Origin of the sequence: Clostridium thailandense, assembly GCF_019207025.1 — a bacterium.
Taxonomy (GTDB): domain Bacteria; phylum Bacillota; class Clostridia; order Clostridiales; family Clostridiaceae; genus Clostridium_AM; species Clostridium_AM thailandense.
Genome location: NZ_JAEEGC010000019.1, coordinates 1 through 57,671, shown reverse-complemented (window position 1 = coordinate 57,671; position 57,671 = coordinate 1). Strand labels below are relative to the sequence as shown.

Below are 57,671 nucleotides of genomic sequence, written 5' to 3'. Positions count from 1 at the left end.
AAAGTTGGTGTAATTCTTCATGATTTAGACCAAACACAAAGGCAAGAAGCATATAGATGTGATATAACCTATGGAACCAATAGTGAATTTGGTTTCGATTATTTAAGAGATAACATGGTTGTATACAAGGAAGAAAGAGTTCAAAGAAAATTAAATTTTGCAATAGTGGATGAAGTTGACTCCATATTGATAGACGAAGCTAGAACTCCTCTTATAATTTCGGGTGAAGGTGAGAAGTCCACTGAGTTTTACAAAGTTGCAGATTACTTTGCTAAGACTTTAGTTAAAGAAAAAGATTTTACAGTAGATGAAAAAGCAAGTGCAGTAATTCTTACTGAAGATGGAATTAAAAAAGCAGAAGAGTTTTTTAAGTTAGCAAACTATGCAGATCCTGAAAATATGGAAATTCAACATCATGTAGTTCAGGCGTTAAAAGCTAACTACATAATGAAAAGAGATAAAGATTACATGGTTAGAGATGGCGAAGTTATGATAGTAGACGAATTCACAGGAAGAATGATGGAAGGAAGAAGATATAGTGATGGTCTACATCAAGCTATAGAAGCAAAAGAAGGGGTTAAAGTAGAGAGAGAATCAAAAACCCTTGCAACTATTACTTATCAAAATTACTTCAGAATATTTAATAAATTATCGGGTATGACAGGTACAGCACTAACAGAAGAAAATGAATTTAGAGAAATTTATGGATTAGATGTAATTGTGGTTCCTACACATAAACCAATAGCAAGGCAAGATATGCCTGATTTAGTTTATAAAACGGCTAAAGGCAAGTTTAAAGCTATAGTGGAAGAAATAGTTGAGACTTATAAAAAGGGTCAGCCAGTTTTGGTTGGTACAGTAAGTATAGAAAAATCTGAACTTCTTTCAGATATGTTAAAGAAAAAAGGTGTATCTCATCAAGTACTTAATGCTAAATACCATGAACAAGAAGCAGAAATAATAGCTCATGCTGGAGAAAAATCCATGGTTACAATAGCTACAAATATGGCAGGACGTGGTACGGATATTAAGCTTGGAGAAGATATTGTAGAACTTGGCGGTTTAAAAATTATAGGTACTGAAAGACATGAATCAAGAAGAATTGATAACCAGTTAAGAGGACGTTCAGGTCGTCAAGGAGATCCTGGTATGTCAAGATTTTATGTATCATTAGAAGATGACTTAATGAGAATATTTGGTTCAGATAAGTTAAAAGATATAGTTGAAAAACTTGGTCTTGGTGATGACGAAGCTATAGAGAGTAAAATGGTAAGTGGTGCTATAGAAAATGCTCAAAAGAAAGTTGAAGGGAACAACTTTGACATAAGAAAAACGTTGCTTCAATATGATGATGTTATAAATAAGCAAAGAGAAATCATATATAGACAAAGGTCAGAAGTTCTTGAAGGAGAAGACTTAAAAGAACAAATATATCAAATGCTTGATGATGTAATTACTTCTGCAGTTAACTCACACATTTCAGGAATAGAGGAAGACTTTGAAAATGATTTAGCAAATCTTATAGATTATATGGAAGAGCTATATGTGCCAAAGGATTCGGTCAAAGTTGAAGATCTATCGCAGCTATCAAACGAAGAAATTAAAGAAAAGTTTGTTGAAATAGGAAAAGGGATTTATTCACAAAAAGAAGATGAATTTACTCCAGAGCAGATGAGAGAAATTGAAAGAGTTGTTCTTCTAAGAGTTGTTGATACAAAGTGGATGGATCATATAGATGATATGGAACACCTTAAGAGAGGTATAGGACTTAGAGCATATAGACAGCAAGATCCTGCTCAAGCTTATTCCTTTGAAGGTAGTGAGATGTTTGAAGAAATGATATATAACATTAAGTTAGATACCATAAAATATCTATTCCACGTTCAAATTCAAAAAACACCTGAAAGAGAGAGAGTTGTAAAAGAAACTCACACAAATCAAAGTGGAGATGATTCTGTAAAGAAGCAGCCAGTGAAGAAGGAAAAAACCACTGGAAGAAACGATTTATGTCCATGTGGAAGTGGTAAAAAGTACAAAAATTGTTGTGGAAGATTTGAATAATATTCTGGATGTCGTTTTGCTTGAGCAAAACGACATTTGTTTAGTAGAATTTAATATTATTTAAATTTGCATTGTTTTATATTAAGAGGAGAGTGATTAGATGCTACTTCAATTAGAAGAAACTTTAAATGAAATAGGTAGCTTGAAAGAAGCCGTTAAAGAAATTAGGGATTCACTTTGACATTGATAATTCTAGAATTAAGATAGACGAATTACAGAAAAAAATGCAAGAACCAGATTTTTGGAGTGACATAAATAGAGCACAGGAAGTAACAGAACAAGAAAAGTTTATTAAAAGCAGATTAGATAGATATGAGCAACTAAATACAAGGATAGAAGATGTTGAGGTTCTAACTACATTATCGATAGAAGAAGTTGATTTAACTTCCGCAAAAGAAATATTAAAAGAAGTAAAAGAACTTCAGGACGATGTAGAGAGGTTTAGAATAGAAATACTGCTATCAGGAGAATATGATAAAAATAATGCAATAATATCTTTGCATGTAGGAGTCGGAGGAACAGACGCACAAGACTGGACAGAAATGCTTTTAAGGATGTATACAAGGTGGGCTGAAAGAAAAGGCTTCAAGATAGAAACCATAGATATACTCCCTGCAGATGATGCTGGAATTAAAAGCGCTGATTTAAGGATAATTGGTGAATTCGCTTATGGATATTTAAAAGCGGAAAAAGGAATACACAGATTAGTAAGAATATCGCCGTTTAATGCTAATGGTAAAAGACAAACTTCCTTCGCGTCTATTGAAGTTTTACCAGAACTTACAGCAAGTCAAGACATAGAAATAAGGCCAGAAGACATAAGGGTGGACTCTTTTAGATCAGGAGGAGCAGGAGGACAGCATGTAAATAAAACAGAGTCTGCAATTAGGATAACGCATATACAAACTGGAATAGTTGTTCAGTGTCAAAATCAAAGGAGCCAACATCATAATAAGGATGAAGCAATGAAGATGCTAAAATCTAAATTGGTGGAGTTAAAAGAGCGATCACATAAAGAAAAAATAGAAGATTTAACTGGAGAATTAAAAGATATGGGATGGGGAAGTCAAATAAGATCTTATGTTTTTCAACCATATACTTTAGTTAAAGATCATAGAACTGGTGTTGAAAATGGGAATATAAATGCTGTTATAAATGGAGAAATAGACGAATTTATAAATGAATATTTGAAACAAAATACAAACTAGAAGGTATATAGATAAACACAGACGAAAGTAGACTTATGCTCTGGGATATGTTTCCAGGCTTCAACGCTATAAGTCTACTTTCTGGTTTGGTTATCTATATATCTTTTTTATTTTTGTTTTGATATAAAAGGATTAAAGCTAAAAGTGTACAAAATAAAGAAGTAAAGAGAAGTTCTGTATTATAGAGTATGAAAAGGTTCTTGCCAAAGCCGTATTTAATTATTTCTGGTGATATCACTTTGAAACATCTGTCTATAGAAGATGTATCTATAAACGTTGGTTTATCATCGGGGGTATGAATTCTTGATGAATCTGCATCGCAGAGGGTTACTGCGTCAATATTTTGTTTTCTAAAATATTCGTGGTCGCTTGCGTCTTCAAATAAATAGTTAAAATTAATTTTACTTTTTGCACAAACAGCCGAAATTTCTTTTATAAGAGGGCTATCTTTTGTATCTTGTCTTCCGCCCATTATATAGAGAGGAACAGATTTACTTCCGCCCACCATATCAAAATTAAATATTCTGGAACCATTGAGGTTATTCTTATATTTATCTGCAAAAGCTTTTGAGCCCAGACAACCAAGTTCTTCGGCATTAAAACCAACGAATAATATATTTCTATCAGGTTTACCTATAGAATTTATATATTTGCTCATTTCAATAATAAAGGAAACTCCTGAGGCGTTATCTAAAGCACCATTGTAGACTTTTGCAGAAAGGTCAGATCCAATATGGTCGAAATGTGCAGAAAGTACAATCGGAGGAGCCTTAGGGTCTTTACCTTCTATATATGCAGTAACATTGTTTAATGATGCTTGCTTTGATTCAAAAGGTATAAAGCAGTTTATGTTATAGTCTTTGCCTATATAAGAATTCAGTTCGTTAAATGTGCTTTTGGTGATCATAATATACATACTATAGGGTGAAGTGCTTATAAATGAACTTCTAAAGTTAAGTTCAGAGTTTTCAGGTGTATAAAATAAGAAGAAATCATTATCTTTTTTAACTTGAATGTGTCCATTTAAGAGATTTATTTTATCATTTCTATTAAAGCTTAAAGTGTTTTTTCTAAAGTTCAATAGGTCTTCTTTAAAATCGATACCATATTTGAATTCTCTAATTAAGAATCCATTTTTATCAGTAACATTTAAATATGGAGTTCCAGAAACTTTGTGTGGATAGATAGTTTGAAAGCTTTGAAAATAGCTGTCATTGTAAGGCTTTAGATTATTATTTTTAAAGCTATCTTTAATATACATAGCAATTTCAGCATTCTCTAAACTGCCAGCTAGTCTGCCTTTAAAGGCGTCGGAAGATAAATAATCAATATTCTTTTTTACAGAATCATGATTGAATGAATGTATTTTTAGGTAAAGATTAAAGCTAAAGCCGAGTAAAATAAATGATGTTATTAACAAAAGATAAGATATGTATTTTTTCATTATAATAACTCCTCAAAAAATATATCTTTAAAATATATTAATTTGCAAAATATTATATAACTGTTATAATATTTTTTAGCCGATAACTTAAAAATTTTTATAGTTTAATGAGCACGGAGGTAAATATGAATAATATAGTTGAGAGACTAGTACAAGAATTAAATTTAAATAAGACCTATGTAGAAACTGTAATCGATCTTCTAGATGGTGGAAATACAGTTCCATTTATAGCAAGGTATAGAAAAGAAATGACAGGTGGGATGAGCGATGTAACTCTTAGAAATCTTTCAGAAAGACTTACATACTTAAGAAATCTTGAGGGAAGAAAAGAAGATGTTATAAGACTCATAGATGAGCAAGGCAAGTTGACAGATGAATTGAAGGCTGTCATAGTGAAATGTGATACGTTAACGGAAGTTGAGGACATATACAGACCTTACAAGCCTAAAAAGAGAACACGAGCAATCATTGCAGAAGAAAAGGGATTAAAGCCTTTAGCAGAAGCTATCTGGAGTGGAGAATTTAAAGGTAATATAGAACAATATGCAAATGAATTCATAAACGAAGAAAAGGAGGTAAAAACAGTAGAAGAGTCTTTAGCTGGAGCAATGGATATCATAAGTGAGATGATATCTGACGAAGCAGATCACAGGAAGTATATTAGAGGATTTGTTCAAAATCAAGGTTTAGTAGAGATAACTGGAGAAAGTCAAGAATCTACTCCATATGAAATGTATTACAATTATAAGGAATCAGTAAAAAGCATACCGCCACATAGGATACTTGCGATTAATAGGGGAGAAAAAGAAAAAATACTTTCTGTAAAAATAACCTCAGATATGGATAGGATTATTAACTACTTAAGGGAAAAGTGCTTAAAAGGTAATACAAGCACTGATTCATATATAGAAAATAGTGTTAAGGAGTCTTTAAAGAGACTTATATATCCATCAATAGAAAGGGAAATAAGATCAGACCTTACAGATAAAGCTGAAGAAGGTGCTATAAAAATATTTAAGGCAAACCTTCAGGCTTTGTTAATGCAGGCACCTATAAAAGGAAAATTTGTACTAGGGTTTGATCCAGGCTTTAGAACTGGTTGTAAAATAGCCGTACTTGACGATACTGGAAAATTATTAGATACGGCAACTGTTTATGCGACTACCTCTCAAAAGAATATAGAGGATGCAATAAAAACATTAAAGGACTTAGTTTATAAGCATGATGTAGATGTTATATCTCTAGGAAATGGTACTGCCAGTAGAGAATCAGAGGAAGTAATTGTGAGGCTTATAAAAGAAGTTAAGTCAGAAAGAAATAGAGAACTCTATTATGTTGTAGTATCAGAGGCAGGAGCTTCAGTATATTCAGCATCTGAATTAGCTGCAAAAGAATATCCTGATATAAATGTTTCGTTAAGAGGTGCTATATCTATTGGAAGAAGACTTCAAGACCCTCTAGCAGAACTTGTAAAGATAGATCCCAAATCCATAGGAGTTGGTCAATATCAACATGATGTAGCTCCCAAAAAGCTAGATGAATCGTTAAGGGGAGTTGTAGAGGATTGTGTAAATAGTGTAGGAGTAGATTTAAACATAGCGACTCCATCATTGTTATCTTACATATCTGGTATAAATTCAACTATAGCACAAAATATTGTAGCTTACAGAGAAGAAAATGGCAAATTCAAAACTAGAAAAGAGCTATTAAAGGTCAAAAGATTAGGAGCAAAAGCCTTTGAACAATGTGCAGGATTTTTAAGAGTAATGGAAAGCGAAGAACCTTTAGATAATACCTCAGTCCATCCAGAGTCTTATAACGCTGCTAAAGAGTTATTGAATACATTAGGATATGTTAAAGAGGATTTGAAAAATAATAAACTTACAGATATTGATGAAAGAGTAAAAGAAGTGGGGGTAGGGAATTTATCAGAGAAACTATCAATAGGAATTCCTACTCTTAACGATATAATAAAGGAAATAAAAAAGCCAGGAAGAGATCCAAGAGAAGAACTTCCAAAACCAATACTGAAGACTGGAATAATAGATATAACTCATTTAAAACCAGGAATGGCACTCATGGGAACGGTAAGGAATGTTGCAGATTTTGGTGCTTTTGTTGATATTGGAGTTCATCAAGATGGATTAGTTCATATAAGTCAGTTATCAGATAGTTTTGTAAGGCATCCGCTTGATGTGGTAAAGGTTGGAGATATTGTTGAGGTTAAAGTTCTTGAAGTTGATGAGAAGAGAAAAAGAATAGCATTGACAATGAAAAAATAGTTTATATATAGTATGTTTTAATATTGAATTTAAAAAGAACTTGTATTATAATTAAGTCGTAAAGTTAATAGAATAATAATCTTCAGGGCGGGGCGAAATTCCCCACCGGCGGTATAGCCCGCGAGCCTTAGTGGCATGATTCGGTTAGATTCCGAAGCCGACAGTAAAGTCTGGATGAAAGAAGGTAAAGTATAATGTGAATTCGGCCCTGGTTTTTTACCAGGGTTTTTTGTTATACTAGCACCTTACACCTAAGTATGAATATTTTAAGAAGATTATTAAATAGTTATATTAGGAGGGTGAACAAATGAAAGATCAAAAATTGAACAAGTTGGTAAAGGTATCTTTGCTTAGTGTAATTGCATTTATGCTTATGTTTATTGAAGTTGCTACTCCGTTTTTTCCATCATTTTTAAAGATTGACATAAGTGATTTACCAGCACTAATTGGAGCTTTTGCACTTGGACCAATGGCAGGAGTTACAATAGAGCTGTTAAAAAATATACTTCACGGTATATTTGTTGGGGGAACTGCTTTTGTTGGAGAATTAGCGAATTTTCTTGTTGGTGCAGTTTTGGTGTATGTATCAGGGTATATATATAATAGAAATAAAACTAGAGGAACAGCAATAACTTCGTTAATTGCAGGAACTTTAGTTATGACAGTGGCAGCAAGTATTCTTAACTATTTCATATTCTTGCCTTTATATGAGATTGTGTTGCATTTTCCAATAAGTGCTATAGTTGCAATGGGAAACAAAGTGAATAGCCACATAAAAGATTTGAATTCATTTGTAATATTGGCGATTGCACCTTTTAACATAATTAAAGGTATAGTATTATCAATTTTAACTACAGTTATATATAAAAGTGTATCTCCTATACTTCATAAAGAAGGAGAAGGGGAAAGAAAGCTTCTTAAAAACAATTAATAAAAAAATGATCCAGTTTTCTGGATTATTTTTTTTATTATATTTTACTTAGTTTATAAAGTTAGACTTATATGCGATAATGTATATATAAACTGAATTATAAGGAGTGAGTTTATTGGCTGGTATATGGAATATAAATAGTGTTTACAATGCTAATACCAAAATGGTTTCAAGAAAGTTATCTTTTGAAGTTGGTCAGAATTTTGCAGCAAGAGTAGTGAATTTAGATAAGTTGACAGGCGAAATACTCTTGAAACTTCTTGATGGATGGCAATTCTCTGCTAAACTTGAGAATCCTATAGAAAATCTACCAGATGGCCTCGTAAGATTTGTAGTTGATGGTTTTGAAGACGGAAAGCTTCAACTTAAAATAGTAAACACAAATTCTAAGCAGCAATCTATTGAAAAAGATTCAGTTAATGCTTTTTTAAAAGAAAACAATATGATGTTAAATGACTCAGATTATGAGATTTTGAATAAAATGGTAAAACATAATATACCTCTTACTAAAGAAAATATTTCAGAAGTAAAAACTATGACAGACTTTATGAGCAAAATAAAGCTAGATACAGGAGAAGAGGACGCTTTTATAGAAAAATACATACAAAGCAAAAATATTGATACTCAGAGTAAAGAAGGAGTACAAGTAAAAAATACTTTAAAATCCTTTTTTAATGAGTTGAAGAATTTGACAGAAGATGACTTATTCATTCTTTTTGAGAATAATATAGATTTGACAGAGGAAAATATTAAAAGCTTTAACAATGTTTTTAAGGGAGATTCAGCTATACTTAGAGATGTTAAATACATTGGAGATGAATTTAAAAATATTGAATATGAAGATGGTAAGTTAGATAATATTGCAACAGAAAATGGGGATTTTAATAACGTTATTACTGCAAATGACAAGAAAGTTCTAGAAAAAGAACAGCTTGGCAACAAGAATACAACAGAAAATAATAAAACTTTAGAAAAAGCAAAAATTAATAATAAAAAGATAGCAGATAATCAGGATGGCAACTTGAATATTGATAAAGAAGTTCTAACAAAACAAGATGATAAAACAGATACATCGAAACCAAAAATAATAAATGAAAAGGGAGTAGTTGAGAAAGAAAATTTAGATAATAATATAAAGAATTCTCAAGAATCAAGTAAGATTTCCAATGAGAAAAATTCTAATCTTGTCGAAGAATTAAAAACTAATAGTGGTTTAAAAGATAAAAATGTACTTGTAGACAAACAAAATGAAATAGAGGATATAGCAAACAATATTAAAGAACAAATAAATATAAAAACTGAGGAGTTAAAGGATACTGTCAAAACTTTTTTAGAGCAAAAAAGTGATTTAGACCCTAAAATTTATAATAATGTATTACAGGCTTTAGATAAGAATATTAATGATTTTAAGGTATTTAATTCTATCTCAAATCAATACTACTATTTAGATTTGCCAATAAATTTACAAAAACAAGAATATCAATGTAAATTAATGATAAAAGACGACAGAAAAAAGGGTAAAAAAATAGATTCGACGGATGTGAAAATAGCAGCATCTGTAAATACTGTTAATATGGGAGTCGTAGACGCGTATATAAAAGTTAACAACTATAATATGAATTTAGACATAAAATGTAACGAGCAATGGATTAAGGTTTTAGATAAAGGAAAAGAAATAATATTGAGCAAACTAAGTGATATGGGATATAACGTTTATGCTAATGTAAGTGAAAGGAAAAAAGAAATGAACATAACAAATTGCTCAGATTTTTTTGATGATAACAATTTAAATGCTATAGATAAAAAGGTATAGTCTAGTTTTAGGTAATTTACAATATAATAATAACAATTTATAATTAATTAGTAGATTCCACATTTATACTAAGGGGTGTTGAAATGAATAAAAGAAAAAAAGCAGCTGCATTAAGATATGATTATGCCTACACGGCCCCAGTAGTAACTGCGGCTGGTATGGGACATATAGCTGATAAAATAATAGAAAATGCAGAAAAAAGCAATGTGCCAGTAGTTTATGATGAAGAACTTACTAACCTATTAACTAACGTGGATGTGGGAGATGCTATACCATTTGAATTATATGAGGCAGTTGCTAAGGTTATAGCCTATGTGATGGATATAGATAAAGATTTAAATAAGTAAAGTAGAAGGTGATAAAGTGGCGTTATATGCAATATCAGATTTGCATTTGGATTTAAACGGTGATAAGCCAATGGACATATTTGGCGAAAATTGGTTCAGACATGATAAAAAAATAAAAGAAAATTGGATTAAAAAGGTTAAGGATGAAGATACAGTTCTTATATCTGGGGATATATCTTGGTCCATGAAAATAGAGGATGGCATGAATGATTTACATTGGATTCATGATTTGCCAGGAAAGAAAGTAATGGTAAAAGGTAATCATGATTATTGGTGGGTTAGCATCACAAAATTAAATAATCTGTATGAGGATATGGAATTTATTCAGAATAGTTTTTCTGTTTATGAAGAATATGCTATATGTGGTACTAGAGGATGGATTTGTCCAGGTGGAGAGAATTTTAAAGCTCACGACGAGAAGATATACAATAGGGAGCTAATGAGGCTGAGATTATCTCTAGATGCCGCTATAAAGAAGGATTTTAAAAAAATAATTGTAATGATTCATTACCCACCTATGAATGAAAAGCTTGTAGAATCAGGTTTTGTGGAGATATTTAAAGAATACAATGTTGAGAAGGTTATCTATGGACATTTGCATGGACCTTCATTATCTAAGGCCTTAAACGGAAAAAAGGATGGAATAGAGTATGTGCTTACTTCTGGAGACTATTTAAATTTTGATCCCATAAAAATTCTATAAATCTTCATGGGGTAATTTATTGACAATAAAATCATTACATCTTAATATATAAATATAATGATAAATAAAAATTAGAAAATAGTTAAAAATATTTATTATAATCATTTTAGGATAGAGGTATTATATGGATAATAATTTTGAACAATTTAATGAAAGTGCTGAATTTCTTAAGGTATTAGCGCATCCGGTCAGACTTTGTATAGTAAAAGGACTATTGAAGAAGAAAAAATGCAACGTAAGTCATATGCAAAATTGCCTTGATATGCCACAGTCTACTATATCGCAGCATTTACAGAAATTGAGAACTGCTGGGATTATTGAAGGAGAAAGAAATGGGTTAGAAGTGAATTATAGAGTTTGTGACCCAAGAGTAGAAAAATTAATTAACATGCTATTTGACGAAGAAATATAAATAGATTTAGTAATTATAAAAGAACCGTTCTTAGTTTTATTGATTGTAGTGAAAGCCATTGTAATAATTGTCTGGCAAACTAAGAAATTTATGTACAACATGTTGCTTTACAAATTTTAAATTAACAAAATATTATTGTAATATTTATTCTTAATGAGACAGACAATTATAGATTACTTGAAAAATTTGGAGAAGAATCCTTTTTTTTCTTTAAGAGCTTTATTACTAGAAGATAAATTTTCTTCTACATATGTATCTTTTGAATTTTTTATTCTAATGCTTTCTTCTACTAAATCTCTTTGGTCTCGAGTCTTGTCTTTAAGTTTTTGAGGAGCTGAGGGAGAAGTTATAACCCTACTAAACCAGGTTAAAGCTACATCATGTTTCTCTACTCTTCTATTAAGTTCGCCAATTAAGTACATAATAGTAAATTTGTTCATTTCATATATAGGAAAATCTTCATCATAGAAAGCGTTGCTGAATCCATCTAATGCTAAATTTAAAAAGGCAAGTTCATTTTCTCTATCTTCTTTAATTCGATACATCCATGCAAGCTTCAAACAATTCATTGCTTTTTTACTGGCCTTTGCATCCATAGCAGTGTAGTTTAAAAGTGAAAGTTTATATCTTTCTATAGCTATATCTATATCGTACACATCCGGATACGTTCTACCGCGCCATTTTGTGGTGATTTTCTGTTTTATTACTTCTATATGATAGCTTCTGATTTTATTAAAATCACTTTTCATAGAAGAATACCCACAACTAGGACACACCCACACATCGTAGAAATAAGGATTTATTAGATTAAAATGAATAAAGGAATCTGAATCCTTTTTTAGAATTCTGTATGCTGAACTTTTAACAGTTCTGGCTTTGAATGATGATTCACATACTGGACAAGTAACTTGAGAATCGTATAGTAAAGATTTTTGCTTTTCTTCATCACTTTTTGGAGATTGAAGCTCGTCAGTTTTTTTTTCGGTCTCTTCTTTTTTATATAAATTGACATTTTCGATATCTTCAAATCCTAGATCCTCTAAACCAGAAAATATATCATTTGGCATGAAAAAACATCACCTTCAATACTAATAGTTTTTAGAATAATACTATTATATCAAAAAATATAACGAAATTATATTATTTATTTATAAAATAATATACTATAATAAAAGTATAGTATAATAAATATTAGACAGTGCATATTAATACGTAGGGGTGAATGGTTATGGCAATAGGAGAATGGAAAACATTTCTGATACCTTATGAACAAGCAGTTGAGGAATTAAAAATAAAATTTAGAAGTATAAGAAAAGAATATAGAAGAAAAAATGAATATTCACCTATTGAGTTTGTTACAGGTAGGGTTAAAGAAATATCAAGTATACTAGAGAAGGCTAATAAATTTAACATACCATTAGATAGAATTGGTTATGAGATAGAAGATATAGCAGGACTTAGAATCATGTGTCAGTTTGTTGATGATATAGAGAAGGTTGTAGATATAATTAGAGGCAGAAGAGATATGAAAATACTATATGAAAAGGATTATGTTACCAATGTTAAAGGAAGTGGATATAGGAGTTATCATATGGTTATTAAGTATCCAGTGAATATGGCTGATGGCGAAAGAGAAATACTTGCAGAATTTCAGATAAGAACTTTAGCAATGAACTTCTGGGCAACTATAGAACATTCTTTAAATTATAAATATAAGCATGAAATTCCTGAAAACATAAAATTAAAATTAAAAACTGCGGCAGATGCAGCTTTTCAATTGGACCAGCAAATGTTAGAAATAAAAGATGAAATTAAAGATGCACAAATGCTTTTTGAAGTGAAATCCAGTTTTGTGTCTGACATAATGAATAATATATTAACATTACTTTCTATGGGAAAGCATGCAGAATCATCAAGATTTCAATCACAACTTAATAGACTTATTGAAGAAGGGGAAGTACATGAATTAGCAAGTCTTTTAAAATCTACGGAGAAGATGTTGGAAATGTATAGATAATATGGGGGCATAAACCCCCATATTTTATTTCACAACAATATTTACAAGTCTACCTTTAACAACTATAACTTTTTTAACTTCTTTTTCACCTATAGAAGCTTTTATATCTTCATTATCAAGTGCAGCTTCTTTAATTTGATCTTCAGTTAAACCACTAGCTATATTTATTTTTGTTCTTATTTTGCCGTTGACTTGAATCGCTATTTCAACTTCGTCTTTTATTAGGGCACTAGCATCAAAAGTAGGCCATTTTTCATTAAATACTGAGTAAGACATTCCTGAAAGTTCCCATTGTTCCTCTGCAAAATGAGGTGCAAATGGAGCAATAAGTTTTATAAAATCAAGTATAGTTTCCCTCAAAAATGAGGAGTTTTTTACATCTTCCACTACATACTTTGAAAGAGCATTTATAAATTCCATTAATCTTGCTATAGAAGTATTAAATTGAAATTTAGCAGTATCATCGCTTACCGATTTTATGGCATGATGTCTCATGTAATTAAGCTCTTTTTCTGCTTTATCTAAAGTAACTTTATTATTTTTAGAATTATTTATTTCCTCTCTGCAGGAATCTAATATTCTTTCAATCCTATCTACAAATCTTCCAATAGATTTGATACCATCATCACTCCATGCGCCACCTTCAGTATAATCAAATCCGAACATTAGATACATTCTAAACACATCAGATCCAAAATCTTTTATGTAATCATCAGGAGATATAGTATTTCCTTTAGATTTACTCATTTTTAAACCATCAGGACCGAGAATTAAGCCTTGATGCCTTAAGGATAAGAAAGGTTCATCAAAGTTTAAATATCCCATATCTCTTAAAGCTTTAGTAAAGAATCTTGCATATAAAAGATGCATACATGCATGTTCGGGTCCGCCCACATACATATCAACTGGAAGCATTTTGTTTATTGCTTCAGTATCAAAAGCTTTTTCACTGTTTTTATTATCAGGGTATCTTAAGTAATACCAAGAAGAACAAACAAAGGTATCTAAAGTATCCATATCCCTTTTAGCGGGCGCGCCGCATACCGGACAAGTTGTGTTTATAAATTCTTCAGACTTTGATAATGGAGACCTTCCATCAGGTGAAAACTCTACATCATATGGAAGTACTACAGGGAGATCCTTTTCTGGAACAGGAACAGTTCCGCACTTATCACAATGAATTATTGGAATAGGTGCTCCCCAGTATCTTTGTCTTGAAACTAACCAGTCTCTTAGTCTGTAATTTACTTTGCCTTTTCCAAGTTCCATAGATTCAAGTTTTTTAACAACAGCTGCCTTTGCTTCATCACCATAAAGACCGTTGAAATTATCGCTGTTTATCATTTTGCCATATTCAACATAAGGAAGAGAATCTCCACCTTCAATTACTCTCTCTATAGGAAGTTTGTATTTTGTTGCAAAGGCAAAGTCTCTCTCATCATGAGCTGGAACGGCCATAACGCAACCAGTACCATAAGTGTTTAATACATAATCGCCTATCCATATAGGAACCTTTCTTCCGTTGATAGGATTTATAGCGTATGCTCCACTAAATACACCAGTTTTTTCTCGAGTTATTGACTGTCTTTCTATATCAGATTGTTTCTTTGCTTGTTCTTTATATTCATTAACTGAGTCTCTATATTCAGCTGTAGTAATTTTATCTACAAGATCATTTTCAGGAGCTATAACTACATAGGTAACACCAAATAAAGTATCTACTCTTGTAGTAAATACATTAAATTGTAAATCTGAATCCGCTACTTTAAAGGTTATTTCAGAACCAATAGATTTGCCAATCCAATGTCTTTGCATAGCCTTTGTCTTTTCAGGCCAATCCAAGCCGTCTAACTTTTGAAGCAACTCTTCAGCGTAGTCTGTTATTTTAAAGAACCATTGAGTTAAGTCCTTTTTAGTGACTTCGGTACTGCATCTTTCGCAAACACCATCTATAACCTGCTCATTAGCAAGAACAGTATTACAACTAGGACACCAGTTAACAGGTGCATTTTTTCTGTAAGCTAAACCTTTTTCGAATAATTTAGTAAATATCCATTGAGTCCATTTATAGTAATCAGGCCTACAAGTTACGACCTCATTTTCCCAGTTAAACATTGTACCCATAGCTTTAAGTTGATCTTCCATAGTTGCAATGTTTTTCTCTGTTGAATCTTTAGGATGAATTCCTGTCTTAATTGCAAAATTTTCTGCAGGAAGACCAAAAGCATCAAAACCCATTGGTTGGAATACATTATAACCCTGCATTCTTTTCATTCTTGCCCAGGAATCAACTGGTCCGTAATTAAACCAATGACCTGCATGAAGCTTACTTCCTGATGGGTAAGGAAACATTTCAAGAACATATAATTTGTTATCTAAGTTATTTTCATCAAATTTGTAAAGATTAGAACTCTCCCATTTTTTTTGCCATTTTTCATCGACTTTAGTATTGTAAAAGCTCATGTTATCGCTCCTTTACTGTGTTTTGTTATATAATAATTATTATTACAAAATTTGTAAAAAGTAAACAGATTTAATCATTTATAATATACTGGTTCCAATTAATAAAAAAGCCTTTCATCTCTCTTCAAAAGAGACGAAAAGCTTATATTCCGCGGTACCACTCTTATTAAACCAAACTTAAATCTTGATTTCACTTAAAAATATAACGGTTTTAACCGTACCTGTTTTGCGCAGGTAAGCTCCAAGGCGAGTTCGTAGTTTATCAGCACTGTTTCACACCAAACAACAGCTCTCTTAGGCAGACAAAAATACTACTATTCCTTTTCAAAGCATTTTATCAACTTATTGTAAATTTTATAATATCAATAATTTTTTGTCAAGGGTTGTAGAACAGTTTGTTAAAAAAATATAAAAAACTCTACAAAATTATGTAGAGTTCTTATTTTCATGGCTGCCCATAAAGGATTCGAACCTCTGAATACCTGAGTCAGAGTCAGGCGCCTTACCGCTTGGCGAATGGGCAATATTTGAAGTATGGATGTTACAAAATCCACAACAACTATTATATCATAATTATGATATAAGTCAATATAGATAAAGCAATTTTATAAATTTAATCGTTTTATAAAATAATTATTTGCATGATTTATGATTAAAGTTAATGCATAATCGTATATTAAAAATGCTATTTCTGATGCAATTATAAGTAAATGGATAGGCATATTTATACTTATAAATCCAAGGAAAAATGTTTTATAAATATAAAATGATATAAAAATAACTATATTAAAAAAGCAAAGTTTTAGTATAATTTCTACATATAGCTTACGTATTTTTTCAATATAATATTTTGCTATTCCATACAATCCGAAAAATATTATATAAGATATTGCAGTGACTTTTGAAGCAGAAATAAATAGAGAAAGAATGGAAGTAGCAAAATAAACAGTTAATGCATTTTGTATATTAGTGGTAATAACAGATAGAGGAATAATAGTTGAAGCGATACCTAGCAGATAAAGCTTATTTATAGGTACTACACTGCTCAAATATACTAAGATTACTCCAAGTGCTATAAAAAGACCACCTTTAGCTATATATGAGGTTTTTTTATTCCGTCTATCCATGACATCTATCCTCCATTTCTAACAACAACTAATAAGATCTCCGCCGCTGCATTCACAACAACAATCTAGACAGTATAGGGTTGCACAAATATCACACATACTAGTGTCTCTTCTTCTATTGTTGTAATAAGGTTCTCTGTAAGACTGATTCATATTATTTAATCTGTTAAAGGCATCTCTATATTTTCCATTGCGAGGTTCAATATTACATGCTGTGCTCAAATTATTATAGGCTTCATTGTACCAGCCTTTTCTCATATTAAGTATTCCCATAAGATAATTCCACTCGGCATCCCTAGTAGTAATTCTATTTAGATTTTCTTCTGCAAATCCAAGATTACCATTTTGTATAGCCATCTCAATAGAACGATATATATCAGAAGTATTTCCATTATTATATGTATTATTCCCATAGCTAGAAGTAGAATAGCTGTCAGAAGAAGAATTTTTCATTAGATAGTCATAAGCTTCGTTAAGTTCTTTCATTTTTTCTTCAGCTAAATCTCTTAATGGGTTATTACCATATTGATCAGGATGATATTTTTTAGCTAATTCTCTATAAGCTTTTTTTATTTCATCTTTTGAAGCATTTTTACTTACTTCAAGTACTTCATATGGATTTCTCATGATCACAACAACTCCTTTTAAACACTTTATCCATTTTTTCTAAGAGCCCAAACTGCAGAATATTATACAATAATTCTTCATTCTTTTTTAAGGTCAGTTTACTTAAAAGAGAAGAGCACTGTGAAGCGCAAATACCTAATATAAAATCTACTTTACTTTCAATTATACTTGAAAATTCCTTATACGAAAGATTGTCTCTATTAAAACAAGAATTTATTACATTAAATTTATTATTTGACATATCTTTTTCTAGATCATCCCAAGCATCAATAACATAAATCCATTTTCCAAGATTGTATCCAAGCCAATATAGTGTATCTTTATTTTCATTATTTTTATACGAAGATACAATAAAACCAGTAAGTTCAGCAAAGGGATGTGCAATATGATCAATGGATTTGCCATCAGGACTTTTTTCTATACTATATAGTGTATTTAAATTATTCTCTATATATATAAGGTGCTCCTTTAAGCTATCAGGGACCTTTTTCAAATATCCTTTAAAAAATAAAGAGAAAAGTCTACTTTTAATAGAATTATCATCATTTATATTATCTAAAAGTTTATAATAAGTTAAAATTATATTGCAAAATGCAGCATAACTTAAACAATTGTTATCTACAACAAGAATTTTTTTCTTAAGTGGATGTACAGAGCATCTATACTTTGAATAAATTGGATATTTATCATCTAATGAATCTAGCAATATAGCTAGAAAGGTCATATCATAATTTAAAGAAACTCTAGGTATATTTCCAATATTATTCTTTATAGATTTACATAAACCGCAGTAGTAAGCTCTAAATTTTTCATAATCTTTGATTTTAAGCTCCATCTTACATGGAGTAACATAGCCGAACATATAAATTCTCCATTTCTAGAAAAGAAAGATTAATTAAAGGCCAGCATCACAATTGGATGTATAATTGCCTTCTTTCAATATCTCAAAGATAGTTTTAGATGTAGTATCTTCTAGTTTATATCCTAATAATTCAACTACTTCTTTAAGTTCAGTATCGTCATTAGTTTCAATTTCTATGTAAGGAAATGGACAAAAAGATTTCTCATTTATGTCAATTTCGATTAATGTATTTTTGTACTTATAACTTTCTCTATATTTTTTTATTGATTGAATAAGATTTAAGCCTAGAGATTTAAATATACTTTCACCTGCTTTTGAATCTAGTATTTCTGTTTCATTTTCTTCCATTACTTTATATTTATCTTGACTTAAAAGTTTCTTTGTAGTCATATAATAGTGATTATTGTTATTCAGCAGGTCTTCTACTATTCTTATTCTAGCATAACCTTTTTTATTTAATAGCCTCCTATCATCAAAATCATATATATTGTTAATTTGATTTTCTTGTTTAACTTTAACTGCATTTATTTGCATAAGCTTAGTCTTAATTTTATTTTCATCAATATTAATTATCCTTGTTTCAAACTCTTTCAAAGTATAACACCTCTTCTATCTACATTATAATTGAGAAATTTTATAAAATATATTTATATTTGTAAAGTTCATAAAAAGTTTTATTTATAAGGTTGTAGTTTTACCTGTAAATTAAAGTATTATGAAGATATTTTATTTTTTTCTGTATATAATACTTTATCATTAATTTTATATGAAATTGCTATAAAAATCTACATGATTCATTGAATTTAGAAGATATAAACAAGGTTGTTTGATAAACGTAATACAGGTTATAATTATAGCTGACATTAACTCTAAATGAAGGAGAGGAGAGAACTTGGAATATATAAAGGAAATAATCATAAATGAGGCTGTAGTTCACATATTAGATACTAATGCTGAAGAACCTGTATTAAACGAATACCCACTGCAGCTGAATGAAGAGATATATGGATTTTTATTAAAACACATAGAAAGATGTCTAAAAGATGAAGAGTTAAGGTATGCTATTTTTAACGGAGAAAAAAATGTGATAAAGGAAGCATCCCAAGAGTATCTTAATGAAATTAAAGGTATTATTGAAACTTCAAAAGAATTAGCGAACAAGATGTTCAGGTTAATGAAAGCTGAAGGAAATATATATTCCTGTGATTTAGTTATAGTATCAATATCAACAGAATATGGGCCTATGTTAGCAATATTAAAAATGGATTACATAAAAAACTATACTCATTCCATAGAATTTCTAGACAATAAGATAGGCATAAACATAGTTCCAGAATTAACTGGACTTCCTACAAGCTCTGGGAAAATACAAAAGAGTGCTTTTATTAAAGTTGTAAAGGAAGATCAAGGATTTAATTTAATGATTATAGATAAACAAAGTAAAAGCAAAGACAATATGGAATATGGATCAGATTATTTTACAAACAAGTATCTTGGATGCAGGACAATAGATAACGAAAGAGACATGACTAAAACCTTTGTTAAAGCAGCTGAAGAATGGACCAGAACAAGCTTTGAAGAAAATGCAGATACAGCAGAAATAGTTAGAAGCTCTATAAAGAAAAAGTTAAAGGAAGAAGAAAAAATAGATGTACATTCACTGGCAGAAGATATGTTTGGAGACAATGTAGAAATTCAGCAAAGTTTCAAGGAGTACATATCATCCCAAGGGGTAGGGGATAATGTAGATATAGATAAACAGTGGGTAGAAAAAAAGCTAAAAAGAGTTAGGCTTAAAATAGACAAAGAGATAGATCTCTATATAAATCAAGATGCCTATTACGACAATAGCAAGTTTGAAATACAAAGAGTTGGTGATGGCAGTATCAACATTGTCATAAAACATGTGCGAAACTATACTGAAAAATAAATGATTTAAAGGATAAATTTTTAAAAATGGAGAATGAAACCAGAAAGCGGACTTATATGGAGAGGTATAGTGCCGAAGCTTGGCGACATACCTCAGAATATGAGTCCGCTTTCGGCGGTACTTCTTGAAAATAAAAAATGTGGCTCTAAAGCCACATTTTTTCTATTCCATAGAGTTAGCTGAACCAAGAACGTTGTCTATTTTGCCTTCAACAACTTTCTGAATAGCATCTCTTCCAGCTCCACAATATTTTCTAGGGTCGAATTCCTTTGGATTATCTCCAAAAACTTTTCTTACAGCAGCAGTCATAGCTAATCTTATGTCAGTATCCATGTTTATTTTACATACTGCCATTGAAGAAGCTTTTCTTAGCATATCTACTGGAATACCTTTAGCACCAGCAATGTTTCCACCGTATTTGTTACAAGTTGCAATAGCTTCTGGGTCAACAGCTGAAGCTCCATGAAGAACTATTGGGAATCCAGGTAATTTTGCTTGAATTGCTTCTAATATATCAAATCTTAATTGAGGTTTGAAATCTAATGGGAATTTAAATGCACCATGTGAAGTTCCTATAGCTATAGCTAATGAATCAACACCTGTTCTGTTAACAAAATCAACAGCTTGATCTGGATTAGTATATATATGCTCAGCAGCAACAACATCATCTTCAATACCAGCTAAAACGCCAAGTTCAGCTTCAACAACAACTCCACGAGCATGTGCATATTCAACAATTTCCTTTGTTTTTGCTACATTTTCTTCATATTCAAAATGAGAACCATCAAACATAACTGATGTAAAACCAGCGTCAATAACTTCTTTAACAGCTTCAAAACTTGGACCGTGGTCTAAGTGAAGAGCAACATCTACTCCAGTTTCTTCGATAGCAGCATCAACCATAGCTTTTAAATATTTTGCACCAGCATATTTTATTGCTCCTGTTGAACATTGAAGAATAACTGCTGAGTTTTTAGCTTTTGCACCTTTGATAACACCTTGAATTATTTCCATATTATTAATGTTAAAAGCACCTATTGCGTATTTCCCTTCGTATGCTTTTTTGAACATTTCCTTAGTTGTAACTAATGCCATTATGTATTCCACCTTCCAAATTAATTATTTTAAGTTATGGTTGATAATATTAACCACAACCTAACAGTAGTTTCGATTCACAGGGGGACATTTTTGGCCCCACTGGGACGAAAATGCTTACATATATATTATAATTCATTAGTTTTACATTTTCCATATTTAATTATAAATTATTTCGAGAGTTTTTTAAAATATATTTTGTGAATTAACCTTTTCCATTTCAACTATATGATTTAAAAGGAGCTTTATTACATGAGCCGAAGCTAGAGATTCATCTTTAGTTTGACACTTTGTGTACTGAGTAAGCTTCCAAAGTTCTATGTTTATATTGTCTATTTCAGCATGATGTGTAAAAATAGAAACTGTTTTAGAATAATCATGCCATTCATTTAAAAATTTTATTGAGTTGTTATATGCCTTATTCCATTCATCATTTTTAATATTATTTTCAATTTGGACATCTAATCCCTCTAATTTAATGCATACAGTTTCTAAATAATTTATAGAAAACACTACTATTAGCATTACTATAACAAAAAGGGCAAAGGAAGCTATAATATTCTTCATTCCATCACACTCCATCTACTTATTATCTTTATTCTCATAACATTGATAATAGAACTTACCTTTAGAATCCATAAGTGCTAAAAATACATTTTTTATAGAAGAAATCTTATTTTGTTTTAATTGAGTATTAATCCAAGTTTCATCTTTATTTATTATTTTTAAATTTTCTTTATTTATTCTTCCATTTAAAATTAATGTTACAGGAAGCGAATCTTGCTTAGCCTTAATATTTAAATCAGATTTTGTAACATTTGAAAGCTTAGTTTTTGGTATAACAGAGAGTTGTCCGCTGGTCTCTAATAGTGCATATTCGATGTCTTCGATATCATAGTAGCCCTGCAACCTTAATTCTTCCATCAAATCATTTATATTAAATTTCTCGTTTTTCAATTCATTAATATCTATTTTACCAGACTTAATTAAGATGCTTGGTTTGCCACTCAAGATAGATCTCATTTTTTCACTTTTTAGTTGTATTAATGCCAATATGGTTTGCAATACTAAAAGAGTTACGATAGGAATAATGCCATGAATCAAAGGAATCCTTGTATCTTGCATAGGGAGTGATGCAAGTTCTGAGATCATTATCGCTATTGCTAATTCAAAAGGTTCTAATTGTCCTATTTGTTTTTTCCCCATTAAGCGCATTGAAACAATTACTATTAAGTATAAAATGATCGTTCTAATTAATACAGTAAACATATGGCTACACCTCACAAAATAATTAATAATACAATCTTCTTTAATATATTTTTACATTAATAAAAAAAAATATAAGTAAAAATCTGAACATTTTGATAAAAATGACGTATAATAATAGTACACAAAAATCGAGGGGGAGTGTTCGCAGTGGGGATACTAAAACTTAAAATAAATAACAAAGAAATATATGTAGAAAAAGGAACCATTTTATATCAAATAATTAAAGATAATAACCTTGAAGAAAATATCCCGATAGTTCTTGCAAACGTTAACGGGACCTATCATGAACTTGCAAGTGAATTACAGGAGGAAGGAGTTTTTACTGCCGTTGATATAACAAATAACTTAGGAAGTAGAACTTATGTAAGAACTTTGCAATTTGTACTTATAAAAGCGGTTTTTGATATTTTTCCAGAGGCTAAGGTAACTATAGAACATTCTTTGGGAAAAGGTTTGTTTGGAGAAATTCATAAAAACATTCCACTGGATGAAAAAGATATAGAGAGAATTAAAACTAGAATGAAAGAACTAATAGATAAAGATATTCCTATAAAAAAAGTATGTATGAATAGAGAAGAGGCAATAAAGATTTTTGCAAAATATAATATGGATGATAAAGTAAGATTGTTAAGGCATGTAACCAGTAATATTGTTAGATTATATGAGTTAGACGGCAGATATGATTATTTTTATGGGTCTATGGCTTATTCAACAGGAGCATTAAAAATCTTTGATCTTTTCTATAGGGATCCAGGTTTTGTGCTTAAGTATCCTTTAGAATCTGATCCGTTTAATATACCTGAATTTGTAGAACATAAAAAACTTGGAAAAATATTTTTTGAAACAGAGCAGTGGGGCAATATTCTAGGTGTAGGTGATGTTGGATCGCTAAATGATAAAGTAGAAAATGGCGAAATTATAGATATAATAAGAGTTGCAGAAGCATTGCATGAAAAGAAAATAGCATATATAGCAGATATGATTAGTGAAAGAAAAGACACAAAGATAGTGTTAATAGCGGGACCATCATCTTCAGGAAAAACTACTTTTGCAAGAAGGCTTGGAATTCAGTTAAGAGTAAATGGGCTAGTGCCAATACCTATTTCTTTAGATGATTACTTTGTAGATAGAGACCATACTCCAAAAGATGAAAATGGAGAATATGACTTTGAATCTATATATGCTTTAGATTTAGAGCTATTTAATAAAAATCTGGAATCTATGCTAAAAGGGGAAGCGGTTGAAACTCCAACTTTTAATTTTAAAACTGGCAGCAGAGAGTGGAATGGACAAAAAATTAATATACCTGCAAATGGAATACTAATAGTTGAGGGAATTCATGGACTGAATGAAATGCTTACGGCGTCCATTCCGATGGAAAATAAATTTAAAATATATATAAGTGCACTCACACAATTGAATGTAGATAACCATAATAGAATAGCTACAACTGATGTTAGAATAATAAGAAGGATAGTTAGGGATTATCTTTCAAGAGGATATGGTGGTGAAGATACTTTGAAAATGTGGCCTTCTATAAAGCGAGGAGAAGAGAAAAACATATTTACTTTTCAAGAAAATGCAGATATAATGTTTAACTCTACTTTAGTGTATGAACTATGTGTATTAAAAAAATATGCACTTAAAGAATTAGAGAAAATAAGCGAAAAGAGTCCGGTGTATTATGAAGCATTAAGGCTTAAGAGTTTCTTACATTTTTTTAAAGATGTAGATATGAGTCTTGTACCAGATAATTCAATATTAAGAGAATTTATAGGAGGAAGTTGTTTCTATAAATACTAATAAAGCTAGAAAGAGTAAATTCAAAAAAGCGGATAACGATGTAGCTTAATATATAATACAAAAAAGATTTCTATTTGTGTACAAATGGAAATCTTTTTTGCTGTGTACTAATAATAAATGTCCGTGTTAATATTACAATATTACTTATATGTAAGTGAAAAACCCTGTATTTATAATAATATAAAAATACAAAAATAAGCATAATTTAATTCAATATAAAATATTTTGCAGGATTACAAGAAATTATATGGACTAGTAGTTCTAAATTTCAACAAAAAACCTTCAAAAAAAAGTGCAATTTACTTAATTATATTGTATAATTAAATCGATATCATAAGTTTTTAATAGAATAAATGAAAAGTTGTGTCAACATAGAAAATGAAAGGTTGGTGGAGCAATAATGAGAGAATATAGCGCATTTGACATTCTTGGACCTATAATGATAGGGCCATCAAGTTCACATACAGCAGGAGCAGCAAGATTAGGCAAAATTGCAAGAACTATAGCAGGAGATGGAATTAAAAAAGTGCAATTTTTCCTTCACGGATCTTTTGCTACAACTTACAAAGGGCATGGTACTGATAAGGCTTTAGTGGCAGGAATATTGGGAATGAATCCATGGGATGAAAACTTAAAAAATTCAATGGATCTAGCAAAAAATAAAAATATTGAAGTAGAGTTTATTCCAACTGACCTAGGAGATGTACATCCGAATACTGTTAAAACAGTTATGACTAAAGAGGATGGAAAGACCGTTGAAGTAGTGGGTTCTTCAATAGGTGGAGGAAACATAATTGTTACAGAAGTAGATGGTAATCAAGTAGAATTTACTGGAGCATATCCTACTATATTGATAAACCATATTGATGTACCAGGAATGGTTGCAAAAGTAAGTGCTGTACTGTATGAATATAATGTGAATATAGCATTTATGAGAGTTTATAGAACAAGTGGTAAAGGGGGAGCGGCAGCTATGGTGTTTGAAGTTGATGATTTTATTTCTCAAGATATAATAGATGCAATAAGCAAAATACCTAACCTACACAAAGCTAGAGCTATAAACCCAGTAAGAGAGGAGGCATAATAAATGGTTAATCATGGATACGAACTTTTAGAAGTGTGCAAAGAAAGAAATATAGCTATATGGGAATATACATTAGAAGAAGAAGCCAAAGCAACAGGACTTACTAAAGAACAAGTTTTTGAAAAAATGAGAAAAAATTTACAGGTAATGCAGGCAGCAGCAGAACGTGGACTAAACAATAAAATATCATCAGTAAGTGGATTAATAGGTGGAGATGCATATAGATTGAATGAATATGCAAAAACAGGAAAAACATTAACAGGAACTTTCATGGTTATGGCCATGGCAAGAGCCCTTTCCTCATCAGAAGTAAATGCTGCTATGGGTAAAATAGTAGCAGCTCCTACAGCAGGTTCATGTGGAATAATGCCTGCAGTAATAATAAGTGCTGGAGAAAGATTGAATTCAACAGAAGATGATATGGTTAAAGGATTATTTACAGCTACTGGCGTCGGAATAATAATAGCTAAAAATGCGACTATGGCTGGTGCTGAAGGTGGTTGTCAGGCTGAATGTGGTTCAGCAGCAGCTATGGCGTCCGCTGGTGTAGTAGAAATGATGGGAGGAGCACCAGACCAAGCTTTAAATGCGGCCGCTATAGTATTTAAAAATATATTAGGATTAGTGTGTGACCCTATAGCAGGTCTTGTTGAAGTTCCTTGTGCAAAAAGAAATGCAGCTGGTGCAGTTAGTGCATTAACTACAGCAGATATGGTTATGGCTGGTGTTGTAAGTAAGATACCTTTTGATGATACTGTTGATGCAATGTATAAAATAGGAAAGCAACTTCCATCTGAGCTTAGAGAAACAGCTCTTGGTGGATTAGCAGTTACTGAAACAGGACTAAAGCTACAAAAACAAGTATTTGGGAAATAGTTTAACAGGGTTGGTTGTATAGAATGCAGCCAGCCCTGTTTTTTTAGAGGACAATTGTCATCTGTTCTATAAAATAATGCTTTTCATTTTTATTAATAGATATCTATGTAACAAATTATTCTTTATGTGAATAAACTAATTGAAGGATAATAAATTTCGGAGGTTTATTAATGGAATTAAAAGAAAGTAAAACTATAAAAAATCTTCTTAGAACCTTTGCAGGGGAATCAAGAGCCAGAAATAAATATGACTTTTATGCAGAAAAGGCTAGGAGGGAGGGATATGAATATATAGCAAGTGTATTTGAAGAAACTGGAGGCAATGAAAAAGCTCATGCGAGAGAAGTTTTTAATAGATATTTAGGAATGGTAAAGAGTACTGAGGAAAATTTAAAGGATGCAGCAAGTGGTGAAGCTTTAGAGAGTACAAAACTTTATAAGCAATTTGAGAGTATTGCAAGAGAGGAAGGATTTACACAGATTGCGGATTTTTACAAAGAGCTTTCAGAGGTTGAAGAAGAACATATGAAAAGGTTTATGTCTATACTTAAAAATTTAGAAGAGGGAAAGATTTTTGAAAGAGATGAAAAAGTAAAATGGCAGTGTATGAATTGTGGATATATTCACATAGGAGAAGAGGCGCCTAATGTATGTCCTTTATGTAAATACCCAAAAGCTTACTTTAAAATTAAATGTGAAGATTATAAATAGGAGGGAGCAAATATATGTTTGTAGTATACTCAAATCGTCAAATGCTCCCTATAATCAAAGAAGTGGAGTATAGTAGTAGAGGAACTGAATCAGAAATTGGCATAAGGCTGACTAAAGTGAAAAACGATTATTATGATAAAATCCTAGAGGAAATAGATGAAGAATATATAAAAGAGTATACGTCAGGCTAATAATAGTTACACTAGCTTATTACTATGTGGCATGAATTTATAAGAATAATAATATAAATAAATATGTATCAAGATTAATAAGGTGATAAACATGCGGCATAGAAAGATAGTGGAAGAATATTATTCTGATATAAATAACTTGGCGGACTTATTAAGTAAGCTTGTAAACTCTTATAGGCTTCTTATAGGTGGAGTAGGGGAACTGAATGGAATAGCATTGGCTCATAAAAAAAGTGTGAAGGATGCCTTAGAAAGGGCAAATGACCTAGGGCATGTAATAGATGATATAATAGATGTTTTAGACAAATCCAAGTATATATATTTAGATTATTGTAAGTTAAGATCACAAGTTATAGAGTGTAAGATTCAAGCGCAATATATACAAACAGAAATAGATGAGGAGTTAAAGCTAGATAATAATGAAAAAGATCATGACTAACATAAAAAAAATAGGTGTGAGGCACACCTATTTTTTAAAATTTCTTAAATCTGTGTTTACAAACCATAAGGTAAGCTAAAGCGAGCATAATTATTGCAGTAACACCTTGAGGTACAAGATAATTCATAGTAACAAAACAATATAATGCCATAAACATACCTGCAAAAGTTATAGGAATACCATAAAATTCTCCATCAAATTCAGTAACATTAAATCTAGCTAATCTATAAGCCCCTGAGATAGGGAATAGTATAGCCAATAAATATCCTGCAATACCTAAACTTGCAAATGAATAAATATTAAATGCAAGTATAGCTGGTGCTACCCCAAAGGAAACCAAATCTGCAAGAGAATCAAGTTCTTTTCCTAATTCACTAGATACGTTTAACATTCTAGCTACCCTTCCATCGTATCTGTCAGCTAGACATGCAAGTAAAATAAAAATAGCCGCCCACTTATAGTTTTCTTGAAAAGTCATCATTAAAGACATCACGCCGCATCCTAAGTTAGCAAATGTAAAAACATTAGGTACAGCACTTCTAGCTATTTTAGCCATTGTAATCACTCCTAGTAATAATTATTGTAACATAGCATTAAAAATAGAAAAGTATATAATAGTATAAGCATATTATAACTCATTTTAATAAAATGTTTAAGTGGTTATTATTCTTTTTTTATGGAAAAATTATAAATTTTTTGTTAAAATATACTTGATTATCTTCGATGAAAATTTATAGAAAGTTGAGAGACACATGAAAAAAGATAAAACAAAACTATTAAAAATTCTAGTTGCAGTGATCGTTGGAGCAATGTTTTTGTATTTTATGGTTAAGCATGGAAAAAGGTTCGCTCATCTGAGGCCAAGACAGGTTAAAAGATTTATTTTGAGTTATGGTAATTTTTCTTCAATAATGTATGTAATTCTTTATTCGCTAAAGCCTGTAGTATTAGTTATACCAGTTTCACTTCTATCTATTGTCGCAGGAAATGTTTTTGGACCTTATAAGGCATTAGGATTAAGCATGATCGGGTGTTTTACATCAGCGACTTTAGGGTTTTTTCTAGCTAGATTCTTAGGTAGGTCTTTTGTTGATAAATTATTAAAGGGTAAAGCTATGACGTTAGACGAAAGTATTGAGAAACATGGTTTTAAGATTATGTCTATAATGAGGCTATCTTTTATTTTCCCCTATGATCCTTTAAGTTATGCCGCTGGTCTCACTAAAATGAGATATAAGGACTTTATTTTAGGAAGTTTACTTGGAGTGTTCCCAGAGATGATTTCATATTCGTTTATGGGAAAAAATTTGGAACATCCATTTTCAATTGAATTTGCTATGCCTATTATATTAATAATAGTTGTAGCAGGAGGTGCTCTTTGTACATATAAATTATCCAAAAATGTAAAAAAATAAAAGGAAAGAACTTTCTTACTTAAGGGAATAATACTCCTGAACTCAAAATAAAAGGAGGATTATTCAATTATGAAAGTAAGCGAGATAATGACAAGATCAATAGTTAGTGTGAATTCCGACGATTCTGTAGAAAGAGCTGCTGAAGTTATGAAAGAGCATAATATAGGAGCAGTTCCAGTATGTGATGGAAATAAAATTATAGGTATAATTACAGATAGAGATATAGCATTGAGATCTGTAGCTGCTGGAGAAAATTCTAAAAATCAAATTGTAAGAGATGTAATGTCATCAAATCCTGTTACAGGAAGGCCAGAGATGAATGTTCTAGATGCATCTAGAATTATGAGTGAAAGACAAATAAGAAGACTTCCTGTAGTGGATAACGATAACCTAGTAGGCATTGTATCCCTAGGAGATATAGCTGTTAGACCTGCTCTGGAAGAAGAAGCAGAGAGTGCGTTAAGTAGTATATCAGAACCAAGTACACCTGAGGTTTAAAATTAAATAAACTGTAAATAAATCCACAAGAATGTCTATAAATCTTGTGGATTTATTATATAAGGTGTTATAATATAATAGTCAAATTTACATATGGAGGTAAATTTTATTTTAATTAGGAGAGAGTTGTATTATGGATAAGGTAAGATTTATTTATAATCCGTATTCTGGAGAAAATACTATAATAACGGATATTGATAAAATTATTATGGTACATCAGAAATATGGATACGAAGTGGTACCTTATAGAGTCAGTTTTGAATTTGATATGAGTAAGGCTTTTGAAGGTTTAGATGAAACCTACAAGTATATATTAGTTGCAGGTGGTGATGGCACTGTAGATACTGCTGTAAACTATATGAAGACATTGGAAATAGATTTACCTATAGCAATACTCCCGACAGGCACAGCTAATGATTTTGCTAAATTTATAGGTATTCCAGAAGATATAGAGTCTGCCTGTGAGCAAATATTGAATAGTAAACCTAAAAAGTTAGACATAGGCAAAATAAATGATAAATATTTTATAAATGTAGCTAGTACAGGACTTTTTACAGATGTATCCCAAAAAACAGATGTGAATTTAAAGAATACAATGGGGAAGCTTGCTTATTATGTAAAAGGAATTGAACAACTTCCCAATTTTAGAAAACTAAAAATAAAGGTAAAGTCTGAAAATTCTTATTTTGATGGGAATATGTACCTAATGATGGTATTCAATGGTCAAACTGCTGGAAATCTTAATTTTGCATATAAGGCAGAAGCTGACGATGGACTTTTAGATATAATAATAATTAAGGCTGGTCCAATAAAAGATATGATAGCATTATTTATAAAGATGCTAAGAGGAGATCACCTAGAAGATGCGGCAGGACTTATATATTTTAAAACTGACAGATTAGAAGTAGAGTGCCATGAAGATATAGTTACTGATATTGATGGCGAAAGGGGCCCGGATTTTCCACTGGTTATAGAATGTATTAAAGAAGGAATAGAGGTTCTAGGAGCGAATATCAAAAAATAAGATGCCGAAAAGTGCATCTTTTTTTGTTTGTAAAGTAGTAATATTAGGTGGATTTTTATAATAAATATAAGTAGTATCAATACAAGGTGAGGGGAATATGTTAAACTTCTATGGACACATTCTTATAATATTTATTGTGCTTATTCTTATGTTTGAAGCGTTATACATAAACAAGTTTTCACCTACTAAGATAAGAGTTGCTGTTTCTATTGTTGTATTAATGATTATAATGAGATATGTTTCACTATTAATTTTATCTTTGACTTATAATATAAAATATCTTTATTTGCTTAAGCCGTTCTTCTTCTTAAATTTTATAGCTGTTCCGCTATTGGCGCTAATTGTACTTTATATATTTATAAGAAAAGACAATATAAACTTTTCTTATATATTCGGTGTAATAGCTGTATTAATAGTTTTATATGTAGGCATGATACACAAGTATGTAATATTAGTACAAGTAAATGATGTATATGGATATACCATGTATTTTGCAAAGAATATGTATTTATACTGGGTATTTATAATTTTAAATACAGTTATATTATTTTTAGACATGGCATTTATAAAAGATAAAAATGTAAATAAGTTAGGAATGATTCTTGTAGTAACAGCATCTTTGGTAACTATATCAGAGTATGTACTATGGGTTATTGGAATGAAAATTCTTCCGGAAAATATTGCAGGGGACATGCTTTGGGCAGTGAGTATGGTATATGCGCTAAATAGAATGAAAAAGAAAAAATTGAAGAGTGATTAGGTGGCAAAGCCTAGTCACTCTTTAAGCATATGAAATAAAACAGCAAATTAAAGAGTTCTTATATTACTATTTATGTTTTTTTAAAATTTGTTTGTTTTTCAATTTAGGTTTTAAGTCTTTACCTTGAGTAGAACCTCTTTTATATACTGTAGGAGAAATTAAACACTTTTCCCCTTTACCAATTAAGTCTTCCCGATTAGCTTTAGTTAACGCCTCTTTCACAAGTTTGTGATTTTCGGGATTCATAAATTGAAGTAAGGCTCTCTGCATATTCTTTTCTTTTTGTTCTTTAGGAACATAAATTTTTTCATTAGTCAATGGATTTATGCCTGTATAGTACATAGTTGTCGATAAACTCCCAGGTGTAGGATAAAAATCTTGGACTTGTTCAGGAGCATATCCCATAGATTTAATATATTGAGCAAGTTCTATTGCAGCATCTAAATCACTACCAGGATGACTAGACATAAGATAAGGAACGAGAAATTGATTCTTTTTAATTTTTTTGTTTATTTCAAAATACTTTTTTGTAAATTTATCATAAACCTCTTTTTTAGGTTTTCCCATTTGTTTAAGAACCTTATCACTTATATGCTCAGGAGCAACCTTAAGTTGACCACTTATGTGATGCTTACAAAGCTCTTCAAAAAAATCCGTATTTTTGTCATAGGTAAGGTAATCATATCTTATTCCGGAACGGATAAATACCTTTTTAATTCCTGGTAGTTCTCTTATTTGTTTAAGTAAGCTTAGGTATTCTTTATGATCTACTATAAGATTTTTACAAGGTTTTGGTGACAGACATTGTCTAGTTTTGCAAACACCGGCAGTTTCCTGAAGCTTACAGGATTTATGTCTGAAATTTGCAGTAGGACCTCCTACATCGTGTATATATCCTTTGAAATCATCTAGTGTCGTTAGAAGCTTAGCCTCATCTATTATAGAATTTTGACTTCTATTTTGAATTGTCCTTCCTTGATGAAAATTAAGTGCACAGAAAGAGCAGCCTCCAAAACACCCTCTATGACTTGTAATAGAAAATTTAACTTCCTTAATAGCAGGAATACCACCTTTAGCTTCGTATATAGGATGATATGTTCTTGTATAAGGCAGATTATAGACAATGTCCATTTCATCTGTGGTTAACGAAAACTGAGGTGGATTTTGTACTATATATTTGTCACCATGTTTTTGAACTATAGTTTTACCGTTTATAGCATCTTGCTCAAAATATTCAAGCTTATAACTTTCAGCATAGGCTATTTTATTATTAGATACTTCTTCGAAGGATGGTACTTCAACGAAATCTCTTAACTTATATAACTCTTTGGAAGAATATACTGTTCCGCGGACATCAGTGATCTTATGAATGTTCATACCATATTTTAAGAGATTGGCTATTTGAACTACTGTTTTTTCTCCCATGCCATATATTAAAAGATCCGCTTTAGAGTCTACAAGTATGCTTCTTCTTACTTTGTTATCCCAGTAATCGTAGTGGGAAAATCTTCTTAAACTAGCCTCAATGCCACCTATTATAATTGGTATATCTTTATAAGCTTCTCTGGCTTTATTAGAGTATACAATAACGGCTCTATCAGGTCTGTGGCCAGATTTACCACCAGGTGAATATAAATCATCATGCCTTCTTTTTTTTGCTGCAGTATAATGGTTAACCATAGAATCAATATTTCCAGAGTTTATTAAAAATCCTAGTTTAGGCCTTCCAAGTTTTTGGAAATCGTCTAAGTTGTTCCAATCAGGCTGAGGTATTATACCGACAGAGAATCCTTCATTTTCAAGTACTCTAGATATTATAGCTGTACCAAAGGATGGATGATCTATATAAGCATCCCCTGTAATTATAATAAAGTCTAGGGCATCTAATTTTCTAGATTTTAGATCATTTTTGTTTATAGGTAAAAATTTATTGTTAACTATCATTTATATTCTCCGTTCTTTAAAAATTTTGTATCCAAAATTTTTAGAGGACAATTGACAGAGGACAGAGGACAATGAAGGTGAGCTTTCTTCCTTACGTCAGAAAACTAATTTGTTTTTTTAGGATTGTTTTGCTAATTCGAAACATCGCTCAAATTTAATATAAATTTGAAAATTTTTCGTAGTGCAGCGGAGAAAAATCCTCCTTCACTGTCCTCTGTCAATTATCAATTGGTCTCTGATAAAATCATTAATATATTAACACAAGGATAGGAAAATATGAATAAATAATTTTTATACTTTACTTAGAATATGGAAATCGGTTTAGATATAATTGTAAAAAATTAGAATAAAATGTTTGCATAAAAAATAAGAGAAAGGCTAAGAATTTGCAATAGTAGCAGTAAAATTGAAAAATATAAAATTAAAATAGGATAACAAGGAAATATAAATAAATTTTATATTTATAGGTTGCATTTTAAGGAATTTGTACTATAATAAATAATGAAAGAAAGTTAATATAAAAAATAAATTTACTTATGTTAGGTGAGGCTCCTATATAGATATACGCTACTGCCCGGAAACATCGAGAGATGCCAATGGGTCAACAGGTACTACCGAATCAAGGTTTTACTTAATGTAGCTGAACAATATTGTTCAAAGCTATATAGTGCTAAAACTCGGACTATAAAGTTTTAGTTTGCAATGGAGCCTATTTTTAAGGCTCTTATTTTATTTTTATTAGGTGGTGTTTTTAAATGGAGGCTGGCCCTCATAGTGGTCGATTTAGGTTAAAACAAAAATTTAATATGGATATACAAAGGAACATTTACATTAACCGATAAAGAAAATTACTTCTAAGGACCCAAGGCATTTCTATAATTCCTTATCAGTTTTGTAAATATTCCTCTGTATGTAGAAGGAGGAATATTTATGAAAAGACTATCTAGTTTCTTCTTAAGTAAGGTTCTTTACAAAAAGATTTATGATGAATTTAATGAACCTGTAGGCAAACTTTGTGATATTTATGTAACCACAGAAGGTGGATTCCCAAGAGCTATAGGTTATAAGCTGAAAAAAGATGGTGAAATTCTTAATTGCGAATTTAAGCATATATCTTTTTATGAGAATGATGACAAAATACGCATTAAAGGAGAAGGCGTAAGAGAAATCATTTTGCAAAAATATTCGTATCTTTTATCAAAACATTTATTAGACAGACAAATTGTCGATATAAATGGGAAAAAATTGGTAAGAGTTAATGATTTAAGAATTGCGGAAATAGCAGGAGAGTTTAGAGTAGTTGCAGTAGATTCAGGTGTTCTTGCACTTGGCAGAAGACTTGGAGTTGAAAGTTTGGTTAAAAGTTGCTATAGGATTTTTGATAAAAAACCATCTGATAGTTTAATAGTATGGGATAATGTAGAATCACTAGAAATGGTAAATGATAATTTAAAATTAGCAGTGACATATAAAAAACTTTCTAAGCTACATCCAGCCGATTTGGCAGATATCTTAGAGGATATGGATATAAATTATAGAAATAGAGTATTTGAAAGTCTTGAAAAAGATCTTGCTGCAGATACTTTAGAAGAAATTGAACCAGATATTCAGGCTGATATATTGGAAAGCTTAAGTCAAGATAGAAGAGATGAGTTACTTGATAACATTCCAAATGATGAGATTGCGGACATCTTAGATGAAGTTGATGAAGAGACCGCAGAGCATATTCTTTTAAGCATGGAAAAAGAAGATGCGGATGAAGTAAGAACTTTGATGGAGTATAGTGAAGAAACAGTTGGAAGCATGATGAATAAAGATTTTATATCTTTTAATATAAATATAACTGTTGAAGAGACTATAGAACTACTTAGAGAACTTAATCCAGATGACGAAGTTTCTCATTATATATATATTGTTGATGAACAAGAAAGACTTCAAGGAGTAGTCTCACTTAAAAGTTTAATATTATCAAAGCCAGAAAAGACATTAAAAGAAATAATGCTTGATGATATAGTAAAAATAGAGGATTATGAGAATATAGATGAGGCTATAGAACTTTGTGTTAAATACGACCTTCTTTCCCTACCTGTAATAGATACCTATCAAAAACTATGCGGGGTAGTAATCATGAGTGACATAGTTGAAGATATACTAATTCCAACCTGGAGAAAAAGATTTAAAAAGGTAGGATAGAGAAAGGTAGGCAAATATGAAGAATAAAAATAGATTTTTAATTATACTAAGTATAGTTGGACCAGGACTTATTACAGCTAATGCCGGAAATGATGCAGGTGGAGTTGCTACCTACTCTGTTATTGGTGCTCATTATGGATACTCAATGCTATGGGGAATGTTTGCTATAGCCATAGGACTTGCGGTAGTTCAGGAAATGAATGCAAGAATGGCTGTAGTTACAGGAAAAGGTCTTTCAGATCTAATAAGAGAAAGATTTGGAGTGAGATGGGCTTTTTTTGCTATGTTTGTACTTCTTATAGCGAATCTTGGTGTGTGCATAGGTGATTTTGCTGGAATAGCAGCAAGTTTAGAGTTATTTAGTATTAGTAAATATATTTCTGTACCATTACTTACAGCCCTTATTTGGTTTGTATTAACAAGAGGAAATTATTCAAAGGCTGAAAAAATATTTTTATTTTTAACAATAACTTTTTTTGGATATTTTGTAACAGCATTTCTAGTAAAACCAAATTGGGGACACGTTTTTGGAAGTATAATAAAGCCTCATGCTAAACTTGATAAAGGTTACTTTTTAGTATTGATAGGAATGGTAGGTACAACGATAACTCCTTATATGCAATTTTATCTACAATCTTCTGTTGTAGATAAGGGAATATCTATTAAAGAATATAAATATGAAAAACTTGATGTATATCTTGGGACAGCTTGGGCTATACTAACAGCTTTAGTTATTACAGTGTGTACCGCGGAAACATTGTATAAAGCTGGTATAAGTATAGATACAGCACAGGATGCAGCTTCAGCGCTAAGACCATTGGCAGGTAATTATTCATTTTTGTTATTTGCAATAGGTTTGTTTGGAGCGTCATTTTTGGCATGCTGTGTTATACCCTTAAGTACAGCGTATGCAGTGTGTGAAGCTTTTGGTTTCGAAAGTGGATTGGATAACAAAATAAAGGAAGCACCTGTATTTTTCGGACTATTTTTATTTATGATTTTAGTAAGTGCTGTGATTATACTTGTGCCAGGGATATCATTGATTAATATAATTCTCGTCACGCAGCAGCTGGCAGGAATACTGTGTCCGGTAGTATTAATATTTATGATAATACTTGTGAATGATGTTGAGGTAATGGGTAACTATGTAAATAGTTCATTGCAGAATTTTATAGCAAAAGCTACAGTTGCATTAATAGTTGTATTGACGGTTTTAGCTATAGGAGGAAATTTTATATAAAGGATTTAAGACCTTAGCTTTTGAGCTAGGGTTTTTTTATGGTTAATTTTAACAATAACTCTTTTGTCTATATAATGTATTTTTTACGACTTTGTGCAGAAACTAAATTATATTATAAGAACTGAAAATGCTCATAGTGCTAGTTTTATTGAATACTTTAAATTTATAGCAAGGAGTGATCGGATGTATGTCTAAAAAAATTATGAGATTTAAAAGAGAAATTGTTTGCATACTTATGGTTATGTTTACATACATTAGCACGTCTGTTTGTATGACTCCTTATACTTCTGCAGTTAAGACTATATCATATTATTACGGGTCAAGAGGAGATGTGGTTTCGCAGATACAAGGAAGGCTTAGAGACTGGGGATATTATAATGGAAGTATAGATGGTATATATGGATATAAAACTTTTACCGCAGTAAAAACGTTTCAAGCCAAAAACGGATTATCCGTAGATGGTGTTGCAGGTAATGCTACATTAAATGCTATTGGCATTAACGTAGCTGCTTTGGAAGGAGCTGCTTCAGGTAATAATAAGAATGTTACCAGTAACCAAGATGTGCTTTTACTCGCTAGGCTTATTAATGGAGAAGCAAGAGGAGAACCTTATGAGGGTCAGGTAGCAGTTGGTGCAGTGGTGCTAAATAGAACAAGAGATCCTAAGTTTCCATCTTCTGTAGCAGGGGTCATATATCAACCAGGAGCATTCACAGCCATAGTAGATGGTCAGATACATGCAAATTTACTTCAAAGTTCTGTAAATGCTGCACAAGATGCATTGAATGGATGGGATCCATCGGGAGGAGCTATATATTACTTTAATCCATCAACAGCTACAAGCTCGTGGATATGGTCAAGACCGCTAATTAAAATAATTGGGAAACATAGATTTTGTAGATAATGAAAATAATACGAAGCATTATTTTTTAGAGGACAGTTGACAGTGAAGGTGAGTTTTCTTCCTTTACTGTCCTCTGTCCTCTAATAAAAATTTTGTGTCACAAAATTTTTATGTTTTGAATTGTAGAAAAATTTTTAAAACAGGGTTGACAAACAGAAAAATAATAATATAATAGTAAATATAGAATTCATATCAAAATACTCAGAAATACATTGAAGAAGGAAAGTAACCTAAAAAGAATTTTACAGAGAGGAAGCTGTTCGCTGGAAGGTTTCTAAATGAAGTTTAGGAGAAGTGCCCTTTGGAGTTATACACCGAATTAAGTAGGCTGTGTCGGATCCACCCGTTATAGTGGTAGAGCATAAAGTGTGCTTGAATTAAGCTGAGATCTTTAGATTAGGATCTAATTAGAGTGGAACCGCGGATTTGACCCCGTCTCTATAATATATAGAGACGGGGTTTTTTGACGTATAAAGCTTAATGTATTATGAGGAATAACTTATAATGTTAAAAATTTTTAAACTTAAAATGTAATTTTAAAACAAAAAAGGGAGGAATTTAAAAATGATATTTAATAATGCTATTGAAATGATAGGTGGAACACCTTTGTTTAAGCTAAATAATATAGTAGAAGAAGGAATGGCTGATGTCTATGTAAAGCTAGAGAAATTTAATCCAGGTGGAAGTATTAAAGATAGAGCAGCTTTAGGAATGATTGAAAAGGCAGAAAGAGAAGGACTTATAAAGGCAGGAGATACTATTGTCGAGCCAACAAGTGGAAATACAGGAATAGCTCTTGCAATGATAGGAAAATTAAAGGGATATAAAGTAATGATTGTAATGCCAGATACAATGAGTATGGAAAGAAGAAATTTAATGAAAGCTTATGGAGCTGAGCTTGTTTTAACTGAGGGTGTAAAAGGAATGAAGGGTGCTATAGAAAAAGCAGTGGAAATAGTAGAAGGTAAAGAAGGATATTATATACCTCAACAATTTACAAATCAAGCAAATCCAGACAAGCACTATGAAACTACAGCTGATGAAATAATCAAAGATTTGAAGGAGTTAGATGCATTTGTAGCAGGTGTTGGAACAGGCGGAACTTTAATAGGTGCAGGTAAAAAATTAAAAAAATATAATGCTAATATAAATGTTGTAGCAGTAGAACCTGCAAAGTCTCCTGTAATATCTGGAGGCCAACCTGGAGCTCATAAAATACAGGGAATAGGAGCTGGTTTTGTACCAGAAATATATGCAAAAGAGATAGTAGATGAAGTTATGACTATATCAGATGAAGAGGCCTATGAATATGCAAGACTTATGGGAAGAGAAGAAGGTTTATTGGTAGGAATATCATCAGGGGCTAATGTAGCAGCTGCAATAAAATTAGCAAAAAAATTAGGTAAGGGAAAAACTGTTGTAACTGTAGCACCAGATGGTGGAGAAAAATATTTATCCATGGGATTATATGATTAATATTAGTTAGAGAGGTAGATAGCTATGAGAAACCCATTTAAATCATTAGTTTACGATATAGAAAGCGCAATGAAGAATGATCCAGCAGCAAGAAATCCAATAGAGGTATTTCTTTTATATCCTTGTATCCATGCGCAAATTCACCATAGGATTACTCACTTTTTATATAAGAAAAAGTTTTTCTTTTCAGCTAGATTAATATCGCAACTATCAAGATTTTTTACTGGTATAGAAATACACCCAGGAGCTCAAATAGGTAAAGGACTTTTTATTGATCATGGTATGGGGGTAGTAATTGGAGAAACTGCAGAAATAGGTGATAATGTGACACTTTATCATGGAGTAACTCTAGGTGGTACTGGAAAAGATAAAGGAAAAAGACATCCTACTGTAGGAAATAATGTTATAATAGGATGTGGAGCAAAGGTTCTAGGACCGATAACTATTGGGGATAATGTAAAAATAGGAGCTAATTCAGTTGTTTTAGAAGATATTAGTTCAGACTCTACAGTTGTGGGAATTCCGGCAAAGGTTGTTCGTAGAAAAGAGACACCCATAATAGAAATAAAAGATTTTGAAGGAAAAAGAAAGCATATATACAATCAAATGGTTATATAACGGTTAACAAGAGAAGGTGATTGGGTGAATTTTAAAAGAGATATATTAGAGTATTGTAGTAAATTAGGTTTAGATGTAGTAGGTTTTTCAAAGTGTAGAATTTTTCACGAATTAAGGCCATATCTTGAGAATAGAAAAAGTAGTGGGTTAGAAAATGAATTTGAAGAAAAAGATATAGAGAAAAGGATAAATCCTTTTCTCTATATGGAAGATGGGAAAACAATAATTTCAATTGCTTTCCCTTATTTATTTAATAAAGATTTTCAAAGTAGAATTGGTTTTTCAAAATACACTCAAGGAAGAGACTATCATATTGTTGTATCGAACTACTTGAAAAAAATATGTGAGTATATAGAAACATTAGGAGGAAAAGCTTTATATTTTGTGGATAGCAATTCGCTTCTAGAAAGATATATTGCAGTACAATCAGGTATTGGGTTCATAGGAAAAAACAATACTTTGATCACAAAAAAGTATGGTTCATATGTGTTTTTAGGAGAAGTAATAACAGATATATATGTAGAAGCAGATAGGATTTTGGAAAATAAGTGTGGAGATTGTTTCGTATGTCAAAAGATGTGTCCTACAGGTGCTATAAGTGGAGAAAACAATCCGAATATGTGTCTTTCTTATATAACTCAAAAAAAAGATATTGATGATGAATGGTTTGATAAGTTGAATGGGAGAATATTTGGCTGTGATACATGTCAAAGCATGTGTCCTCATAACAAAAATATAGAAGTTTCAAAGATAGAAGAATTTAAGCCTTACGATTTCATGGAAAAAAGCAGTTTAGAAGAATTAATAGCTTTAAATAAAAAAGATTTTAGAGATAAGTACAGCCAAACCTCCTGTGGGTGGAGAGGTAAAAATATAATTCAAAGGAATGCACTAATTAATAAAATACATCAGGAGAAAAATATTAAATTAATAAAATTTACTTCTCCATATGTAGAAGATTACTATAATAGACTTTTGAATTATTTTAAACTGTGACTTGATTATATGATATAATACTTAATGTAAAACTTATATATTTGAAAACCATGAAAATGAAAGGTGGACTATGATATGATCTCTCCTGGAGTGGCTAGAATAGTAGGCTGTCTTCCCAAAAGTTTAATTCGATTTTTTTCTAGGAAACTAATTGACAAATATTTAAAAACCTATGCATATATCGAAGTTACGGGAATGGAGAACCTTGAAAATGTAGAGAAACCTATACTTTTTATCTGTAATCACTTAAGCAATTCTGATGGATTGATAATAGATAAGGTGTTAAAGAATCAAGATATAACCTTTGTAGCTGGAGCAAAGTTATCTAAAAATCCGTTGACAAGCTTAGGGGTATATGTTACTAAAACTATAACTATTAACCCTAATACTGCGGATAAAGAGGCGATATCAGAGATTGTGAAGACACTAAGAGCTGGGAAAAATGTGCTCATATTCCCAGAAGGAACAAGAAGTAGAACGGGAAGTTTGATTAAAGCCAAAAAAGGAATTGTATTAATACAGAGACTGACTAGGGCTTCTGTTATACCACTTGGAATTTGTGGAAGTGAGAAATTACTTCCTGTTCACGATAAGGATATGGGACAAGAAAAATTCTATCATGCTAAAGTTAAGCTTTCAATAGGAAAAGAACTTCAATTGCCAGCTAAAGGTGTTAAAGAAGAAAAGCATGAATATGAAGAAAGAACTACAAATTTCTTAATGAAGAAAATTGCAGAGCTTTTACCTTTAGAATACAGAGGAGTATATAAATAATGCCCATTAATTTAAATGGGTATTTTTTTCTATAGAAAATATAATATTAATATATGTTTAAGCTATTTGAAAGAAGGTGAAAAAATGGATAAAGAAAATATAAAAAAAATAATAAAAGTACTAAGTGAAACTTATCCTAACGCAAAATGCGCCTTGGAATTTCAATCTCCTTACGAATTACTAGTGTCAACAATATTATCTGCACAATGTACTGATGTGAGAGTTAACCAAGTTACGGAAGAGTTATATAAGAATTATAATACTCCAGAAAAAATGATTAGTTTAACAGAAGAAGAGTTAGGTGAAAAAATCAAAAGTTGTGGATTTTATAAAAATAAGAGCAAGAATATTCTAGGTGCTACAAGAAACATAATACAAAAATATGGAGGCAAAGTTCCAAAAACTATGGAGGAGTTAATAGAACTTCCTGGGGTAGGAAGAAAAACTGCTAACGTGGTTTTATCAAATGCCTTTGGCGTTCCAGCTATTGCTGTAGATACCCACGTATTTAGGGTATCCAATAGACTTGGAATTGCTAAGGGAGACACACCAGAAAAAGTAGAAAAAGACCTTATGGAAAACATACCTAGAGAAATGTGGAGTGACACCCATCACTACCTAATATGGCACGGCAGACAAATATGCAAAGCCCGAAAACCCCAATGTGAAGTATGTCCAGTAGCTCCTTATTGTGAGTATTTTAATGATGAGGTTAAAGAGTAGTCTTTATACCTTTTATAGATGCCCACAGCCGACACTTAATTTACACTCCGGGATATATTAACATTCTTTCGGCACGATAGATACTTTTGACAAGTCTAAAGTTCATATTTTTGAAAAAGCTAAGAACTTTTGATAACTCGCTCTGCTCAAACAATCAAAAGTTCTAAGCTTTTTCAAAAACATGAACTAAGACTTGTGGCAAAAGTATCTAAATGTGCTTTCAATAATGTTAATATATCCCTGCGTATAAGTTAAGTGTCTGGTTTAGTTCTCTATATAGGTCGTTAACTTTATACAGTAACTTACTTGAATACAAATTTATCATTTTTATATTTTATATGTATTAAAAATATAACTATTTGTAATAGATACAGCAAATCAGATAAGTTTGTCCACGGAATATAGAATGTAACCAGAAAGTAGACTTGTACGTAGGGAGGTATTACCAAAGCTGAAAGCACATATAAAAACTTTTTTATCAATCTTAGCTCAGTATTTTAGAAAATCTTAGAATCTTTGATATGTCTGAGGTACGAGTTTATCAAAGATTCTTGGATTTTCAAAATACTGAGCTTTAGATTGATTAAAAGGTTTTATCGTGCCGAAGCTTGGTAACACCTCACGGAGGATGAGTCTACTTTCGGTCGTACTTCATACTCTCTACTGGTTACTTTTCAATAATTCTCTTCTAACCCAATCAAGGGCTGTAATTGTAGTTCTTCTTCTTATCATTTCGCGGCTACCTGAAAGTTGTAACTTTATAGTTTTGGTTATACCGTTAATGCTAAGGCCAACATAAACTAGTCCAACAGGCTTTTCTTGTGTTCCGCCATCAGGCCCAGCTATACCAGTAGTTGATAGGCCTATATTTGTATTAGCAGTTTTAGCAATTCCCTCTGCCATTTCTCTTGCAGTTTCTTCACTTACAGCCCCGAAGGTCTCTAGTGTTTCGGATTTTACGCCTAAACGCCTCATTTTTGCATCGTTACTATAAGTAACAGCACCCTCCATGAAAACAGAAGAGATGCCTGGATAATTTACAAGCTTAGAAGCAATGAGTCCTCCAGTGCAAGATTCAGCAGTAGATATAGTAAAGTTACTCTTTATTAATAATTCACCTAGAACTGCTTCAAGAGATGTTTCGCCTTCACCGTATATATTTAAGCCTAGTCTCTGACGAATTTCATCTTCTACAGGAATAATAAGATTGTTAGCAGCTTCTTTTGTTGAGGCTTTGGCTGTTATCCTTAATGTGACTTCCCAATCTTTTGCATAAGGAGCGACAGTAGGATTAGTGTTTTCAGTCATAATATCTGAAATTTGTTCTGCCATTAGCCCTTCGCCTATACCACATATTCTTAAGACTTTGGATTGAATAACTATATTACTGTAATTTTCCAAGAAAGGAACTACATAATCTTCAAACATAGGCTTCATTTCTCTTGGAGGACCAGGTAGTACTATAAGAATTTTGCCGTTCTCATCTATAACACATCCAGGAGCTGTTCCGTGAGAATTGGGAAGGATTAATGAATCCTCAGGAAAATAAGCCTGCTTTATATTATTACCCTGAAGTTTATCTCTCTCTGTTTTTATAAAATATGACTTTAATTTATCTAAAGTTTCCTCATGTAAAATCATTTTTTTATTAAAATATTCAGCACCTGTTTCTTTGGTCAAATCGTCCGGCGTAGGTCCAAGCCCTCCGGTCGTTATTATAATGTCGGCTCTATCAAAAGCGGCTTTAAACTCCTCCTTTAATCGTTCACTATTGTCGCCGACTACAGATTGGTGATATACAAAAATACCTAAGTCTGCTAATCGTTTAGATAAGTATTGAGCATTAGTATTTACAATATCACCTAATAATAGTTCTGTGCCTACGCATAATATCTCAGCTTTCATACTATTTACCTCCATGGTATACAAAAATTTGTATACTTAATTTTATATCTTACTTTTCTTTTATTCAACAAATTATTTCATATAATTAACAAAATAATTTAAATAAGATATCTTTTATAGTATAATAAATAAGTGGAATAAAGAGGTGATGCCTATGATAAGAAAAAAAAGAAACATGAAAAAAATAACCAAATTAGGCGTGTTAATAGGTGTTGTAGTTTTAGTTGGTGGTATTATAGGATTTGCAATACATCAAAATAGTACGGTAAAAGCTTGGTCTGATTTAATATATCCGGGAGTAAAGGTATCTGGAGAAGATTTATCTGGAAAAAGTAAGGAGCAGGCTAAACAAATTCTAGAGAAGAAATATGTTGATGGAATAGCAAAAAAGAAAATTAACATAGTGGCTTCTGATAGGACTTATACATTAGATTATTCAAAACTAAATCCTAAATATAACATAGATGAAGCTGTGAACCAAGCCTTTTCTTATGGGAAAAATTCTAACGCATTAGAAAAATATAAGCTTATAAAATGGCCAAAAGAGAAGGAAGTTTCATTAGGATTTACATATGATCAAAAAGTGGTAAATGAACTTATATCAAGTGTTGAGCAGGGAGTTAACAAAGCCCCTGTAGATGCGACAATAAAGGTGAGTGAAGGAAACATAACAGTAGTACCAGATCAGGGTGGAAAAAAACTTGAAAAAGACAAATTGCAAAAAGAAGTCTTGTCTAAGATTGATGGAGGTGTAAAAGCCGACACTGATATTAAAGCACCTGTAGAGACAGTTGCTGCTAAAATCACTTCAAACAAGATATCTTCTATTAACGCTAAGATTGGAAGCTTTAGTACAGAATATGGAGCTATATCTTCTTCGGAAAGAGCTAATAATATACAATTAGCTACAAATAGTATAAATGGGAAAATACTTATGCCTGGAGATAGTTTTAGTTTTAATGATGTAGTTGGAGAGAGAACTGCAAAAAAGGGATACCAAGCGGCACCAGTTATTATAGGAAACCAGGTGGACTCGGGACTTGGAGGAGGAATATGCCAGGTATCGACAACACTATATAACGCAGTGCTTAGATCTAATATAAAATCAGTGGAAAGAGAGCATCATACACTTCCGTCACATTATGTAAAAGTTGGATTAGACGCTACAGTTGATTACGGTAACTTAGATTACAAGTTTAAAAATACACTAGATTATCCTATATATATTGAAGGGGATACTTCGGGTGGAGTTGTTGCATTTAACATATATTCTAATTCGTCTCTATCAGATGTAATAACAGATATAAAATCAGAAATTTACCAAGTTATGGAGGCTAATACAAGGTATATAGATGATCCTACTTTACCAGTTGGACAAACAGAACAAGTTCAAGCTCCTTCAACAGGTTATAAGGTGAGAGTTAGAAAGATAACCAGAAAAGGCAGTACTGTTATAAGTAATGAAATTATAACAAATGATTCTTATGAAGCAATTGAAGGAATAATAAAAAGAGGAACGAAAAAAGAAGAGACAACTCCCCCTACACCTAACAATACAAATGCAAGTACGAATGCAAATACCAATGCAAGTACACCTGCAACTACTAACACAAGTACAAGCCCAAACAAAAACACAAATACAAACAAGAATAATAAAGGTCAATAAATTTCAGAGGGTATATTGAAGTTTTCTAAATATATACCCTTTTCTTTTTTTCAAAAACTCTCATAGTACATCCTGTAAAAGAAATTTATGAAAAATATTACATAAAAGCATTTATTATCAATTTATAATATGATATAATAATAACATATTTGCGGGTATGGCGGAATTGGCAGACGCGCTAGATTCAGGTTCTAGTGAGGGAAACTTTGTGCAGGTTCAAGTCCTGTTATCCGCACCATAAACCTTGTGAAATTAATATTTCACGGGTTTTTTTACTTTGGTTCAGCATGTTTGCTGAACCAATATGCTAAAGAAGGAGCATGGAACCTTCAGTATATTCCAATCATAATAGTTCCTGTTCTAAATTCAATAATAACTTCTCCTTTGCAAATGCATTAATTCAAACTAAGCTATCAATATCAAGATATAGAAAAAGGTTAATTTAAAGAGAATAATATAAATAATAAACTAAATGGAATATCAATCGTAAAAATTAATTGTCAGAAAAATATAAATATTTTTAATAATTAGGAAATTATAGAAGGGGATTTAAAATTAGCCTCGAATATAATACATTATATTATATAGAGGAGGCGTTTTTATATGTTATTAAAATGGGATGATAGTTTCTTAGTAGGCGTAGAAAAAATAGATAATCAACATAAAGAATTATTTGAAATAATAAATAAATTTTTAACAGCAATGATAGAAGGAAAAGGAAAATCCGAAATAACTACGACTTTAAATTTTTTAGAATCCTATGTAATAAAGCATTTCAATGAAGAAGAGAGACTATTAATAGATAGAAATAAAGAAGCATACGATATTCAATTTCAACAACATGAGGCTTTTAAAAATGAAATTATAAAATTAAAAGATAGGTTTAGTAAAAGTGGGATTACATCTACTTTAGTTATTGAAACACAGAAAAGTGTAACCTCATGGTGTAGGAATCACATAATTAAAATAGATAAAGAGTTAGCAAGTTTTATGAAAGATTGAGTAATTAGAAATCTTGGAGGTGTTTTATTATTATGTTAAATTGGGATGATAGTTTATTAATAGGTATAGAAAAGATTGACAATGAACATAAACAGATATTTAGTTATATTAATAATTTATTGATGGAAATAGAGCAGAAAAAAAGTAAAGAAGAAATTTCTAAAACTATGGATTTTATAGAGAGTTATATTTCTAATCATTTCAAAAATGAGGAGAACATGATAATAAATAAAGATAAAGAAGCTTATAAAATCCAGTTTCAACAACATGAATTATACAAAAAAGACATTATAAAATTAAGACATGATTTTGAAAAGAATGGGGCTATGTATGCTTTAGCTGATGAAACTCAGCGCATTATAAATATGTGGTGCAGTAATCATATAGATAAATTTGATAAAAAATTAATAAGTTTCATAAAAGATTAAGTATCTAAATTTTATACAAACAAAATCTTATATGGTCTCCGAAAAATAAATAATATCAAGCTTGAAGTATGATTTTCTTTGTTGAGAAAAAATTAAGAAAGGCAGTAATAACAATGAATTGTAATAATTACAATTCTCCACTAATATAATTAAATAATAATACTGAAAAGTTTTATTTTATAATTTGATTATTGCTGAGGAGTGGTTTTGTGATTGGTAAATTACATAAAGTAAATGGAAAGAGAAGAATTGTCTACCTTATTATAAGTATTATGATAGCAGAAGGAGTAGGAATACTTAGTGGCTTTCTAGGAATGAATAATTCAATGAAGTATATGCAGTTTAATAAACCTCTATTTTCGCCGCCAAGTTGGATATTCCCAATAGTGTGGACTCTTTTATATTTACTTATGGGAATAGCTGCATATAGAATATGGATAAAAGGAAAAGAAGGAGAAAAAGTTACAAGAGCATTGGCATTATATACTATACAGCTAACTTTAAATTTCCTTTGGTCAATTATTTTCTTTAGGTTTAACCTCTATGGAGCAGCTTTTTTCGAATTGCTAGTATTGCTAGTAGTTGTTATTATGATGACCTTTGAATTTTATAAAATTGATAAAATATCGGCTTATTTAATGATACCATATATATTATGGTTATCATTTGCAGGTGTGTTAAACTATGTGATATGGATGTTAAATAAATAGAAATTTAAACTTAAACAAAAAGGGCTATCTATGAATATGAAAAATTCAATCTTTGCATATTCATAGATAGTTTTTTATTAAGAAATATTTATTTTTTAAGATAGTTTACAATTTCTCAATAACCAGGATAAGTAAATTTGGCATAATCCTACTTGCTGTAAATTCTTCTTGTTTTTTAATTTATGTATAGTTTTCATATATATTCCAATAATATTACTTTATGTTGAAAAAATTCCATTATATGTATATAATATTATTATAATTTGTATAGAGGGTTGTGAGACTATGAGAATTGGAAACAGGAAAAGATTTTTATTTTCTTGCATTTTTTTTACTTTAGTTATGTTGATGTTTGGTAAGTGGATGAACATATTTTATGAAAAAGCATTGGGAATGCCATCGCCAGCAGTAGTTAAAGCTGAGAAAGGCAATATTAAAGTAGGTAGTAATAAAAAAAATATGAAACAGTACATTATAGTATTAGATGCAGGGCATGGAGGGATCGATGCAGGGACAAGCTATAAAAATATGCAAGAAAAAGATTTAACTTTTAAAATTGCAAAATATGCGGAAGCATATTTAAAAGATAAAGGATATAAAGTGGTTTTGACCAGAAATGAGGACAAGCTAATACCACTAAAAGAAATAGGTAATATAGCTAATGCTTCAAATGCGGATGCCTTTATATCCATTCATATAAATTCTATAAATGATGTTAACTTTAATGGAATAACTACATATTATTACGATGCAAATGGGTACCAAAAGGAACAGAGGATGAGTTTAGCAGAAACTGTAGAAAAAAAGGCTATAAAAAATGACGGATGGGAGGATAAAGGAATAAGGAGACAAAACCTTGCTGTACTTAGATATAGCAAAATGCCATCTGTATTAGTTGAATGTGGATTTATAACCAATGAGGAGGATAGAAAAAGATTGCTAAAGGATGATGTATTAAAAAGATTAGCAGAAAATATATCAGATGGAACCATAGAATATTTAGACAAGAATAATCCAAAGGAATTAAACAAATAGTATATATATTCATAGAAAGAATAGGTTGGTGAGAATATAAAATATGTTTATTCCTAAAAGAGTAATATTTGAAAAGGATTCGTTAGATTATGAAATGGGCAAGAGTATATATGAAAAGTTTAAAGATAGTGCGGAAACTGAGATTATAAATTTAAATTCAAATAAGGTGAAACAACATATACCAGGAGAAGATTTAGCCTCTAGATATAGAGAGGGAAAGAAAACATTGGTTGTAGGTGTTAAGAAAAGCTTAAAGTTCCAAACCTGTAAACCATCTGCTAATTATCAACTACCGATTGTGTCAGGATGTATAGGCCAATGTGAATATTGCTATTTAAATACAAATTTAGGTGATAAACCTTTTACGAGAGTTCATGTGAATTTAGATGAGATACTTAGGCAAGCACAAGACTATATAGATGAAAGGTTACCAGAAAATACGATATTTGAAGGTTCTGCAACGTCTGACCCTGTACCGGTTGAGCCATATACTAATTCTTTAAGAAAGACAATAGAGTTTTTTGGGAGAAGTAAAAACGGTAAGTTTAGATTTGTTACAAAATATAATGATATAGATGGACTGCTTAATATAGAGCACAATGGAAATACAGAAATAAGATTTACATTAAATACCGATAAAGTAATAAGTGAATATGAAAATCGTACTGCATCTAGAGACAGTAGAATAGAGGCTAGTGTAAAAATAGCTGAGGCTGGATATCCAATAGGCTTTATAATAGCACCAGTATTTTTGTATGATAATTGGAAAGAAGAGTATAGAAATTTATTACTTAAATTAAATAAACAGATGCCAAATGGGTTAGCACAACCTATTATATTTGAAGTTATATCTCATAGATATACTACTAGAGCTAAAAATATAATACTTGAGGTGTTTCCGAACACCAAGCTTCCAATGGTAGATGAGGAGAGAAAATTTAAGTATGGTCAATTTGGATACGGAAAATATATATATACTAAGGAGCAGTTAGATGATATGAAAGAATTCTTTAATAATGAAATAGAGGCTATATTTACAAATAAGATTATTAAGTATATTATTTAGTATAATATGAGGCAATAATAGAGAAGTGAGTTGGAACTTACTTCTTTTAATTTTTTTATTGTTATAATATAATATAGTAATGTATTCTTTATAAGAACATATTGATTGGGGGAAACTAAATTGAATTTAAATATAGTATTATTTCAACCAGAAATACCACAAAATACAGGAAATATAGCGAGAACCTGCGTATTAACAGGTTGTAAATTGCATTTGATAAAACCACTAGGGTTTAGCTTAGATGAGAAGCACCTCAGAAGAGCCGGTCTAGATTATTGGAAGGATTTAGACTTAACAGTGTATGATTCCTATAGTGAACTTAGAGAAAAGTATAAAGAATCCACTTTTTATTTTTCAACTACACATGCTAAAAGCTCTTATTATCATGAAGTAAATTTTAAGTCAGGAGATTTTATCGTATTTGGGAGAGAGTCTTGTGGACTTCCTGATGAAATAAGAGAAAGTGACCCAGAGAGATGTATAAGAGTGCCTATGATACAGACAACTACTCGTTCACTAAATTTATCTAATACAGTGGCAATCATTTCATATGAGGCTTTAAGGCAGATGAATTTCCCCAATATGAAATAGGAAGGTAACAAGGATGATGGAAAAAATAAAAATAGTAACAGATAGTACATCGGATTTACCAGAGGAAATAATAAAAAAATATGATATAGAAGTACTTCCATTATTAATTAATTTTGGATCAGAAACATACAAAGATATAATTGATATAAAACTTCATGAACTTTTAATAAAAATGGAAGAAAGTGATGAGTTTCCTGGAACGGCTCAGGTTAGTCCACAAAGATTTTTAGAATGTTATAAAAGATACATACAAGAGGGTTATCACATAGTCTCTATACATATTTCGTCCAAGATGAGTGGTACGTACCAATCAGCATGTGTTGCCAAAGAAATGCTTGAAACAGATGATATTATTGTAATTGACAGTCTAAATGTTACATCAGGCCTTGGGCTTTTAGTGCTTAAGGCGGCTAAGCTACAGGAAGCAGGGTCTGGAGCTCGAGAAATAGAAAATGAAATAAAAGAAATGATTCCACATATTAAAAGTGTACTTGCTTTTGAAAGTTTAGATAATCTAGTTAAGGGTGGGAGATTATCTAAAACAGCCGGAATTATAGGAAATATATTAGGAATTAAGCCTATTTTATCAGTAGAAAATGGTGAAATAGGAGTTATTGATAAAGTAAGAGGGAGTAAAAAGTCCATAAGATTTATTCTAGATTATATAGATAAAAATGGAATAAAGTCTGGCGAAACATCTATACTCTTGCATGTTGAGAACAAAGATATTTTAGATACACTCAGAGAAGCCTTAAAATTAATGGAGAAAGATTTTATTGAGTGTCAAGTAGGATGTGTTGTAGGGATACATTCAGGTCCTAGAGCTTGTGGAGTATTTTTCATTGAAGATTATTAAAATGTATAAATTTTGTTAAAAGGTTACTATTTTTTGAATAAAAATTATGCTATATTAAATAAAATTGAAAAAATGCATTTGGAATTCAAATAGAAACTATAAAAAAAAGGAATGTACATCTTTTGAAAATCTGTGGAATTATAAATGGCTATAATCTATAATAATAAGTGTAAGGAACAATATTACAAAAATTAATAAAGTTTGGATGAAATTTTCGGGAGATTAAGTGTCATAAAATAGAATTCTATGGAAGATTTGCTTAGCCATATATTATAAGGATATGATTTTTAATATATGGTATCCTTAAATGGGTAGCCGAAGGAAATAAGTATTATTCTCTTTAAATAATATGAATCTCTCAGGCAAAAGGACCGAAAATGGACAAATCTCTGGAAAGCTTTATGCACCGATGGAGTAAAACTCTCAGGTTAATAGACAGAGGTAAAAGGAAAGGCCTTTTACCTCTGTTTTTTGTCATGCTTTTATGTTGAAATATTTAAAAAATACAGAAAATTTATAATATTAAGTGAAATTAAAGTATAAATTTGGTGGAGTTAAATTTTACTATATAAAAGGGGAATAATAAATGATAGAACCAGTAATTGTTGTAACTAATAACCCAATGAGCAAGGAAAAGTTAACTAAGAGCTGTGAGGTTGATTACATTGAAGGAACTACAATTGATGTATTTAAAAAGGTTAGAGATTATATACATAAGGGTCATAAATTGTTGACACATCCTTTGATGAGCAGCATAAAGCCTAATGAAACTCCTTATAGAACAGTGGTTATATCAAAAAATAGTGTAGAAGTACTAGATGTGCAATCCTTAAATTATATAGAAGAAGGAATATACTCCACTGAAAAATTTATAAAAAGGTTTGGTATTCCAAACTGGAGTGAGCAGATATTAGAAGACTTTCAACTTATAGACTACGATTTAATCTATCATGCTTTTAACTAATTAAAATTAGGAGGGAATATTAATGCCGCAGATTTATGACACAATAATAATTGGTGGTGGTCCAGCAGGATTATCAGCTGGCCTTTATGCTTCAAGATCAAGAATAAAAACTCTAATTATTGAGAGAGCAAAATATGGTGGGCAGGCAACAACTACAGATGAACTTGAAAACTATCCTGGATCAATTGAGGATTGCACAGGTACTAAGTTAAGTGAAAGAATGAGAAAGCAAGCAGAAGAGTTTGGAACTGAATTTGTTAAGGATGAAATAGTAGATGTAGATTTAAATGGTGATATAAAAACGGTTAAAAGTAAAAAGGAGATCTATCAAGCTAAAACAATAATAATAGCCACTGGTGCAACTCCAAAACTTTCAGGATTTAAAAATGAATTAGAGTTAAGAGGAAAAGGCATTTCATACTGTGCCACCTGTGATGCAGATTTTTTTACTGATTTAGATGTAGCTGTTATAGGAGGAGGAGATTCAGCTATAACCGAAGCTATGTATCTTACAAAGTTTGCTGAACATGTAATCGTTATACACAGGAGAGATGCATTAAGAGCAGCAAAATCATTACAAGAAAAAGCATTTGGGAATCCTAAGATAAGTTTTATATGGAACTCAACCGTTCAAGAAGCATTAGGAGATGAAATATTAGAAGGACTTATTCTTAAGAATAAAATAACGGGAGAAACCAGTGAATTGAAGGTTGATGGATGTTTTGTTTTTGTTGGATACGATCCTATATCTCAATTATTTGAGGGAAAAGTAGAAATGGAGAATGGATATATTATTACTGATGACGATATGAAGACAAATATTCCAGGGGTGTTTGCTGCTGGAGACATAAGAAAGAAGTTATTAAGACAGGTTATAACAGCTGCGGCAGATGGAGCTATAGCTGCAACAGCTGCTGAACACTATATAGAAAATCAAAAGTAGAAGGAGGGTTTATAAATGATAGAGTTAAACAAGGAAAACTTTGAGGCAGAAGTTTCAAATTATACCGATAAGCCAGTATTTGTGGATTTCTGGGGAGATAAATGTGAAATATGTAAACAACTTATGCCAGGAGTACATGAGCTTGAGCACAAATATGAAGATAAAATCAAGTTTGCTAGCTTGAATACTAGTACAGCAAGAAGGCTTGCGATATCTCAAAAAGTGCTTGGACTACCAACAATGATAATATATAAAAATGGTGAAAAGGCAAGCACTATTACTGCTGATAAAATAACATCCTTAGATGATATAGAATGTTTCATAAAAAGTTATTATGAAACATTATAAAAAAAGACAAGATTAAGATGGAAGGCACTCCACCATAATCTCGTCAAGAATTAATTAATGTACAATAAAAATCCTAATCTAAATAAACAAAAAATACAAGCGAATTTTAATGGTATTAAGAATCTAAATATAAGTTCTTAAAACTATTATAAATATTAATCACTTAAATCCCATTTTTTAACAATTAATCATCAATTAGGAGTTTTTAAACTCCTAATTGAAATAAATTTGGAGGTGACTACTTTGCGTTTAGAAGTTGGAAAGGTTTACGTAAAAGACGTTCAATTTGGAGCACAAACAAGGCTTGAAAGTGAAGTTCTCTATGTAAACAAGGAAGAATTACTACAAGTAGTTGGTGGCGATGAGAGAATTAAAAGTATAGACGTTGATATTGCAAAGCCAGGTGAGGAGACGAGAATAATTCCAGTAAAAGATGTTATTGAGCCAAGAGTGAAGGTTGAAGGAAATGGTGGAATATTTCCAGGTTTCATAAGTAAGGTTGACACAGTTGGGTCAGGAAGAACTCACGTATTAAAAGGGGCTGCAGTAGTTACAACTGGTAAAATAGTTGGTTTCCAAGAAGGAATTATAGACATGAGTGGAGAGGGTGCAAGATATACTCCATTCTCAAAGACAAATAATATTGTAGTTATTTGCGAGCCAAAGGAAGGCGTTAAACAACATGAACACGAGGAAGCTGTCAGAATTATTGGATTTAAGGCCGCAGCATATCTAGGAGAGTTAGCTAAAAATATTCAGCCAGATGAAATAAAGACTTTTGAAACATTACCATTATTAGAGCAAGTTAAGCAATATCCAGACTTACCTAAGGTTATATATGTCTATATGCTTCAAACACAGGGACTCCTACATGACACTTATGTGTATGGTGTAGATGCTAAGAAAATCATACCAACATTTATATATCCTACAGAGGTATTTGATGGAGCCATTGTTAGTGGAAACTGTGTATCAGCTTGTGATAAAAATCCAAGTTATGTTCATATGAACCATCCAGTAATTGAAGATTTGTATGAAAGACATGGAAAAGACATTAACTTCTTAGGCTGTATAATTACAAATGAAAATGTTTACCTCGCAGATAAAGAAAGATCTTCAAACTATACTGCGAAATTGGTTCATTTCTTAGGAGCAGATGCAGCTATAATATCTGAAGAAGGTTTTGGTAATCCAGATGCTGATTTGGTTATGAACTGTAACAAGATAACTGATTTAGGAATAAAAACTGTATTAATTACAGATGAGTATGCAGGTCAGGATGGAAGTTCACAATCACTTGCAGATTCAACACCAAAAGGTGATGCTGTTGTAACAGCAGGAAATGCTAATGAGGTTATAGTATTACCAGTAATGAAAAAAGTAATAGGTCATCCTGAAGTTGCAGATGTGATAGCAGGAGGACATGTAGGAAGCTTAAGAGAAGATGGATCTATAGAAGCTGAAATTCAGGTTATAACTGGAGCTACAAATGAAGTTGGATTCAACTACTTAACAGCAAAAGGTTTCTAAATATAATAAAAAGATTATTGATATTAATGTTTATTATAAAAAAGACATGTAGCAATATTTAATTTGAAAGAGAGGATGATATATATGTTACAAGGAAAAAAAGTTATAGCAGTAGGCGATAGAGACGGAATACCAGGACCAGCGATAGAAGCTTGTGTTAAATCAGCTGGAGCAGAAGTTATTTTTGCATCAACAGAATGCTTTGTTTGAACAGCCGCAGGTGCTATGGATCTGGAGATCCAACAAAGAGTAAAAGATTTAACTGAAAAACACGGTGCAGAAAATGTAGTTGTAGTAATTGGAGGAGCAGAAGCAGAGGCTTCAGGACTTTCAGCAGAAACGGTAGCTGCTGGGGACCCAACTTTTGCAGGTCCACTTGCTGGAATAGAGTTAGGACTTGCTGTTTACCATATTGTTGAGCCAGAAATAAAAGATGAGTGTGACGCAGCTGTTTATGATGAACAATGCGGAATGATGGAAATGGTTCTTGATGTGGATGCTATTATTGAGGAAGTTAAAAATATTAGAACTCAATACTCAAAATATTAATTTAAAATGTTTTGCAAATTCCTAAGAAAAGGGGGAATTCAGAAATGATTAAAGTAGTTCATTATATAAATCAATTTTACGCTGGTATTGGCGGAGAAGAAAAAGCTGATGTAAAACCAGAAGTTAGAGAAGGCTTTGTTGGTCCCGGTATGGGGCTAAATGGCATATTTAAAAAAGATGGTGTTGAAATAGTTGCTACAGTTATTTGTGGAGACTCATATTTTAATGAAAATCTAGAAGAGGCAAAAGCCGAAATTCTTGATATGATTAAAAAATATAATCCTGATTTATTTATAGCAGGACCTGCTTTTAATGCAGGAAGATATGGAGTAGCTTGCGGAACAATAGCAAAAGAAGTTCAAGAAAAGCTAGGGATACCTGCACTTACTGCTATGTACAATGAAAATCCAGGTGTAGATTTATTTAGAAAGTACATTTACATTGTAGAAACTAGAAATAGCGCTGCAGGTATGAGAGATGCTCTTCCTAAGATTGCATCCTTAGCATTAAAGCTTGCTAAAAAAGAAGAAATAGGTTCACCAGAGGAAGAACACTACATTGAGAGAGGAATAAGGAAAAATTATTTTGCAACTGAGAGAGGGTCAAAAAGAGCTGTTGACATGCTTGTTAAAAAACTAAAAGGTGAAGAATTTGTTACAGAATTTAAAATGCCTGTATTTGATAGAGTAGATCCTAATCCAGCGGTAAAGAATATACGGGAAGCTAAGATAGCTTTAGTTACATCTGGTGGTATAGTCCCAAAAGGAAATCCAGATCACATAGAATCATCAAGTGCTTCTAAATTTGGAAAATATGATATAGAAGGTGTAATGGACTTAACAGCAGAAACTTATGAAACGGCACATGGTGGATATGACCCTACCTATGCTAACACAGATTCAGATAGAGTACTTCCAGTTGATGTGCTAAGGCAAATGGAGAAGGAAGGAAAGATTGGATCTCTTCATAGATATTACTATTCAACTGTTGGTAATGGAACCGCCGTTGCTTCTGCAAAGAAATTTGGTGAGCAAATAGTTAAAGAACTAGTTGCAGATGGAGTAGATGCAGTTATATTAACGTCCACCTGAGGAACTTGTACGCGTTGCGGTGCAACACTTGTAAAAGAAATTGAACGTGGAGGTCTTCCGGTAGTTCACATGTGTACAGTAGTCCCAATATCTCTAACAGTTGGTGCTAACAGGATAATACCTACAATAGCAATACCTCATCCACTTGGTAATCCAACATTGGATGCAAAGGATGAATATGAATTAAGATATCATCTAGTTGAAAAAGCATTAAAGGCTCTTTCAACTGAAGTAGAAGGACAAAAAGTTTTCGAAGACTAATAGTAAGTTTCGGCTGTGCAACCTTATGTAGAGAAGTACGGCCGACACTTAACTTATCCTCCGGGAGATATTGATAGCCTTTCGGAACTATAAATACTTTTGACAAGTCTAAAGTTCATATTTTCGAAAAAGCTAAGAACATATGATAACTCGCTATGCTCAAACAATCAAATGTTCTAAGCTTTCTCAAAAATATGAACTAAGACTTATAACAAAAATATTTAAATGTACCTTCAATGCCATCAATATCTCCCTGCGTATAAGCTAAGTGTCTGGTGCAATTCTCTATAGATCATTAACTTATTAAAGCATAATTTTTCCATTTTAATATTCTATACCTATTACAAATGTTACCGATTGCAATAGGCATAGCAAATTGGATAAGTTCAATTCTAGAGTTAATGATGTATAGATACCCATACCAGAAAGTAGATTTATACGCAGGGATATGTTTCCAAAGCTGAAAG

General features: G+C 31.3%; 55 protein-coding genes, 2 tRNA genes, 4 riboswitches and 2 other annotated features (1 of these 63 running past the window's edge). Of the genes, 43 read left to right on the top strand and 14 right to left on the bottom strand.

Features of this window, described 5'->3' with window-relative positions; translation table 11 throughout:
* Both secA and prfB read left to right on the top strand, forming a co-directional pair.
* A protein-coding gene (secA, locus tag I6U48_RS04515; RefSeq protein WP_218319214.1) for a preprotein translocase subunit SecA crosses the window boundary here: on the top strand, positions 1-2,061 show its 3' portion. 450 nt of this gene lie to the left of the window's left edge; only the last 2,061 of its 2,511 coding nucleotides appear in the window; the start codon falls outside the window, past its left edge; it ends in the stop codon at positions 2,059-2,061.
* A gap of 100 nt (positions 2,062-2,161) precedes the next feature.
* Positions 2,162-3,269 (top strand): peptide chain release factor 2 gene (gene prfB, locus I6U48_RS04510; RefSeq protein ID WP_376774526.1). Its coding sequence is split into 2 segments (ribosomal slippage): positions 2,162-2,239 and positions 2,241-3,269, totalling 1,107 coding nucleotides; the frame shifts between segments, so codons are not numbered across the junction.
* A gap of 94 nt (positions 3,270-3,363) precedes the next feature.
* On the opposite strand, the gene I6U48_RS04505 is transcribed toward prfB, so the two are convergent.
* Positions 3,364-4,713 (bottom strand): M28 family metallopeptidase, encoded by a 1,350-nt coding sequence (locus I6U48_RS04505; protein WP_218319212.1) that lies wholly within the window; start codon positions 4,711-4,713, stop codon positions 3,364-3,366.
* Between the two features lie 125 nt (positions 4,714-4,838).
* Between I6U48_RS04505 and I6U48_RS04500 the strand changes: the two genes are divergently transcribed.
* The 6 genes from I6U48_RS04500 to I6U48_RS04475 all read left to right on the top strand — a co-directional run bounded on the left by I6U48_RS04500 (position 4,839) and on the right by I6U48_RS04475 (position 11,201).
* Positions 4,839-6,995, top strand: a complete 2,157-nt coding sequence (locus I6U48_RS04500) for a Tex family protein (RefSeq protein WP_218319211.1) — start codon at positions 4,839-4,841, stop codon at positions 6,993-6,995.
* Between the two features lie 74 nt (positions 6,996-7,069).
* A riboswitch (FMN riboswitch) is annotated at positions 7,070-7,185 on the top strand.
* A 117-nt stretch (positions 7,186-7,302) separates the two neighbouring features.
* Positions 7,303-7,926 (top strand): ECF transporter S component, encoded by a 624-nt coding sequence (locus I6U48_RS04495; RefSeq protein WP_218319210.1) that lies wholly within the window; start codon positions 7,303-7,305, stop codon positions 7,924-7,926.
* Positions 7,927-8,041: 115 nt separating this feature from the next.
* On the top strand, positions 8,042-9,739 hold the full coding sequence (locus I6U48_RS04490) for a hypothetical protein (RefSeq protein WP_218319209.1): 1,698 nt from the start codon (positions 8,042-8,044) through the stop codon (positions 9,737-9,739).
* 83 nt (positions 9,740-9,822) lie between these two features.
* Complete coding sequence (locus tag I6U48_RS04485) at positions 9,823-10,086, top strand: EscU/YscU/HrcU family type III secretion system export apparatus switch protein (RefSeq protein ID WP_218319208.1); 264 nt, start codon at positions 9,823-9,825, stop codon at positions 10,084-10,086.
* 16 nt (positions 10,087-10,102) lie between these two features.
* Positions 10,103-10,789, top strand: coding sequence for a metallophosphoesterase (locus I6U48_RS04480; protein WP_218319207.1), 687 nt, complete (start codon positions 10,103-10,105; stop codon positions 10,787-10,789).
* Positions 10,790-10,913: 124 nt separating this feature from the next.
* Positions 10,914-11,201, top strand: a complete 288-nt coding sequence (locus I6U48_RS04475) for an ArsR/SmtB family transcription factor (RefSeq protein ID WP_218319206.1) — start codon at positions 10,914-10,916, stop codon at positions 11,199-11,201.
* 173 nt (positions 11,202-11,374) lie between these two features.
* Here the strand turns inward: I6U48_RS04475 and I6U48_RS04470 are convergent, their stop codons facing one another.
* The gene (locus I6U48_RS04470) at positions 11,375-12,268 is read right to left on the bottom strand and encodes a DUF2225 domain-containing protein (protein WP_218319205.1); all 894 of its coding nucleotides are present in this window, start codon (positions 12,266-12,268) and stop codon (positions 11,375-11,377) included.
* Between the two features lie 161 nt (positions 12,269-12,429).
* Here I6U48_RS04470 and yjbM point away from each other — a divergent pair, with 161 nt between their 5' ends.
* Positions 12,430-13,218 (top strand): GTP diphosphokinase, encoded by a 789-nt coding sequence (gene yjbM, locus I6U48_RS04465; protein WP_218319204.1) that lies wholly within the window; start codon positions 12,430-12,432, stop codon positions 13,216-13,218.
* A gap of 24 nt (positions 13,219-13,242) precedes the next feature.
* Here the strand turns inward: yjbM and leuS are convergent, their stop codons facing one another.
* The 6 genes from leuS to I6U48_RS04435 all read right to left on the bottom strand — a co-directional run bounded on the left by leuS (position 13,243) and on the right by I6U48_RS04435 (position 18,891).
* Positions 13,243-15,681 carry a leucine--tRNA ligase gene (leuS, locus tag I6U48_RS04460; RefSeq protein WP_218319203.1) on the bottom strand — a complete coding sequence of 813 codons (2,439 nt, stop codon included), beginning with the start codon at positions 15,679-15,681 and terminating at the stop codon, positions 13,243-13,245.
* A 126-nt stretch (positions 15,682-15,807) separates the two neighbouring features.
* Positions 15,808-16,018, bottom strand: a binding site (T-box leader).
* Positions 16,019-16,129: 111 nt separating this feature from the next.
* Positions 16,130-16,204, bottom strand: a tRNA-Gln gene (locus I6U48_RS04455).
* A gap of 82 nt (positions 16,205-16,286) precedes the next feature.
* A complete protein-coding gene (locus I6U48_RS04450) occupies positions 16,287-16,808 on the bottom strand; it encodes a hypothetical protein (protein WP_218319202.1) in 522 nt (173 codons plus the stop codon).
* An 18-nt stretch (positions 16,809-16,826) separates the two neighbouring features.
* Positions 16,827-17,435, bottom strand: coding sequence for a J domain-containing protein (locus I6U48_RS04445; protein ID WP_246615201.1), 609 nt, complete (start codon positions 17,433-17,435; stop codon positions 16,827-16,829).
* Positions 17,419-18,297 (bottom strand): DUF5685 family protein, encoded by an 879-nt coding sequence (locus tag I6U48_RS04440; RefSeq protein WP_218319200.1) that lies wholly within the window; start codon positions 18,295-18,297, stop codon positions 17,419-17,421. The genes I6U48_RS04445 and I6U48_RS04440 overlap by 17 nt, the downstream gene beginning before the upstream one ends.
* Before the next feature lie 33 nt (positions 18,298-18,330).
* Entirely contained in the window at positions 18,331-18,891 is a 561-nt protein-coding gene (locus I6U48_RS04435; RefSeq protein WP_218319199.1) for a class IV adenylate cyclase, read from the bottom strand.
* 298 nt (positions 18,892-19,189) lie between these two features.
* Here I6U48_RS04435 and I6U48_RS04430 point away from each other — a divergent pair, with 298 nt between their 5' ends.
* The gene (locus I6U48_RS04430) at positions 19,190-20,227 is read left to right on the top strand and encodes a nucleoid-associated protein (protein WP_218319198.1); all 1,038 of its coding nucleotides are present in this window, start codon (positions 19,190-19,192) and stop codon (positions 20,225-20,227) included.
* A 162-nt stretch (positions 20,228-20,389) separates the two neighbouring features.
* Here the strand turns inward: I6U48_RS04430 and fba are convergent, their stop codons facing one another.
* The 3 genes from fba to I6U48_RS04415 form a co-directional block, all read right to left on the bottom strand.
* Complete coding sequence (fba, locus tag I6U48_RS04425; RefSeq protein WP_218319197.1) at positions 20,390-21,322, bottom strand: class II fructose-1,6-bisphosphate aldolase; 933 nt, start codon at positions 21,320-21,322, stop codon at positions 20,390-20,392.
* Positions 21,323-21,508: 186 nt separating this feature from the next.
* Positions 21,509-21,889, bottom strand: coding sequence for a DUF4363 family protein (locus I6U48_RS04420; RefSeq protein WP_218319196.1), 381 nt, complete (start codon positions 21,887-21,889; stop codon positions 21,509-21,511).
* A gap of 15 nt (positions 21,890-21,904) precedes the next feature.
* Positions 21,905-22,591 (bottom strand): DUF421 domain-containing protein, encoded by a 687-nt coding sequence (locus I6U48_RS04415; RefSeq protein ID WP_218319195.1) that lies wholly within the window; start codon positions 22,589-22,591, stop codon positions 21,905-21,907.
* 147 nt (positions 22,592-22,738) lie between these two features.
* On the opposite strand from I6U48_RS04415, the gene I6U48_RS04410 reads away from it, so the two are divergent.
* From I6U48_RS04410 to I6U48_RS04385, 6 genes are all read left to right on the top strand, one after another.
* Positions 22,739-24,394: a nucleoside kinase gene (locus tag I6U48_RS04410; protein WP_218319194.1), complete on the top strand. Its 1,656-nt coding sequence runs from the start codon at positions 22,739-22,741 to the stop codon at positions 24,392-24,394.
* A 400-nt stretch (positions 24,395-24,794) separates the two neighbouring features.
* Entirely contained in the window at positions 24,795-25,478 is a 684-nt protein-coding gene (sdaAB, locus tag I6U48_RS04405) for an L-serine ammonia-lyase, iron-sulfur-dependent subunit beta (protein WP_218319193.1), read from the top strand.
* Positions 25,479-25,481: 3 nt separating this feature from the next.
* Positions 25,482-26,354 (top strand): L-serine ammonia-lyase, iron-sulfur-dependent, subunit alpha, encoded by an 873-nt coding sequence (sdaAA, locus tag I6U48_RS04400; RefSeq protein ID WP_218319192.1) that lies wholly within the window; start codon positions 25,482-25,484, stop codon positions 26,352-26,354.
* Between the two features lie 170 nt (positions 26,355-26,524).
* Positions 26,525-27,064: a rubrerythrin gene (rbr, locus tag I6U48_RS04395; RefSeq protein WP_218319191.1), complete on the top strand. Its 540-nt coding sequence runs from the start codon at positions 26,525-26,527 to the stop codon at positions 27,062-27,064.
* Positions 27,065-27,078: 14 nt separating this feature from the next.
* Positions 27,079-27,255, top strand: a complete 177-nt coding sequence (locus tag I6U48_RS04390; protein ID WP_218319190.1) for a hypothetical protein — start codon at positions 27,079-27,081, stop codon at positions 27,253-27,255.
* Positions 27,256-27,346: 91 nt separating this feature from the next.
* Positions 27,347-27,694: a hypothetical protein gene (locus tag I6U48_RS04385; protein ID WP_218319189.1), complete on the top strand. Its 348-nt coding sequence runs from the start codon at positions 27,347-27,349 to the stop codon at positions 27,692-27,694.
* A 34-nt stretch (positions 27,695-27,728) separates the two neighbouring features.
* Here the strand turns inward: I6U48_RS04385 and pssA are convergent, their stop codons facing one another.
* The gene (pssA, locus tag I6U48_RS04380; RefSeq protein ID WP_218319188.1) at positions 27,729-28,250 is read right to left on the bottom strand and encodes a CDP-diacylglycerol--serine O-phosphatidyltransferase; all 522 of its coding nucleotides are present in this window, start codon (positions 28,248-28,250) and stop codon (positions 27,729-27,731) included.
* A gap of 196 nt (positions 28,251-28,446) precedes the next feature.
* Between pssA and I6U48_RS04375 the strand changes: the two genes are divergently transcribed.
* The 4 genes from I6U48_RS04375 (at position 28,447) to I6U48_RS04360 (ending at position 31,391) form a co-directional block, all read left to right on the top strand.
* Positions 28,447-29,109, top strand: a complete 663-nt coding sequence (locus I6U48_RS04375) for a TVP38/TMEM64 family protein (RefSeq protein WP_218319187.1) — start codon at positions 28,447-28,449, stop codon at positions 29,107-29,109.
* Between the two features lie 69 nt (positions 29,110-29,178).
* Positions 29,179-29,607: a CBS domain-containing protein gene (locus I6U48_RS04370; RefSeq protein ID WP_218319186.1), complete on the top strand. Its 429-nt coding sequence runs from the start codon at positions 29,179-29,181 to the stop codon at positions 29,605-29,607.
* Between the two features lie 133 nt (positions 29,608-29,740).
* Entirely contained in the window at positions 29,741-30,631 is an 891-nt protein-coding gene (locus tag I6U48_RS04365; protein WP_218319185.1) for a YegS/Rv2252/BmrU family lipid kinase, read from the top strand.
* Between the two features lie 97 nt (positions 30,632-30,728).
* Positions 30,729-31,391, top strand: a complete 663-nt coding sequence (locus I6U48_RS04360; RefSeq protein WP_218319184.1) for a hypothetical protein — start codon at positions 30,729-30,731, stop codon at positions 31,389-31,391.
* A 66-nt stretch (positions 31,392-31,457) separates the two neighbouring features.
* Here I6U48_RS04360 and I6U48_RS04355 read toward each other — a convergent pair whose 3' ends face one another.
* A complete protein-coding gene (locus I6U48_RS04355) occupies positions 31,458-33,332 on the bottom strand; it encodes a YgiQ family radical SAM protein (RefSeq protein ID WP_218319223.1) in 1,875 nt (624 codons plus the stop codon).
* Between the two features lie 531 nt (positions 33,333-33,863).
* A riboswitch (M-box (ykoK) riboswitch) is annotated at positions 33,864-34,030 on the top strand.
* 235 nt (positions 34,031-34,265) lie between these two features.
* On the opposite strand from I6U48_RS04355, the gene I6U48_RS04350 reads away from it, so the two are divergent.
* The 8 genes from I6U48_RS04350 (at position 34,266) to nth (ending at position 42,259) form a co-directional block, all read left to right on the top strand.
* On the top strand, positions 34,266-35,528 hold the full coding sequence (locus tag I6U48_RS04350) for a magnesium transporter (RefSeq protein ID WP_218319183.1): 1,263 nt from the start codon (positions 34,266-34,268) through the stop codon (positions 35,526-35,528).
* Between the two features lie 16 nt (positions 35,529-35,544).
* Positions 35,545-36,768, top strand: coding sequence for an NRAMP family divalent metal transporter (locus I6U48_RS04345; RefSeq protein WP_218319182.1), 1,224 nt, complete (start codon positions 35,545-35,547; stop codon positions 36,766-36,768).
* 187 nt (positions 36,769-36,955) lie between these two features.
* Positions 36,956-37,672, top strand: coding sequence for a spore cortex-lytic enzyme (gene sleB, locus I6U48_RS04340; protein WP_218319181.1), 717 nt, complete (start codon positions 36,956-36,958; stop codon positions 37,670-37,672).
* Positions 37,673-37,875: 203 nt separating this feature from the next.
* Positions 37,876-38,115 (top strand) — a binding site (T-box leader).
* A gap of 121 nt (positions 38,116-38,236) precedes the next feature.
* Complete coding sequence (gene cysK, locus I6U48_RS04335) at positions 38,237-39,148, top strand: cysteine synthase A (protein ID WP_218319180.1); 912 nt, start codon at positions 38,237-38,239, stop codon at positions 39,146-39,148.
* A 24-nt stretch (positions 39,149-39,172) separates the two neighbouring features.
* Entirely contained in the window at positions 39,173-39,766 is a 594-nt protein-coding gene (epsC, locus tag I6U48_RS04330) for a serine O-acetyltransferase EpsC (RefSeq protein ID WP_218319179.1), read from the top strand.
* Between the two features lie 24 nt (positions 39,767-39,790).
* The gene (gene queG / locus I6U48_RS04325; protein ID WP_218319178.1) at positions 39,791-40,762 is read left to right on the top strand and encodes a tRNA epoxyqueuosine(34) reductase QueG; all 972 of its coding nucleotides are present in this window, start codon (positions 39,791-39,793) and stop codon (positions 40,760-40,762) included.
* Positions 40,763-40,837: 75 nt separating this feature from the next.
* Positions 40,838-41,536, top strand: coding sequence for a lysophospholipid acyltransferase family protein (locus I6U48_RS04320; protein ID WP_218319177.1), 699 nt, complete (start codon positions 40,838-40,840; stop codon positions 41,534-41,536).
* An 84-nt stretch (positions 41,537-41,620) separates the two neighbouring features.
* Positions 41,621-42,259, top strand: a complete 639-nt coding sequence (gene nth, locus I6U48_RS04315) for an endonuclease III (protein WP_218319176.1) — start codon at positions 41,621-41,623, stop codon at positions 42,257-42,259.
* Positions 42,260-42,919: 660 nt separating this feature from the next.
* On the opposite strand, the gene I6U48_RS04310 is transcribed toward nth, so the two are convergent.
* Positions 42,920-44,164, bottom strand: coding sequence for a competence/damage-inducible protein A (locus I6U48_RS04310; protein WP_218319175.1), 1,245 nt, complete (start codon positions 44,162-44,164; stop codon positions 42,920-42,922).
* A 154-nt stretch (positions 44,165-44,318) separates the two neighbouring features.
* Between I6U48_RS04310 and I6U48_RS04305 the strand changes: the two genes are divergently transcribed.
* From I6U48_RS04305 to grdB, 15 genes are all read left to right on the top strand, one after another.
* Positions 44,319-45,830, top strand: coding sequence for a VanW family protein (locus I6U48_RS04305; RefSeq protein ID WP_218319174.1), 1,512 nt, complete (start codon positions 44,319-44,321; stop codon positions 45,828-45,830).
* Between the two features lie 151 nt (positions 45,831-45,981).
* Positions 45,982-46,068: transfer RNA gene (locus I6U48_RS04300), tRNA-Leu, on the top strand.
* A gap of 365 nt (positions 46,069-46,433) precedes the next feature.
* A complete protein-coding gene (locus tag I6U48_RS04295; protein WP_218319173.1) occupies positions 46,434-46,832 on the top strand; it encodes a bacteriohemerythrin in 399 nt (132 codons plus the stop codon).
* 32 nt (positions 46,833-46,864) lie between these two features.
* Positions 46,865-47,260, top strand: coding sequence for a bacteriohemerythrin (locus I6U48_RS04290; RefSeq protein ID WP_218319172.1), 396 nt, complete (start codon positions 46,865-46,867; stop codon positions 47,258-47,260).
* 272 nt (positions 47,261-47,532) lie between these two features.
* The gene (locus tag I6U48_RS04285; protein WP_218319222.1) at positions 47,533-47,970 is read left to right on the top strand and encodes a TspO/MBR family protein; all 438 of its coding nucleotides are present in this window, start codon (positions 47,533-47,535) and stop codon (positions 47,968-47,970) included.
* A gap of 285 nt (positions 47,971-48,255) precedes the next feature.
* Positions 48,256-49,005 carry an N-acetylmuramoyl-L-alanine amidase family protein gene (locus I6U48_RS04280; protein WP_218319171.1) on the top strand — a complete coding sequence of 250 codons (750 nt, stop codon included), beginning with the start codon at positions 48,256-48,258 and terminating at the stop codon, positions 49,003-49,005.
* Positions 49,006-49,048: 43 nt separating this feature from the next.
* Entirely contained in the window at positions 49,049-50,071 is a 1,023-nt protein-coding gene (gene splB / locus I6U48_RS04275) for a spore photoproduct lyase (protein WP_218319170.1), read from the top strand.
* Positions 50,072-50,191: 120 nt separating this feature from the next.
* A complete protein-coding gene (locus I6U48_RS04270) occupies positions 50,192-50,662 on the top strand; it encodes a tRNA (cytidine(34)-2'-O)-methyltransferase (RefSeq protein WP_218319169.1) in 471 nt (156 codons plus the stop codon).
* A 16-nt stretch (positions 50,663-50,678) separates the two neighbouring features.
* Positions 50,679-51,518, top strand: coding sequence for a fatty acid kinase binding subunit FakB (locus tag I6U48_RS04265; RefSeq protein ID WP_218319221.1), 840 nt, complete (start codon positions 50,679-50,681; stop codon positions 51,516-51,518).
* A 285-nt stretch (positions 51,519-51,803) separates the two neighbouring features.
* Positions 51,804-51,902, top strand: a riboswitch (glycine riboswitch).
* A riboswitch (glycine riboswitch) is annotated at positions 51,903-51,967 on the top strand.
* A gap of 137 nt (positions 51,968-52,104) precedes the next feature.
* On the top strand, positions 52,105-52,482 hold the full coding sequence (locus I6U48_RS04260) for a GrdX family protein (RefSeq protein ID WP_218319168.1): 378 nt from the start codon (positions 52,105-52,107) through the stop codon (positions 52,480-52,482).
* A 22-nt stretch (positions 52,483-52,504) separates the two neighbouring features.
* Positions 52,505-53,425: a thioredoxin-disulfide reductase gene (gene trxB / locus I6U48_RS04255; RefSeq protein ID WP_218319167.1), complete on the top strand. Its 921-nt coding sequence runs from the start codon at positions 52,505-52,507 to the stop codon at positions 53,423-53,425.
* A 15-nt stretch (positions 53,426-53,440) separates the two neighbouring features.
* Positions 53,441-53,773 (top strand): thioredoxin TrxA, encoded by a 333-nt coding sequence (gene trxA, locus I6U48_RS04250; RefSeq protein WP_218319166.1) that lies wholly within the window; start codon positions 53,441-53,443, stop codon positions 53,771-53,773.
* Positions 53,774-54,016: 243 nt separating this feature from the next.
* Positions 54,017-55,303 (top strand): glycine/sarcosine/betaine reductase component B subunit, encoded by a 1,287-nt coding sequence (locus I6U48_RS04245; protein ID WP_218319165.1) that lies wholly within the window; start codon positions 54,017-54,019, stop codon positions 55,301-55,303.
* A gap of 84 nt (positions 55,304-55,387) precedes the next feature.
* Positions 55,388-55,852 carry a glycine/sarcosine/betaine reductase complex selenoprotein A gene (gene grdA / locus I6U48_RS04240; RefSeq protein ID WP_246615199.1) on the top strand — a complete coding sequence of 155 codons (465 nt, stop codon included), beginning with the start codon at positions 55,388-55,390 and terminating at the stop codon, positions 55,850-55,852.
* 44 nt (positions 55,853-55,896) lie between these two features.
* Positions 55,897-57,204 (top strand): glycine reductase complex selenoprotein B, encoded by a 1,308-nt coding sequence (gene grdB / locus I6U48_RS04235; protein ID WP_218319164.1) that lies wholly within the window; start codon positions 55,897-55,899, stop codon positions 57,202-57,204.
* The last annotated feature ends 467 nt before the right edge of the window (positions 57,205-57,671 follow it).

Bases quoted from the DNA above. Each gene is read 5' to 3' on its own strand.
- I6U48_RS04505 (WP_218319212.1), bottom strand. From the start codon at position 4,713: ATGAAAAAATACATATCTTATCTTTTGTTAATAACATCATTTATTTTA.
- I6U48_RS04500 (WP_218319211.1), top strand. From the start codon at position 4,839: ATGAATAATATAGTTGAGAGACTAGTACAAGAATTAAATTTAAATAAG.
- I6U48_RS04495 (WP_218319210.1), top strand. From the start codon at position 7,303: ATGAAAGATCAAAAATTGAACAAGTTGGTAAAGGTATCTTTGCTTAGT.
- I6U48_RS04485 (WP_218319208.1), top strand. From the start codon at position 9,823: ATGAATAAAAGAAAAAAAGCAGCTGCATTAAGATATGATTATGCCTAC.
- I6U48_RS04475 (WP_218319206.1), top strand. From the start codon at position 10,914: ATGGATAATAATTTTGAACAATTTAATGAAAGTGCTGAATTTCTTAAG.
- I6U48_RS04470 (WP_218319205.1), bottom strand. From the start codon at position 12,268: ATGCCAAATGATATATTTTCTGGTTTAGAGGATCTAGGATTTGAAGAT.
- yjbM (WP_218319204.1), top strand. From the start codon at position 12,430: ATGGCAATAGGAGAATGGAAAACATTTCTGATACCTTATGAACAAGCA.
- leuS (WP_218319203.1), bottom strand. From the start codon at position 15,681: ATGAGCTTTTACAATACTAAAGTCGATGAAAAATGGCAAAAAAAATGG.
- I6U48_RS04450 (WP_218319202.1), bottom strand. From the start codon at position 16,808: ATGGATAGACGGAATAAAAAAACCTCATATATAGCTAAAGGTGGTCTT.
- I6U48_RS04445 (WP_246615201.1), bottom strand. From the start codon at position 17,435: ATGAGAAATCCATATGAAGTACTTGAAGTAAGTAAAAATGCTTCAAAA.
- I6U48_RS04440 (WP_218319200.1), bottom strand. From the start codon at position 18,297: ATGTTCGGCTATGTTACTCCATGTAAGATGGAGCTTAAAATCAAAGAT.
- fba (WP_218319197.1), bottom strand. From the start codon at position 21,322: ATGGCATTAGTTACAACTAAGGAAATGTTCAAAAAAGCATACGAAGGG.
- I6U48_RS04420 (WP_218319196.1), bottom strand. From the start codon at position 21,889: ATGAAGAATATTATAGCTTCCTTTGCCCTTTTTGTTATAGTAATGCTA.
- I6U48_RS04415 (WP_218319195.1), bottom strand. From the start codon at position 22,591: ATGTTTACTGTATTAATTAGAACGATCATTTTATACTTAATAGTAATT.
- sdaAB (WP_218319193.1), top strand. From the start codon at position 24,795: ATGAGAGAATATAGCGCATTTGACATTCTTGGACCTATAATGATAGGG.
- sdaAA (WP_218319192.1), top strand. From the start codon at position 25,482: ATGGTTAATCATGGATACGAACTTTTAGAAGTGTGCAAAGAAAGAAAT.
- rbr (WP_218319191.1), top strand. From the start codon at position 26,525: ATGGAATTAAAAGAAAGTAAAACTATAAAAAATCTTCTTAGAACCTTT.
- I6U48_RS04390 (WP_218319190.1), top strand. From the start codon at position 27,079: ATGTTTGTAGTATACTCAAATCGTCAAATGCTCCCTATAATCAAAGAA.
- I6U48_RS04385 (WP_218319189.1), top strand. From the start codon at position 27,347: ATGCGGCATAGAAAGATAGTGGAAGAATATTATTCTGATATAAATAAC.
- pssA (WP_218319188.1), bottom strand. From the start codon at position 28,250: ATGGCTAAAATAGCTAGAAGTGCTGTACCTAATGTTTTTACATTTGCT.
- I6U48_RS04375 (WP_218319187.1), top strand. From the start codon at position 28,447: ATGAAAAAAGATAAAACAAAACTATTAAAAATTCTAGTTGCAGTGATC.
- I6U48_RS04370 (WP_218319186.1), top strand. From the start codon at position 29,179: ATGAAAGTAAGCGAGATAATGACAAGATCAATAGTTAGTGTGAATTCC.
- I6U48_RS04365 (WP_218319185.1), top strand. From the start codon at position 29,741: ATGGATAAGGTAAGATTTATTTATAATCCGTATTCTGGAGAAAATACT.
- I6U48_RS04360 (WP_218319184.1), top strand. From the start codon at position 30,729: ATGTTAAACTTCTATGGACACATTCTTATAATATTTATTGTGCTTATT.
- I6U48_RS04350 (WP_218319183.1), top strand. From the start codon at position 34,266: ATGAAAAGACTATCTAGTTTCTTCTTAAGTAAGGTTCTTTACAAAAAG.
- I6U48_RS04345 (WP_218319182.1), top strand. From the start codon at position 35,545: ATGAAGAATAAAAATAGATTTTTAATTATACTAAGTATAGTTGGACCA.
- sleB (WP_218319181.1), top strand. From the start codon at position 36,956: ATGTCTAAAAAAATTATGAGATTTAAAAGAGAAATTGTTTGCATACTT.
- cysK (WP_218319180.1), top strand. From the start codon at position 38,237: ATGATATTTAATAATGCTATTGAAATGATAGGTGGAACACCTTTGTTT.
- epsC (WP_218319179.1), top strand. From the start codon at position 39,173: ATGAGAAACCCATTTAAATCATTAGTTTACGATATAGAAAGCGCAATG.
- I6U48_RS04320 (WP_218319177.1), top strand. From the start codon at position 40,838: ATGATCTCTCCTGGAGTGGCTAGAATAGTAGGCTGTCTTCCCAAAAGT.
- nth (WP_218319176.1), top strand. From the start codon at position 41,621: ATGGATAAAGAAAATATAAAAAAAATAATAAAAGTACTAAGTGAAACT.
- I6U48_RS04310 (WP_218319175.1), bottom strand. From the start codon at position 44,164: ATGAAAGCTGAGATATTATGCGTAGGCACAGAACTATTATTAGGTGAT.
- I6U48_RS04305 (WP_218319174.1), top strand. From the start codon at position 44,319: ATGATAAGAAAAAAAAGAAACATGAAAAAAATAACCAAATTAGGCGTG.
- I6U48_RS04295 (WP_218319173.1), top strand. From the start codon at position 46,434: ATGTTATTAAAATGGGATGATAGTTTCTTAGTAGGCGTAGAAAAAATA.
- I6U48_RS04290 (WP_218319172.1), top strand. From the start codon at position 46,865: ATGTTAAATTGGGATGATAGTTTATTAATAGGTATAGAAAAGATTGAC.
- I6U48_RS04285 (WP_218319222.1), top strand. From the start codon at position 47,533: ATGATAGCAGAAGGAGTAGGAATACTTAGTGGCTTTCTAGGAATGAAT.
- I6U48_RS04280 (WP_218319171.1), top strand. From the start codon at position 48,256: ATGAGAATTGGAAACAGGAAAAGATTTTTATTTTCTTGCATTTTTTTT.
- splB (WP_218319170.1), top strand. From the start codon at position 49,049: ATGTTTATTCCTAAAAGAGTAATATTTGAAAAGGATTCGTTAGATTAT.
- I6U48_RS04265 (WP_218319221.1), top strand. From the start codon at position 50,679: ATGGAAAAAATAAAAATAGTAACAGATAGTACATCGGATTTACCAGAG.
- I6U48_RS04260 (WP_218319168.1), top strand. From the start codon at position 52,105: ATGATAGAACCAGTAATTGTTGTAACTAATAACCCAATGAGCAAGGAA.
- trxB (WP_218319167.1), top strand. From the start codon at position 52,505: ATGCCGCAGATTTATGACACAATAATAATTGGTGGTGGTCCAGCAGGA.
- trxA (WP_218319166.1), top strand. From the start codon at position 53,441: ATGATAGAGTTAAACAAGGAAAACTTTGAGGCAGAAGTTTCAAATTAT.